Here is a 56,579-nt window from a genome sequence, read left to right as displayed (position 1 = left end):
TTCCTGGTTTTTTGCAGCTGATCCTGCCGCTAGCGTTGTTTCTCGGCTTCCTGCTGGCGTATGGCCGCATGTACCTCGACAGCGAGATGACCGTGTTGTCGGCCACCGGCATGAGCCAGCAACGCTTGTTTGCCTACAGCCTGGCACCCGCAACCCTGGTGGCGCTGCTGGCCGGCTGGCTGAGCCTGGGGCTGGCACCGCAAGGCATTGAGCATGTGGCGCGGATTTTGAACCAGCAGAGCGCCATGACGGAGCTGGATACCCTGGAGCCTGGGCGTTTTCAGTCGATGAAGAATGGTTCGCGGGTGACCTACACCGAGGAGTTATCCGAGGACCGCGGCTCGCTGGCTGGGGTGTTTATCTCCGAGAAGCAGCTGTCCAGCAGTGGTGACAAGGAGCGTGGTATCTCCGTGCTGGTGGCTGAATCCGGCCGCCAGGAGATTCAAGCGGACGGCAGTCGCTATCTGATTCTGGAAAATGGCTACCGCTATGACGGTAACCCAGGCCAGGCGGACTACCGCGCCATCCAGTACGAAACCTACGGCGTGCTATTGCCCAAGCCGGAAGTGGCAGTGGAAATCACCGACCGCGAGGCCATGCCTACGCGCGAGCTAATTGGCAGTGACAAGCCGCGTATGCAGTCTGAGCTGCAGTGGCGTTTGTCGATTCCAGTACTGGTCTTTGTCGTCACTCTGCTGGCTGTGCCTCTGTCGCGGGTCAATCCACGGCAGGGGCGCTTTCTCAAGCTGTTGCCGGCCATTCTGCTGTACATGGCTTACCTGGCGCTGCTGATTGGCGCGCGCGGTGCTTTGGATAAAGAAAAGATCCCCGCAGGCCTGGGCTTGTGGTGGGTGCATGGGCTGTTCGCATTGATCGGGCTGCTGTTGCTGTATTGGGAGCCGTTGCGCTTGCGCTGGGCGGCTCGTCGTGTGGCGTTGGAGGTGGCCCGTGGTTAAGTTGGATCGCTACATCGGCGCACAGGTGTTTGTCGCCATTCTTGCTGTGTTAGGCATCATCGTCGGTCTGGCACTGCTGTTTGCCTTTATCGATGAGCTTGGGGATGTCGAAGGCAACTACGGCCTGCTGGATGCCCTGGGGTATGTGCTGCTGACGGCACCGCGGCGAATTTATGAAATGTTGCCGATGGCCGCCTTGATTGGCTGTTTGATCGGGTTGGGCTCGCTGGCCAGTAACAGCGAGCTGACCATCATGCGTGCGGCGGGTGTATCGATCGGGCGGATTGTCTGGGCGGTGATGAAACCGATGCTGGTGCTGATGCTGGTCGGCGTGCTGATTGGCGAGTACCTGGCGCCTTACAGCGAAAATCAGGCTCAGGCCAGTCGCGCCATGGCCCAAGGCGGCGGCGAAGCGCAGAGCGCCAAGCGTGGCCTGTGGCATCGCCAGGGGCAGGAATATGTGCACATCAACGCCGTGCAGCCCAATGGCGTGCTGCTCGGGGTGACTCGCTACTTCTTCGACGACCACAAGCGTATGCAGTCATCCAGCTTCGCTCGACGTGCGCAGTACCAGGGTGATCACTGGCAGCTGGAAGATGTTGCAACCACGCACTTCCGTGAGCGCAGCAGTGAGGTCATCAAGCAGGACAATGAGCGCTGGGATGTCGAGTTGACGCCGCAGCTGCTTGGCACCGTGGTCCTTGCACCTGATGCCCTGTCGATGACTGGGTTGTGGAACTATATCCACTACCTGGCCGAGCAGGGGCTGAATAACAGTCAGTACTGGTTGTCGTTCTGGACCAAGGTGCTGCAGCCGCTGGTAACCGCTGCGCTGGTGTTGATGGCGATTTCCTTTATCTTCGGCCCGCTGCGTTCTGTGACTTTGGGGCAGCGGGTGTTTACCGGGGTGCTGGTGGGTTTTGTGTTCAAGATCAGTCAGGACTTGCTCGGCCCATCGAGCTTGGTGTTCGGCTTCTCGCCGCTGCTGGCGGTGTTGATTCCAGCCGGTATCTGCGCGCTGGCCGGCGTCTGGTTGCTGCGCCGCGCCGGTTGATTCAGGCGTAAAAAAGCCGGCGTGCACTCAGTGTGTACGCCGGCTTTTTTGTACCTACGAGTTACTTCTTGTGGATGTTCTTCGGCAGCTGAATCACTTGGCTGTCCGAGTAGATGTCATGCCAGCTGCGCTTTTCTTTATCCCAAAGCACCCACAGAAACCCCAGGCCCAGCAGTAGCCAGGAGCCGATGGCAACCAGAAAACGCAGCAATGCCTGCCATAGGCTGATGGCAGTACCGTCGGGATTCTGAATGCGCAGGCCCCACACCTGCATGCCCAATGTCTGGCCGTTATGCGTCCAGAACTTGGCGAAGAAGCCAAACAGGCTGAGAAACAGCACGGTCGAGAGCAGCGGGTCGCCATCCAAGGCGCCAGCGTCGGACATCTGCTTTAGCTGCGCCTCGCCGTAGAAACCCATCAGGATCAGTTTGTAGATAAAGGTCACGACGATCAGCAGGGCGATACACAGCAGGAAGTCATAAAACATCGCGGCGAGGCGGCGGATTAGCCCCGCGGTGGGGAATTCACCCTGCGGGCGCAGCAGGTGTTTCGTCATGGTCGGCTCTTTAGTTATTCGGCTGGCGGAATGGCGGCAACAATAAGGCATCCGTGGGGGTGGTCGGCCATAAAAAATGATCGGTAATCATTTTTAGCATTGCCCTGCGACGGCTCCCAAGGATGGTCGTCATGGATGGCAAGGCACAAAAAACCCCTGATGTTGCCATCAGGGGTTCTTCAATACGGCAGGATTATTCCTGGATTTGCACTTCGTCAGCCTGCATGCCTTTCTGGCCTTGCACCGCGATAAAGCTGACTTTCTGACCTTCTTTCAGGCTCTTAAAGCCGTTGCCTTGGATCGCGCGGAAGTGCACGAACAGATCCGGACCGCTTTCTGGCGTGATAAAGCCAAAACCTTTCTCGTCGTTAAACCACTTCACGGTACCGTTCTGACGATTCGACATGATGTATTTCCTTGAACCTTGAGTTGATGACAGCCGCTACTCGACATGAGGGGCTGAATACTGGTTGCAAGGTGGCAGGCGACGTAGAGCGGGATGTAGCGGATCTGGATGATCTACTGCACCAGGTCACGATTTTCGGCGACCCATGCAAACACAGTAGGGCAGACTTTACGCCAACTTCCCGGCAAATGCCAAGCCCGTGCAGGGCATGTAATTGCTGGGGTTCGGGTGTTTTCTGCGGCGCATTGAGTGTGCCTTTATGGCGCGTTTGCGCGTGAGAAAGAGGTCGCATCTGCATGCGCCCGGCTTTTTCGTAGGCAATAAAAAAGGCCTTGAATCTCAAGGCCTTTCTTCGAATCTATGGTGCCCCGGGGGAGACTCGAACTCCCACTTCTTTCGAAAACGGATTTTGAATCCGCCGCGTCTACCGGTTCCGCCACCGGGGCACAATGGCGGCGCAGTATAGGGATGGTGTTGGGGTTGGTCAATCCACTTGCGTGGTCAGAATGCACTATTTCCGGTAAGCTCTGCCGCCCTGCTAGACGACCTCTTCCTGACCATGCGTGTTGCCGACTTCAATTTCGAGCTGCCTGACGCTCTGATTGCCCGCCACCCCCTCGCCGAACGCCGTGCCAGCCGCTTGCTGGTGCTTGATGGGCCGACGGGTGAGCTGGCGCATAAACAATTCAGTGACCTGCTGGATTACCTGCGTCCTGGCGATCTGATGGTGTTCAACAACACTCGGGTGATTCCAGCGCGGCTGTTTGGCCAGAAGGCCTCCGGCGGCAAACTGGAAATTTTGGTTGAACGGGTGTTGGACAGTCAGCGCGTGCTGGCCCATGTGCGTTCGAGCAAATCACCCAAGCCGGGTTCGATCATCCTGATCGACGGCGGTGGCGAAGCCGAAATGGTCGCGCGACACGATGCGCTGTTCGAGCTGCGTTTTGCTGAAGACGTGCTGCCGCTGCTCGAGCGGGTCGGGCATATGCCGCTGCCACCCTATATTGATCGGCCGGATGAGCAGGCGGATCGCGAGCGCTACCAGACGGTGTATGCAGACCGAGCCGGCGCTGTAGCGGCGCCGACCGCCGGGCTGCATTTTGATCAGCAGCTACTCGCGGCAATTGCCGAGAAGGGTGTTGAGCAGGCGTTCGTGACCCTCCACGTCGGTGCGGGCACCTTTCAGCCGGTGCGCGTTGAGCGCATCGAAGATCATCACATGCACAGCGAGTGGCTTGAGGTCAGTCAGGATGTGGTCGACGCCGTGGCCGCTTGTCGCGCCCGGGGTGGGCGAGTGATTGCCGTCGGCACCACCAGCGTGCGTTCGCTGGAAAGCGCTGCGCGGGATGGTGTGCTCAAGGCGTTCAGTGGCGACACCGATATCTTTATCTACCCAGGCCGGCCGCTGCATGTGGTCGACGCGCTGGTGACCAACTTCCATTTGCCGGAATCGACCCTGCTGATGCTGGTGTCGGCGTTTGCCGGTTACCCGGAAACCATGGCGGCCTATCAGGCGGCGATTGCCGGTGAATACCGTTTTTTCAGTTACGGTGATGCCATGTTCATCACCCGCAACCCCGCACCGCGCGGGCCAGGGGAGCAGCTATGACGCGCACGTGCCGCATGTCTTTCGAATTGTTGGCGACTGAGGGCAAGGCGCGCCGTGGTCGGCTGACCTTCCCCCGTGGCGTGGTGGAAACCCCGGCGTTTATGCCGGTAGGCACCTACGGCACGGTCAAGGGCATGCTGCCGCGTGATATCGAGGCGATTGGTGCGCAGATCATCCTCGGCAACACCTTTCACTTGTGGTTGCGTCCTGGCACGGAAGTGATCAAGAAGCACGGCGATCTGCATGACTTTATGCAGTGGCAGGGGCCGATCCTTACCGACTCCGGCGGCTTCCAGGTGTTCAGCCTCGGCGCCATGCGCAAGATCAAGGAGGAAGGCGTGTACTTCGCTTCGCCGGTCGATGGCGCCAAGGTGTTTATGGGGCCGGAAGAGTCGATGCAGGTGCAGCGCGACCTGGGTTCGGACATCGTGATGATTTTCGACGAGTGCACACCCTATCCGGCCGAGTTCGATGTGGCCAAGCGTTCGATGGAGTTGTCGCTGCGCTGGGCCAAGCGTTCGAAAGAGGCGCATGGCGACAGCACGGCGGCGCTGTTTGGCATCGTTCAGGGCGGCATGCACGAGGAATTGCGCAAAGTCTCTCTGGATGGCCTAGAGCAGATCGGTTTTGACGGTTATGCCATTGGTGGTCTGTCGGTCGGCGAGCCGAAAGACGAGATGATCAAGGTGCTGGATTACTTGCCGCCGCAATTGCCAGCCGACAAGCCGCGCTACCTGATGGGCGTGGGCAAACCAGAAGACTTGGTGGAAGGCGTGCGCCGCGGTGTGGACATGTTCGACTGCGTGATGCCGACCCGCAATGCGCGCAACGGCCACCTGTTTGTCGACACTGGCGTGCTGAAAATCCGCAATGCCTTTCATAAGCACGACGATTCGCCGCTGGACCCAACCTGCGACTGTTACACCTGCAAACATTTCTCCCGTGCCTATCTGCATCATCTGGATAAATGTGGCGAAATGCTCGGTAGCATGCTCAATACAATCCACAACTTACGGCATTATCAGGTGCTTATGGCTGGTTTGCGTGAGGCTATTCAACAGGGTACATTGGCCGCCTTTGTCGATGCCTTCTATGCCAAGCGCGGGCTGCCAACGCCGCCTCTGGATTGATTCCCAACCTTTTAAAGACCCTTGCAACAGGAGTGTTACATGAGCTTTTTTATCCCCGCTGCTTTCGCTGAAGGCGCCGCACCGGCTGCCGGTCCTGCTGGTAGTGGCTTTGAATGGGTGTTTCTGCTCGGCTTTCTGGTTATCTTCTATCTGATGATCTGGCGCCCACAGGCCAAGCGTGCCAAAGAGCACAAAGGTCTGATCAGCGGCCTGCAGAAAGGTGATGAAGTGGTAACCAGCGGTGGTATCGCCGGCAAGGTGTCGAAGGTTTCCGATGACTTCGTAGTAATCGAGGTATCGGACACCGTCGAGCTGAAGATTCAGAAAGTGGCGATTGCCGCTTCGCTGCCTAAAGGCACGCTGAAAGCGATCTAAGCCATACACCTTTACCATTCGACGGGGCGCTTAATGCGCCCCGCGTCATAACGGGCGGCGTCATGCTCAACAAGTTTCCCATCTGGAAGTACCTGCTGATTCTGGCTGTGCTGGCAATCGGTTTTCTCTATTCCGCGCCCAATCTGTACCCGGATGATCCGGCGATCCAGATCAGTGGCAACAGCTCCGCCATGCGCGTCGAGCAGGCTGATCTGGATCGCGCCAGTCGCGCGCTGGAAGCGGCCGGTATCAGTGTAAAAGCCGCCAGTCTGGCCAATCAGGGGCGTGCCGGTTTGCTGCGCTTGAACAGCGCTGAAGACCAATTACCTGCCAAAGAGTTGGTACGTAAAGCGTTGAGCGATGAGTTCGTCGTGGCGCTCAACCTGGCGCAAACCACCCCGGATTGGCTGCGTAATCTGGGCGGCAGCCCGATGAAGCTGGGTCTGGACTTGTCCGGTGGTGTGCACTTCCTGATGGAAGTGGACATGGACAAGGCCCTGGATGCTCGTCGCAAGGTTTACGAAGGTGAGGTCAAGAGCCTGCTGCGCAAAGAGCGCGTGCGTTATCGCAGCCTGCCTGAGTTGGATGGTGCCATCCAGCTTGGCTTTGCCGATGAAGCGACGCTGGAAAAAGCGCAGCAGCTGATTCGCAAGGACTTTACCGATTTTGACATGACCACTGTGCAGCGTGGTGGGCAGCAGGTGTTGCGACTGGCGCTAACTCAGGCAAAGTTGGTCGAGATTCGTGAGTACTCGATCAAGCAGAACCTGACTACTGTGCGTAACCGGGTCAATGAGCTCGGTGTGGCTGAGCCGTTGGTGCAGCGTCAGGGTGCCAACCGTATTGTGGTTGAGCTGCCGGGTGTGCAGGACACCGCTGAAGCTAAACGTATTCTCGGCAAGACCGCCAACCTGGAGTTTCGTTTGGCCGCAGAGCCGGATGCTGCTAAGGCTGCGACCGAAAGTTTCGAGTTCCGTCAGGAAGGCCGTCCGCCAGCCCAGCTGGAGCGTGATCTGATCATCACGGGTGACCAGGTCACCGATGCGCAGGCCAGCTTCGATGAGAACGGCAGCCCGCAGGTGAATATCCGTCTGGATGGCCGCGGCGGTGACCTGATGAATCGCGCGACCCGCAACAACGTCGGTCGTAGCATGGCGGTGATCTTTATCGAGCAGAAGCCGGTAACCCGCTACGTGCGCCAAGTGGTTGATGGTGTTGAGAAAGAAGTCGAGCTGCAGACCTTCGTCGAAGAGAAGAAGATCATCAGTCTGGCCACCATCCAGTCGCCGCTGGGTAGTCAGTTCCGCATAACCGGTCTTGATGGTCAAGGCGAGTCGTCTGAGCTGGCTCTGTTGCTGCGTGCAGGTGGTTTGGCGGCGCCGATGTACTTCGCAGAAGAGCGCACCATCGGCCCGAGCCTTGGCGCTGACAACATCACCAAGGGCGTGACTGCTTCGATGTGGGCGATGCTGTTTGTTTCGCTGTTTATCATCGCCATTTACCGCTTCTTCGGTGTGCTGGCGACCATTGCTCTGGGCTTTAACATGGTGCTGCTGCTGGCGCTGATGTCGTTGCTCAGTGCCACGCTGACTCTGCCGGGTATCGCCGGTATCGTGCTGACCATGGGTATGGCGGTGGACGCCAACGTGCTGATCTTCTCGCGTATTCGTGAAGAGATCGCCAATGGCATGTCGATTCAGCGGGCCATCCATGAAGGTTTTGATCGGGCTTACTCGGCGATTGTCGACGCCAACCTGACCACTCTGCTGGTCGGCGGCATCCTGTTCGCCATGGGTACCGGGCCGGTCAAAGGCTTCGCGGTGACTCTGTCGCTGGGTATTCTCACCTCGATGTTTACCGCCATTCTGGTGACGCGTTGCATGGTCAACCTGACTTGCGGCGGGCGTGACTTCAAGAAGTTGTGGATTTAAGGGGCTGTGATGAATCGTACGATCAACTTCATGGGGGTACGCAATATTGCGTTCGCCTTCACCCTGCTGCTGACGTTGCTGGCACTGGTTAGCCTGTTTACCAAAGGGCTGAACCTGGGGCTGGATTTTACCGGTGGTACGCAAATCGAGCTGAGCTACGAGCAGCCGGCAGACCTCGGTAATATCCGTGAGCAGCTGGCTGGCGCTGGCTATGCCGATGCCGTGGTGCAGAGCTTTGGTGCCACCACCGATGTGGTGGTCCGCATGCAGGGCGATGACCCTGAGCTGGGTAATAAAGTAGCCGCAGCGTTGCGGCAAGCCGGAGAGCAGCTTGAGGTGAAAAAGGTCGAGTTCGTCGGCCCGCAGGTGGGTGAAGAGCTGCGCGATCAGGGTGGTCTTGGTCTGCTGCTGGCATTGGGCGGGGTGATGCTCTACCTGGCCTTCCGCTTCCAGTGGAAGTTCGGTTTAGGGGCGATTATCTCGCTGATCCATGACGTAATTGTCACTCTCGGCATTCTCTCGTTCTTCCAGATCACCTTCGATCTGACGGTGATGGCGGCGCTGCTGGCGATCATCGGTTACTCGCTGAATGACACCATTGTGGTATTCGATCGGGTGCGTGAGAACTTCCGCGTGCTGCGCAAGGCAACATTGATCGAAAACATCAACATCTCCACCACGCAGACCCTGCTGCGCACCATGGCAACCTCAATCTCCACTTTGCTGGCAATTGCTGCGTTGCTGCTGTTCGCCGGCGACAATCTGTTTGGCTTCTCGGTAGCGCTGTTTATCGGTGTGAGTGCGGGTACCTACTCCTCGGTCTATATCGCTAACGTGGTGCTGGTGTGGCTCGATCTGACGGTCGATGACCTGATTCCGCCGGTGGTCGAAGAAGAGGTTGATGAGCGCCCATAATTCTGTGCGCTTTATCGCAAATGGTTGAATGAGCCGGGCAGGTGTTGAACTTGCCCGGTTTTTTTATGCTCCAAGGCTGGGAGTTAGGCGCGTTAAGCGCTAAGCAGCGGTTTCAAGGAGGCCTGTATGAACAAGTCAATGTTGGTTGGTGCTGTGTTGGGGGCGGTGGGTGTGACGGCGGGCGGAGCGGTGGCCACTTACAGCCTCGTCAGTGCGCCTGAATATGCCGAAGTGCTGGCCGTTAAACCGGTCAAGGAAACCATCAAAACCCCGCGGGAAGTCTGCAAGGATGTGGCGGTCACTCGTCAGGCTCCGGTCAAGGACGAGCACCAGATAGCCGGTACGGCGATTGGTGCTGTGGTGGGTGGTCTGCTCGGCAACCAGGTGGGCGGCGGTAACGGCAAGAAACTGGCGACTGTTGCGGGTGCGGTGGGTGGCGGCTATGCCGGCAACAAGGCGCAGGAGCACTTGCAGAGCCGTGATACTTACACCACCACTGAAACCCGTTGCAGCACGGTGACTGACACCAGTGAGAAGTTGGTGGGTTACGACGTTAAGTACGAGTTGGATGGCAAGGTGAGTCAGGTGCGAATGGCCAGTGATCCGGGTCGTCAGATCCCGGTCAAAGATGGTCAGTTGGTGCTGGTTGATCAGTCCAACTGATCGAGGCATGTTTAGCAGGTACAAAAAAGCGCCCCGTGGGGCGCTTTTTTATTGCGGCTTGATCAGCGTTTCAAAGAAGCTGACAAGTGCGGCTGAATGGCTGTCAGGACAGCCTTGAAGCACTTGGTATTGCCGGCAACGATCTGGCCTTTCTCCAGGAATTCGTGGCCGCCGCTGAAGTCGCTGATCAGACCGCCTGCTTCCTGAATCAGCAGTGCGCCGGCAGCCATATCCCACTCGGACAGGCCGAACTCCCAGAAGGCGTCGAAGCGACCAGCGGCCACGTAGGCCAGGTCCAGGCTGGCGGCACCCGCGCGGCGTACGCCAGCGGTTTGCCCAACCAAACTGCGGAACATGCCGATGTAGTTTTCCAGGTTTTCCATCTGGCTGTCGCGGAACGGGAAACCGGTGCCGAGCAGGGCGCCTTCCAGGCTCTTGCGATTACCGACGCGCAGGCGGCGGCCGTTGAGGGCTGCGCCACGGCCACGGCTGGCGGTGAATTCCTCCTGGCGGACCGGGTCGATGATAACAGCGTGCTCAAGGCGGCCGCGGTATTTACACGCAATGCTGACTGCGTAATGCGGAATACCGCGGATAAAGTTAGTGGTGCCATCCAGTGGATCGATAATCCACAGGTAGTCTGCGCCGTCGCCGCTGCCTTCGCTCAGGCCGCTTTCCTCACCGAGGATGCCGTGGTTCGGGAAGGCCTTGCGCAATGCCTGAATGATCAGCTGCTCAGCGGAGCGATCAATTTCAGTCACATAGTCCTTGGCTTCTTTCTCGTCGACCGAGATGACGTCCAAGCGTTCGGTCGAGCGGAAGATCATTTCGCCGGCGCTACGGGCTGCGCGCAGCGCGATATTCAGCATGGGCTGCATGGATGTTCACCTGGGTCGTTAAAGAAAGCCGGCCATTCTAGCAGAAAACCCCGGCGGTTGAAGTGTAACCTGCGTCTTGCGTGGCGTAAGGCAGGTGGGTTCTGTAAGATTTGCCCCTCAAAGCCTTGTCTGTGAGCGTTTGCGTTGCTGGAAAATATTCGCGTTGTGTTGGTCGGTACCAGTCACCCGGGCAATATCGGTGGGGCGGCACGGGCCATGAAAAACATGGGATTGTCGCAGTTGGTACTGGTTGATCCGCGGGATTTTCCGAGCGAAGACGCGGTGGCCAGGGCCTCCGGCGCTACAGATATTCTCGATGCGGCGCAGGTTGTGGCCACGCTTGAGGAGGCGCTTGTCGGTTGTCGCCTGGTAATGGGTACCAGTGCGCGGGATCGGCACATTCCCTGGCCGATGCTGGAGCCGCGTGAGTGTGGTGGTGTTGCGTGCGAGCAGGCTCAGCAAGGTGCGCAGGTTGCCTTGGTGTTTGGGCGCGAGTATGCCGGTCTGACTAATGAGGAGCTGCAGCGCTGTCACTATCATGTGCACATTCCCTCCGATCCGGCGTTCAGTTCGTTGAATCTGGCGGCGGCGGTGCAGGTGTTGGCGTACGAAGTGCGTATGGCCTGGCTGGCAACTGAGGGGCGGCCGGCCAAGCAGTCTGCAGTCATCGATCCGGATGAAGAGCCGGTTGCTGCGGATGAGCTGGAATCGTTTTATCGTCACCTTGAGCAGGCGCTGGTTGAAATTAGGTTTCTTGATCCTGCCAAGCCGCGACATCTGATGAGTCGTCTGCGTCGCTTGTACGGGCGTAGCGCAGTGAGCAGGCTGGAAATGAATATCTTGCGCGGTATCTTGACGGAAACCATCAAGGCGGCGCGTGGCGAGCACCCTAAGCAGGAGAAGGCAGATGTTTGAGCGCATGCAAGAGGATATCCAAAGCGTATTTCATCGCGACCCGGCGGCGCGTAATGCCTTTGAGGTTGTCACTTGCTATCCGGGGTTGCATGCAGTCTGGTTGCATCGCGTAGCGCACGCGCTGTGGAGCAGTGGCTGGAAGTGGCTGGCGCGCGTGGTGTCGAACTTCGGTCGCTGGATGACTGGTATCGAAATTCATCCGGGCGCGAAGATCGGTCGGCGCTTCTTTATTGATCACGGCATGGGTATCGTCATCGGTGAGACCGCCGAAATCGGCAACGACGTCACCCTCTATCAGGGTGTGACCCTTGGCGGTACCAGCTGGAACAAAGGCAAGCGTCATCCGACGCTAGAAGATGGTGTGGTGGTTGGTGCTGGTGCCAAGGTGCTGGGGCCGTTCACGGTCGGCGCGGGCGCCAAAATTGGCTCCAATGCTGTGGTGACTAAAGAAGTCCCGGCGGGTGCTACGGCAGTCGGCATTCCTGGGCGGATCATCGTCAAAACTGACGATGAGCAGGAGGCCAAGCGTCAGGCCATTGCCGAGAAGCTGGGTTTCGATGCCTATGGCGTGAGTCAGGACATGCCGGACCCGGTGGCGCGCGCCATTGGTCAGCTGCTTGATCACCTGCATGCGGTGGATGGGCGCCTGGAAGGCATGTGCGGCGCTCTCAAGTCTTTGGGTAGTGACTACTGCGCCAAGGATTTGCCGCAGCTGCGTGACGAGGACTTCGCTGGTGTGGTCAAGGACGCAGACAAGCCCGCGGCGTGATGGTGTGGTGGGGCGCATTTTGCTATGATGCGCGCCCTCCATTCTGGCTAATCCCGACTAAAGCGCTAGGTCTTATAGTTGACTTAAATGCTCGGGAATTGCATACTCGCGTCATATTGCGATCACGCGGTAATCCCTTATGCGACTCACCACCAAAGGCCGTTACGCTGTTACCGCCATGCTTGATCTGGCGTTGCACGCTCAGCGTGGGCCGGTGTCTTTGGCTGATATCTCTGAGCGGCAGGGTATTTCCCTTTCCTACCTTGAGCAGCTATTTGCCAAGTTGCGTCGTGGCAATCTGGTTTCCAGTGTGCGTGGGCCTGGCGGCGGTTACCAGTTGTCGCGCGATATGCAGGGTATTCAGGTGGCTGAGGTGATTGACGCAGTCAATGAGTCGGTTGATGCCACGCGCTGCCAAGGGCAGGGCGACTGCCACGCAGGTGATACCTGTCTGACCCACCATTTGTGGTGTGACCTCAGCCAGCAGATACACGAATTTCTGAGTGGCATCAGTCTGGCTGACTTGGTGACCCGCCGTGAAGTGCAGGAAGTTGCCCAGCGCCAGGATCAGCGCCGCTGCAATGGCAGGACGCCGTACCTGGATAAGATCGAAACGTCCGCCGTCGATTGAGCGCAAAGCGCTGGCTAGCTCGCCTGATACCTGATTAGGAGAAAGTTATGAAATTGCCGATTTACCTCGATTATTCCGCCACTACGCCGGTTGATCCGCGTGTAGCGCAAAAAATGAGCGATTGCCTGTTGGTCGACGGTAACTTCGGCAATCCGGCGTCGCGCTCCCACGTATTTGGCTGGAAGGCTGAAGAGGCCGTGGAGAATGCTCGCCGCCAAGTGGCTGAGCTGGTCAATGCCGACCCGCGTGAGATTGTCTGGACCTCTGGTGCCACCGAGTCCAACAACTTGGCGATCAAGGGCATTGCCGATTTCTACAAGAGTAAAGGTAAGCATCTGATTACCTCGAAAATCGAGCACAAAGCTGTGCTGGACACTATGCGCCAGCTTGAGCGTGAAGGCTTCGAGGTGACCTACATCGAGCCTGGTGAAGATGGTCTGATCACCCCGGCCATGATTGAAGCAGTGCTGCGTGAGGACACCATCCTGGTGTCGGTCATGCACGTGAATAACGAAATCGGCACCATCAACGACATCGCGGCGATTGGCGAGCTGACCCGTTCGCGCGGCGTGTTTCTGCATGTTGATGCGGCTCAGTCCACCGGCAAGGTGGCGATTGATCTGGAGTCGCTTAAGGTCGATCTGATGTCGTTCTCTGCGCATAAAACGTATGGCCCGAAAGGCGTCGGTGCGCTTTTTGTGCGTCGCAAGCCACGTGTGCGTCTCGAAGCGCAGACCCATGGCGGCGGTCATGAGCGTGGTATGCGCTCTGGCACCCTGGCGACTCACCAGTGCGTCGGTATGGGTGAGGCGTTCCGTATTGCCAAAGAAGAAATGACCCAGGAAAACCAGCGCATCCAGGCCCTGCGTGATCGCTTCTTCAAACAGGTCGATGGTCTTGAAGAGCTGTACATCAATGGCAGCATGACCGCCCGCATACCGCACAATCTCAACCTCAGCTTCAACTATGTTGAGGGCGAGTCGCTGATCATGGCGCTCAAGGATCTGGCGGTGTCGTCCGGCTCGGCCTGCACCTCGGCTTCTCTGGAGCCGTCCTACGTGTTGCGCGCCCTGGGCCGCAATGACGAGCTGGCGCACAGCTCCATTCGCTTTACCTTCGGCCGCTTCACCACTGATGAAGAAGTCGATTACGCCGCGCAGAAAGTATGCGAGGCGGTGACCAAGCTGCGCGAATTGTCGCCGCTGTGGGATATGTACAAAGACGGTGTCGACATCTCCAAGATCGAGTGGGCGGCGCACTAAGTAGTCGCCGAGCAAGAGCGACTCTCTGATGAGGAAGGAATACCAGCATGGCTTACAGTGAAAAGGTCATTGACCACTACGAGAACCCGCGCAACGTCGGCAAGATGGACGCGGAAGACCCAGACGTCGGCACTGGTATGGTCGGCGCGCCGGCTTGCGGTGACGTGATGCGTCTGCAAATCAAGGTCAACGAGCAGGGCGTAATTGAAGACGCCAAGTTCAAGACCTACGGTTGCGGTTCGGCAATTGCCTCCAGCTCCCTCGCTACTGAGTGGATGAAGGGCAAGACCCTAGACGAAGCTGAAACTATCAAGAACACCCAGCTGGCCGAGGAATTGGCTCTGCCACCGGTGAAAATCCACTGCTCGGTACTCGCCGAAGACGCCATCAAGGCTGCTGTTCGCGATTACAAGCAGAAGAAAGGCTTGCTCTAAGGAGGTTTGTCGATGGCTATCAGCATGACCGAAGCAGCCGCTCAGCACGTGCGTCGCTCTCTTGAGGGGCGCGGCAAGGGCGAAGGTATTCGCCTGGGTGTACGCACCACGGGCTGTTCCGGCTTGGCCTATGTGCTGGAGTTTGTCGATGAGGCCGCCAGCGAAGATCAGGTGTTCGAGAACCATGGCGTCAAGGTGATCATCGATCCCAAGAGCCTGGTTTACCTCGACGGTACTGAGCTTGATTTCGTCAAAGAGGGGTTGAACGAAGGTTTCAAGTTCAACAACCCAAACGTGCGCGGCGAATGTGGCTGCGGCGAAAGCTTCAATATCTGAGGCGCTTGTGGGCAGTCCTTGTCACTTTGCTTTATTCGACCTGCAGCCAGGTTTTCGGCTGGATCAGGAGCTGCTTGCCGCGCGTTACCGTGAGATGGCACGGCAGATTCATCCGGATCGCTTTGCTGACGCTTCCGAGCGTGAGCAGCGCTTAGCCCTCGAGCAATCTGCCAGTCTCAACGAGGCTTACAGCACGCTCAAGAGTGCGCCGCAGCGCGCTCGCTATTTGCTGGCACTGCGCGGGCCCGAGCTACCGCTGGAAGTGACGGTGCAGGATCCGGATTTCCTGCTGCAGCAAATGCAGCTGCGCGAAGAGCTGGAAGATCTGCACGACAGTGCCGACCTGGCCGGGGTGGCGCAGTTCAAGCGGCGTCTGAAAGTGGCTCAGGACGAGCTCAACGAAAGTTTTGCCGTTTGTTGGGATGATGCTTCGCGTCGCGAAGAGGCCGAGCGCCTGATGCGCCGCATGCAGTTTCTCGACAAGCTTTCTCACGAGGTCCGCCAGCTGGAAGAGCGCCTCGACGATTAACGCTGGCGCGCCTATTGCGGCGCGCCTGATATCTAAGCACTGATTAATCATGGCCTTACTGCAGATCGCTGAGCCCGGACAAAGCCCCCAGCCACACCAGCGCCGTCTGGCCGTGGGGATTGATTTGGGTACCACCAATTCGCTGGTCGCCGCCGTGCGTAGCGGCCTTTCCGAGCCGCTGGCCGATGCCGCTGGGCAGGTCATTCTGCCGTCTGCAGTGCGTTATCACGCTGATCGGGTCGAGGTAGGCGAGGTCGCCAAGGCGGCCGCATCGGCTGATCCGCTGAATACTGTGCTGTCGGTCAAGCGCCTCATGGGGCGCGGTTTGGCTGACGTCAAGCAGCTCGGTGAGCAGCTGCCATACCGCTTTGTCGGTGGCGAATCGCATATGCCGTTTATCGAAACCGTGCAGGGGCCGAAAAGCCCGGTTGAAGTCTCGGCGGATATTCTCAAAGTGCTGCGTCAGCGCGCTGAAGCGACTCTGGGTGGTGAGCTGGTGGGCGCGGTCATCACCGTGCCAGCCTATTTTGATGACTCCCAGCGCCAGGCCACTAAGGATGCTGCGCGTCTGGCCGGGCTGAATGTGCTGCGCCTGCTCAATGAGCCGACGGCAGCAGCAGTCGCCTATGGCCTGGATCAGCATGCCGAGGGTGTGGTCGCCATCTATGATTTGGGCGGCGGCACCTTTGATATTTCCGTATTGCGCCTGACCGGTGGTGTGTTTGAAGTGCTGGCCACTGGCGGCGACAGTGCGCTGGGCGGTGATGACTTCGATCACGCGATTGCTGGCTGGATTGTGCAGCAGGCCGGGATTTCCTCTGACCTGGATCCAGCACAGCAGCGCCTATTGCTGGAATCTGCGTGTGCCGCTAAAGAAGCCCTGACCGACAGCGCTTCGGCAAGCCTCAGTTATGCCGGCTGGGCAGGGCAGTTGAGTCGTGAGCAGTTCGATGCGCTGATCGAGCCCATGCTCGCACGCAGCCTCAAGGCCTGCCGCCGCGCGGTGCGTGATGCCGGCATTGAGTTGGATGAGGTTGAAGCCGTGGTTATGGTTGGCGGCTCCACCCGAGTGCCGCGCGTGCGTCAGGCCGTCGCCGAGTTGTTCGCCCGTGAGCCGCTGACCGACATCGATCCTGATCAGGTGGTGGCCATTGGTGCCGCTATCCAGGCTGATGCTCTGGCAGGCAACAAGCGCGGCGATGGCGAAGAGTTGCTGTTGCTGGATGTGATTCCGCTGTCGCTCGGCCTGGAAACCATGGGCGGGTTGATGGAAAAGGTGATTCCGCGCAATACCACCATTCCCGTGGCGCGCGCCCAAGACTTCACTACCTATAAAGATGGTCAGACGGCCATGATGGTGCATGTGCTGCAGGGTGAGCGTGAGCTGATCAGCGATTGTCGCTCCTTGGCACGCTTCGAATTGCGCGGTATTCCGCCGATGGTCGCCGGTGCGGCGAAGATTCGCGTGACCTTCCAGGTTGACGCCGATGGCCTGCTCAGCGTTGCTGCGCGTGAGCTGGCTTCGGGCGTTGAGGCGAGTATCCAGGTCAAGCCGTCTTATGGTCTGACCGATGGCGAAATTGCCCGCATGCTGCAGGATTCCTTCAAAAATGCCGGCGACGACAAAGTTGCCCGCGTACTGCGTGAGCAGCAGGTCGACGCCCAGCGTCTGCTGGAGGCGGTCGAGGCAGCGTTGCTGGCCGATGGTGAGCGTCTGCTGGATGCCGATGAGCGTATGGCCATCGATGCGCAGATCGAGCAATTGCGCGATTTGATGGCCGGCACAGATGGCTTGGCGATTGAGCAGCAAACCAAAAGATTGACCCAGGTGACCGATGCTTTTGCTGCGCGTCGCCTGGATGCCACGGTCAAGGCTGCGCTGGCCGGCCGTAGTCTTGATGAGATTGAGGAATAAGCATGCCGCAGATCATTTTTCTGCCCCACGCGGTGCTGTGTCCGGAAGGGCTGGTGGTCGAGGTTGCGCCAGGTACGTCAGTGCTCGAAGTGGCGCATGAACACCATATCGAAATTGAAAGCGCCTGTGGCGGTGTCTGCGCCTGCACCACTTGCCACTGCATTATTCGTGAAGGCTTTGACTCGCTGACCGAGGCCGATGAGCTCGAAGAAGACATGCTGGACAAGGCATGGGGGCTGGAGGCGCAGTCGCGGCTGTCCTGCCAGGCTATTGTGGGCGATGAAGATCTGACTGTGGAAATCCCCAAGTACTCGCTCAACCACGCTGCCGAAGCGCCGCACTGATTCAAGGAGTTGATATGAGTCTGAAGTGGGTTGATGTTCTGGAAATCGCCATTCAGCTGGCGGAGTCCAAACCTGAGGTAGACCCTCGCTACGTGAACTTTGTGGATCTGCATAAATGGATTCTGGCGTTGCCGGAGTTCAGTGACGACCCGCAGCGCGGCGGCGAGAAGGTGCTTGAAGCCGTTCAGGCAGCCTGGATCGACGAGGCGGATTAACTGGCCTGTTGGCCTGGCCTACGCATTTAACCGGAACCCGCGTATAATTCGCGGGTTTAATTTTTCGCTTTAATCATTGTTTCTGGAGTTTCACATGGCTGTTCAACGCACTTTCTCCATCATCAAGCCGGATGCCGTTGCTAAAAACGTTGTTGGCGAGATAACCACTCGTTTCGAAAAAGCCGGCCTGCGCGTCGTTGCTTCGAAAATGGTTCAACTGTCCGAGCGCGAAGCGGCTGGCTTCTACGCTGAGCACAGCGAGCGCGGCTTCTTCAAAGACCTGGTTGCTTTCATGACCTCCGGTCCAGTTATCGTTCAGGTTCTGGAAGGCGAAAACGCTGTTCTGGCTAACCGCGAACTGATGGGCGCTACCAACCCTAAAGAAGCAGCTGCCGGCACCATCCGTGCTGATTTCGCTGTTTCCATCGACGAAAACGCTGTTCACGGTTCCGACTCGGAAGCCTCTGCTGCCCGCGAAATCGCTTACTTCTTCGCTGCCACCGAAGTTTGCGCACGTATTCGCTAAGCGAATCGGGTGAGGGTGAAGCCATGACTGAAGCTACCGGTAAAATCAATCTGCTGGGTCTGACCCAGGCAGAGATGGAACAATTCTTCGAAAGCATCGGGGAAAAGCGTTTCCGTGCCGGGCAGATGATGAAATGGATTCACCACTTTGGTATCGATGATTTCGATGCCATGAGTAACGTCAGCAAGGTCTTGCGCGAAAAGCTCAAGGCCTGTGCTGAGATCCGCGGCCCGGAAGTGGTCAGCGAAGATATTTCCACTGATGGCACGCGCAAGTGGGTAGTGCGGGTGGCGTCAGGCAGTTGCGTAGAAACCGTGTATATCCCCCAGGGTACGCGTGGCACCTTGTGTGTGTCGTCGCAGGCCGGCTGCGCGTTGGATTGCAGTTTCTGCTCAACCGGTAAACAAGGTTTCAATAGTGATCTGAGTGCCGCCGAAGTGATCGGTCAGGTGTGGATCGCCAACAAGTCGTTCGGCAGCGTGCCGGCGAAGATCGACCGTGCCATCACCAACGTAGTGATGATGGGTATGGGCGAGCCGCTACTGAACTTCGACAACGTCGTCGCCGCCATGAAAATCATGATGGACGACCTCGGCTATGGCATTTCCAAACGCAAGGTGACGCTGTCCACCTCGGGTGTGGTGCCGATGATCGACAAGCTTGGCGAAGTGATTGATGTGTCACTGGCGCTGTCACTGCATGCGCCGAACGATGCTCTACGGAACCAGTTGGTGCCGATCAACAAGAAGTACCCGCTGGAAATGCTGCTGGCGGCTTGTAAGCGTTATGTCTCGCGCCTTGGCGAGAAACGCGTGCTTACAATCGAATACACCCTGCTCAAGGATGTAAACGATAAGACCGAGCACGCTGAGGAAATGATCGCACTTCTCAAAGATGTGCCTTGCAAGATCAACCTGATTCCGTTTAATCCCTTCCCCCACTCCGGGTACGAGCGGCCAAGCAACAATGCCATTCGCCGTTTCCAGGACCTGCTGCACAAGGCCGGGCACAATGTCACCGTGCGCACCACGCGAGGCGAGGACATTGATGCTGCATGTGGTCAGTTGGTCGGCCAGGTCATGGATCGTACCCGCCGTAGTGAGCGCTATATTGCTGTGCGTGAATTGAGTAGCGAGGCCGAAACGCCGAGTTCCGCCGCCAATCGAACCTGAGGGGAGGATACCCATGACCTTGCGTCCCGCGTTATTGCTGTTGGCCGCCAGTCTGTTAGCCGGTTGCGTTACAACCGGTAATGTCGATCCGATGAAAACGTCCAAAGGACGTGACGAAGCCCGAGATGCTTACGTGCAGCTTGGGATTGGTTATCTACAGCAAGGCGAGACCGAACGCGCCAAGATTCCGTTGAAGAAAGCGTTAGAGCTCGATTCATCGAATGCGGATGCACATGCCGCACTGGCGTTGGTGTTCCAGATTGAAATGGAGCCCAAGCTGGCTGACGATCACTACCGCAAGGCGCTCTCGCAAAACAGTGACGATGCTCGCTTGTTGAATAACTACGGTAGTTTTCTGTTTGAGCAGCAGCGTTACCAGGAAGCCTTCGAACGCTATTCACAAGCTGCTCAGGACACGCTTTATCCGGAGCGGTCACGGGTGTTTGAAAACCTTGGGCTGACCTCCTTACAGCTCAAGCAGCGTGAGCAGGCCAAGGCCTATTTCGAGCGTTCGCTACGGTTGAATAGCCGCCGTCCCCGCGCGTTGATGGAAATGGCGCAGTTGTCCTTTGAGGACAAACAATATGTTCCCGCGCGGGGCTATTACGATAGCTACATGGCGCTTGCTCAGCCAGATGCGCGCAGCCTATTGCTGGGCGTCCGGCTGGCGAAGATTTTCGAAGAGCGCGACAACGCGGCGAGCCTCGGTTTGCAGTTGAAGCGACTTTATCCGGGCACGCCGGAATATCAGCAATACCTGTCGGAGCAATGATGAAAGCGGCGCATCCAGAAGTGCTAGCAGTTCCCCGTATCAACCCGGGTGAGACTTTGCGCAAGGCTCGTGAGGGGCGTGGTTGGACTATTGCCGAAGTTGCAGCGCAGCTTAATTTGACCCCTCAGCGCTTGAGTCAGGTCGAGCAAGGTGCTTTCGATAAGCTCCCCGGGCATACCTTTGCGCGTGGTTATGTCAGGGCCTACGCCAAGTTACTGGACATTGATCAGAATCGTCTGGTGCTGGAATTTGACCAATTCACTGGCAGCGATGCGGCGGGTAGCAGTGTTCACAGCTTGGGCCGTATCGAGGAGCCCGTGAGCTACTCGCAACGTATCTTGCGGATGGTCAGCTTTGTCCTCTTGCTGGCGCTAGCCGGTTTGAGCTTCTTCTGGTGGCAAGAGCAGGCTGAGCGTCGTGCCGCAGACTTGGCGTCAACCAGCCTTGAGCATGTTGAGGTGGACGGTGCTGATGGCACCACACAGATCCATCCGTTGGATGAGCCGGAAGATCAAGCGGTAGAGGCCGCTCAGCTGGATGCAGGCGTGACGTTACCGCCACTTCCTGAGGGTGCTGCAGGGCTGTCCAGTGCAACCGGGGCCGAAGCTGCGGCCGTGGTAGCTCCTCAAGTTGAGCAGCCGCAAAACCTTGCCGATACAGCAGCTGCTCCTGCTGTGCCTGCTGCGTCTGCTGAGGTACCGCCGGTAGTTGCTGACGCCCTGCCCGAAGTATCTTCTGCACCTGCACCTGCACCTGTGCAGGCAGCCGCCGGTGAGGCGGTGGTTAGTCTGACCTTTATTGCTGATTGCTGGACGCAGCTGACAGATGCCAATGGCAAGGTGCTTTTCAGCGCCCTCAAGCGCAAAGGCGATAGCTTAGAGTTGGCCGGTAAGGCACCACTGGAGCTGCGTCTGGGCTTCGCTCGAGGCGCTCAGGTGAGCCTGAATGGCAGCCCAGTTGATGTGAACCCGTTCATCTCCGGTGAAACCGCGCGTCTGAAGTTGGGTGGGCAGTAACATGCATTGCGAATCACCGATCAAACGCCGTATTTCACGCAAAATCTGGGTTGGCTCAGTGCCGGTGGGTGGTGATGCGCCCATCGCCGTGCAGAGCATGACCAACAGCGACACCAATGATGTAGCAGCCACCGTGGCGCAGATTCGTCGCCTCGAGGATGCAGGCGCGGATATCGTGCGTGTCTCGGTGCCGGATATGGATGCAGCCGAAGCTTTCGGCAAGATTAAACAGCAGGTGCGTGTGCCGCTGGTGGCCGATATTCACTTCGACTATCAGATTGCCTTGCGCGTAGCCGAGCTTGGCGTCGATTGCCTGCGTATCAACCCAGGTAATATTGGTCGTGAAGACCGTGTGCGCGCAGTTGTTGAAGCGGCGCGGGATAAAGGTATTCCGATTCGTATCGGAGTGAATGCCGGTTCGCTGGAAAAGGATTTGCAGAAGAAATATGGCGAGCCCACACCCGCGGCGTTGGTTGAGTCGGCCCTGCGTCACGTTGAGCATTTGGACCGTCTGAACTTTCCAGATTTCAAAGTCAGTGTGAAAGCGTCTGACGTGTTTATGGCCGTCGAAGCTTATCGCCTGCTGGCCAAGCAGATTGAGCAACCGTTGCACCTGGGTATCACCGAAGCCGGTGGCCTGCGCTCTGGCACGGTCAAGTCGGCGGTCGGACTGGGCATGCTGCTGGCTGAGGGCATCGGCGATACCATTCGTATCTCCCTGGCCGCTGATCCGGTGGAAGAGATCAAGGTCGGCTATGACATCCTCAAATCCCTGCGTCTGCGTTCCCGTGGCATCAACTTCATCGCCTGCCCAAGCTGCTCACGGCAGAACTTCGACGTGGTGAAAACCATGAACGAGCTGGAGCAGCGCGTTGAAGATCTGCTGGTACCGCTGGATGTGGCGGTCATCGGCTGTGTCGTCAACGGCCCAGGCGAAGCCAAGGAAGCCCATATCGGCCTGACCGGTGGTTCGCCCAACCTGATCTATATCGATGGCAAGCCGGCGCACAAGCTGGGTAATGACAACCTGGTTGATGAGCTGGAAAAGCTGATCCGCCAGAAAGCCGCCGATAAGGTTGCTGCTGACGCCGCGGTCATCGTGCGCAGCTAAGACTGCTAAGGAATTGAAGTGAGCAAGCCCCTGCAAGCCATTCGTGGCATGAACGATATCCTGCCCGAGCAGACTCCGCTTTGGCGCTATTTTGAAGGTACCGTCGCCAGTCTGTTGGACGGTTACGGCTATCGGCAAATTCGTATGCCGATCGTTGAGTTCACCGAGCTGTTCAAACGTTCTATTGGTGAAGTCACCGATATCGTTGAAAAAGAGATGTACACCTTCGACGACCGCAACGGTGATTCCCTGACGCTGCGTCCGGAAGGTACTGCTGCCTGTGTCCGTGCGGTGCTTGAACATGGCCTGTCCGGCGGTGGCCAGACGCAGAAACTCTGGTACATCGGCCCGATGTTTCGCCATGAACGTCCGCAGAAAGGCCGTTACCGCCAGTTTCACCAGATTGGTGTAGAAGTCTTCAACATCGACGGCCCGGATATCGACGCCGAGTTGATCGTGCTGACTTGGCGCCTGTGGGGCCTCCTGGGTATCCGCGATGCGGTGAAGCTTGAGCTCAACAGCCTGGGCACCAGCGCCGCGCGTGCCGTTTACCGTGATGCACTGGTCGAGTTCCTGACGGCTCATGCCGATCAGTTGGACGAAGACAGCCGTCGCCGTATGAACACCAATCCGCTGCGCGTGCTCGACAGTAAGGCCCCGGAAACGCAGGCGCTGTTGGTCAATGCGCCGAAGCTGGCGGATTACCTGGACGAAGAGTCGCGCGTGCATTTCGAGGGGCTTAAAGCCCGTCTGGATGCGGCCGGTGTGCCTTACGTGATCAATCCCAAGCTGGTGCGTGGCCTGGATTATTACAGCAAGACCGTGTTCGAGTGGGTGACTGATCAGCTCGGTTCCCAGGGCACAGTGTGCGCGGGCGGCCGTTACGATGGTCTGGTTGAGCAAATGGGCGGCAAGCCGACGCCAGGCGTGGGTTTTGCCATGGGCATCGAACGTTTGGTGCTGTTGCTCGAAACTCTAGGTAAAGTACCGGCTGAAATCGCCCGTACGGTCGACGTTTACCTGTGTGCCTTTGGCGAGCCTGCTGAACTGGCGGCGCTGGCCTTGAGCGAGCGACTGCGTGACCAGCTGCCAAACCTGCGTCTGCAGGTGAATGTCGGGGCGGGTAGCTTCAAGAGTCAGTTCAAGAAAGCCGACAAGAGTGGCGCCTTGTACGCCTTGATCTTGGGTGAAGACGAATTGGCCCAGCAAGTGGTAGGTTGCAAACCGCTGCGCGGTCAGGGCGAGCAACAAAGTATTGCGTGGTCGGCATTGGCCGACCATTTGGCGACCAGCGCCGATCAGGCCTGAGCGCCTGTTGAGTGATTTAGCGAATAGGAGTGTTGGGGTGGTTTCGCGTACTGATGATGAAGAACTGGCGGTAATCAAGGACTGGTGGCAGCGCAATGGCATGCCATTACTGACCGGTGTTGCGCTGGCATTGGTGGTGGTGTTCGGCTGGCAGGGCTGGCAGAAGTACCAGGCTAATCAGTCCCAGGGCGCTTCGCTGGTGTATCAGCAATTGCTCGAAGCTGCGCTGGATCCAAGCGGCAAGCCTGATGCGAGCAAAGTTGCTGAGTTGGCTAACACGCTGAAAAAAGATTTTGCCGGTACCCATTACGCCCAATACGGCAGTCTGTTCGTAGCCAAGGTTGCGGTCGAAGCGGGCAAGCTGGATGACGCTGCTAGCGAGTTGCAGGCCATTGTCGACAAACCGGCCGATGACAGTCTGGCTGAGCTGGCCCGTCAGCGCCTGGCGCGCGTACTGGCTGCGCAGGACAAAGTTGAAGATGCCCTGAAACTGCTGGATGCCAAGGTTGCGCCGGCCTTTGTCGCCAGCCGTGAAGAACTCAAAGGTGACCTGTTGGTGCAACTCGGTCGTACCGATGACGCGCATGCCGCCTACGAAAAAGCCAAGACAGCGCTCTCTGAAGATGCCGCTGTCGGTGGTCTGCAAATGAAGCTGGATGATCTGGCAAAAGGGGATGCGTGACGTGATGCGCTGGAAGAATGCCGCACTGCTGGCCTTGGCCGTTCTGGCCGTAGGTTGCAGCAGCAATAGCAAGAAGGAACTGCCACCGGCCGATCTGCCCAAGTTTGAGGAAGAGGTTAGCCTGCAGAAAGAATGGAGTCGTTCGATTGGCGATGGCCAGGGCGAGTCCTTCAACATGCTGGTACCGGCGATTGATGGTGAGCAGATTTATGCCGCCGATGTCGAAGGTCTGGTTGTTGCCATGGACCGCATGACCGGCAAGGTCATCTGGAAAGCCGACCTGGAGCTACCGGTGTCCGGCGCCGTCGGTGCAGGCTATGGCCTGGTTGTGGTTGGCACGCTTAAAGGCGAGATCATCGCCCTCGACACCGCCAGCGGTGAAGAAAAGTGGCGCGCCCGCGTGACCAGTGAAGTGCTGGCTCCGCCTGCGCTGAACGGCGACGTGGTGCTGGTACAGACCCAAGATGACCGCCTGATCGCCCTGGACATGAACACCGGCGAGCAGCGTTGGATCTTTGAAAACACCCCGGCAGTACTGACCCTGCGCGGCACTGGTAGCCCGGTGCTGACCAACCGCCTGGCGATCGCCGGCCTGTCCACCGGTAAGGTGATTGCGCTGGATGCCCAGCGTGGTATTCCGGTTTGGGAACAGCGTGTGGCTGTGCCGCAGGGCCGTTCCGAACTGGATCGCGTAGTCGATATCGACGGTGGTCTGCTGCTCTCGGCCGGCACCCTTTACGCCGTCAGCTACCAGGGCCGTGTTGCGGCGCTGGATCTGGAAAGCGGTCGTATCCTCTGGCAGCGTGAAGCGTCCAGTTCAGTCGGTGTTGCTCAGGGTTACGGCAGTGTTTACGTAAGCCTGGCCAGCGGCACCGTTGAAGGTATCGACGAGCGTTCGGCTTCGGCACTCTGGAGCAATGATGCCCTGGCTCGTCGACAGTTGTCGGCTCCAGAAGTGTTCTCCAGCTATATCGCGTTCGGTGACCTGGAAGGTTATCTGCACCTGGTCAGCCAGGTGGACGGTCGTTTTGTCGGCCGTACGCGTATCGACAGCGACGGCCTGCGTGCCCGTCCGCTGGTCGTGGGTGATTGGCTATATGCCTACGGCAACGGCGGCAATCTGGTGGCTCTGACCATCAAGTGATCGCTCGCTGACGCGTTGACTATGCTGCACAGCATCTAGGGTTGTGCAGCATAGCCAGCGTAATGAATTCCGGCCGCTGCCCCTGCAGCGGCTTTTGTATTTTCTGAAATAACGAAGTGGAGAGCCTAATGGTTCCCGTAATTGCCCTGGTGGGCCGCCCGAACGTCGGCAAGTCCACCCTGTTTAACCGCTTGACCAAGTCCCGTGACGCGATTGTCGGCGACCTGTCTGGTCTGACCCGTGATCGCCAGTACGGCGAGGCCAAGTGGCAGGGGCGAACCTATATCGTCATCGACACCGGTGGTATTTCCGGTGACGAGGAAGGCATTGACGCGAAGATGGCCGAGCAGTCTCTGCAAGCCATCGAAGAAGCGGATGCCGTGCTGTTTCTGGTGGATGCCCGCGCCGGGTTGTCCGCTTCCGATCAGATGATTGGTGAGCACCTACGTCGCCGTAACAAGCGCAGCTTCCTGATCATCAACAAGGTCGACAACATCGACGCCGACTTGGCCCGCGCTGAGTTCTCCAGCATGGGCATGGGCGAGTCCCTGGCGATTGCCGGTGCTCACGGTCGTGGCATCACCCAGATGCTTGAAGCCGTGCTGGGCTCCTTCCCCAAAGATGCCACCGAGCCGGAAGAGGGCGAGGAAGAAGAGATCGTTCTCGAAGGTCAGGAAGCCAAGCGTATTCCCGGCCCAAGCGAGAAGGACGGCATCAAGCTGGCGATCATCGGGCGGCCGAACGTCGGCAAGTCGACCCTGGTCAACCGCATGCTCGGTGAAGAGCGGGTTATCGTTTATGACCAGGCCGGTACCACCCGCGACAGCATCTACATCCCGTTCGAGCGCGATGACGAGAAGTACACCCTGATAGATACCGCTGGCGTGCGTCGCCGCGGCAAGATCTTCGAGGCGGTGGAAAAGTTCTCGGTGGTCAAGACCCTGCAGGCGATCCAAGATTCCAACGTCGTGGTATTCGTCATGGATGCCCGCGAAGGTGTGGTCGATCACGACCTCAACCTGCTTGGCTTCGTGCTGGAAAGCGGCCGCGCCCTGGTAATTGCCCTGAACAAATGGGACGGCATGGAGCCGAGTGAGCGCGACTATGTGAAGGTCGAGCTGCAACGCCGGCTGTTCTTCGTCGACTTTGCCGATATCCACTTTATCTCGGCGCTGCACGGCACCGGCGTGGGTAACCTCTACAAGTCGGTGCAGGCCTCGTTCAAGTCGGCGATCACCCGCTGGCCGACCAACCGTCTGACCACGATTCTTGAAGACGCCGTCAGCGATCACGCGCCGCCCATGGTCAACAATCGCCGCATCAAGTTGCGCTATGCCCACCTGGGTGGTGCCAACCCGCCGCTGATCGTGATCCACGGCAACCAGGTCGAGGCGGTACCCAAGTCCTATATCCGCTACCTGGAAAACACCTACCGTCGTGTGCTCAAGCTGGTCGGTACGCCGATCCGCATCGAGTTCAAGGGCGGCGATAACCCCTACGAGGGCAACAAAAACACCCTCACCGACCGTCAGGTGAACAAGAAACGCCGCCTGATGAGCCATCACAAGAAGGCCGAGAAGAAGCGCAAAGACAAGCGCTAAGCTTGAGTCTGATCGCTCTATAAAGGCACCTTCGGGTGCCTTTTGCGTCTCTGGGGGATCGGCTATTCTGCCGCATCAATAGCGTTCAAGCCCTGCGCTGACCCAGGAATATTGCCTCGATGATTATCAGCAAGCTGCCGAACGTCGGCACCACTATATTTACCCGCATGTCGCAGCTCGCCGTGGAAACCGGTGCGCTCAATCTGTCCCAGGGCTTCCCTGATTTCGATGGCCCGCAGGCCCTACGCGATGCGGTCGGCCGGCATATTGCTGCTGGGCATAACCAGTACGCGCCGATGACGGGCTTACCAGCGCTGCGCGAGCAGGTGGCGGCGAAGATTGCCCGCAGTTATGGCCGTATGGTCAGTGCCGATACTGAAGTCACCATAGTTCCTGGCGCAACCCAGGGCATCTTCTGCGCTATCCAGGCGTTGATTCAGCCGGGCGATGAAGTGATCGTCTTCGATCCCAGCTACGACAGCTACGAGCCTTCGGTCGAGCTTGCCGGCGGGCGCTGCGTGCATGTACCGCTGGCCTTGCCGGGTTTCTCCATCGACTGGCAGCGCCTGCAGGATGCGCTGAGCGACAAGACTCGCCTGATTATCCTCAACAGCCCGCACAACCCTAGCGGCGCGCTGATTTCACGGGCTGAGTTGGATCAGCTGGCGGGCCTGATCCGCGAGCGCGATATCTACCTGATCAGCGACGAGGTTTACGAGCATCTGGTGTTCGATGGTATCCAGCACGCTAGCGTTCTGGCCCATGACGAGCTGTATCAGCGTGCCTTTGTGGTCAGTTCGTTCGGTAAGACCTATCACGTCACTGGCTGGAAAACCGGCTATGTGGTGGCGCCGCCGGCTTTGAGCGCCGAACTGCGCAAGGTCCATCAGTACGTCAGCTTCTGCGGCGTGACGCCGCTGCAGTGGGCCCTGGCCGACTATATGGCCGAGCAGCCTGAGCACGTCGAAGAGTTGCCAGCGTTCTATCAGGCCAAGCGCGATCTGTTTTGCGACCTGCTGGCCGGCTCGCGCTTTACCTTCACCCGCGCCGCCGGTACCTATTTCCAGTTGGCCGATTACTCGGCCATTCGCAGTGATCTGGATGATGTGACCATGGCCGAATGGCTGACCCGCGAACATGGCGTGGCGGCGATTCCGGTGTCGGTGTTCTATCAGAGCCCACCTGCGGATTTGCGTCTGGTGCGTTTCTGCTTTGCCAAGCGTGAAGAAACCCTGCGCCAGGCGGCGGATAAATTATGCGCGATCTAAGCCTGTTGCCCGACCTCGAACTGGCGCTGATCCAGACCACCCTGGCCTGGCAGGACCCTGCGGCCAATCGCGCGCATTTTGCATCCCTGCTGGAGCAGGCACGCGGTGCCGATCTGATCGTCCTGCCGGAGATGTTCAGTACCGGCTTTTCCATGGACTCCGCCGCCCTGGCTGAGCCCGAGGATGGCCCCACCAGCCAGTGGCTGCGCGAGCAGGCTCAGGCGCTACAGGCCGTGATCACCGGCAGTCTGATTATCCAGGCCGCTGATGGTTCCTACCGCAATCGCCTGCTCTGGACGCGCCCGGATGGAACGGTGGCTCATTACGACAAGCGCCATCTGTTTCGCATGGCCGGTGAGCACAAGCACTACAGCGCCGGTACTGAGCAGGTGCTGCTGGAGGTCAACGGCTGGCAGGTGCGCCCGCTGATCTGCTACGACCTGCGTTTCCCGGTGTGGAGCCGCGATCCACAGACCACCGACCTGCTGCTCTACACCGCGAACTGGCCAGCCGCACGGCGCAACCACTGGAATCGCCTGTTGCCAGCGCGAGCGATCGAAAACCTGTGCTATGTCGCGGCGGTAAACCGCATTGGCGAGGACGGCAAGGGCCATGCCTACAGCGGCGACAGCCAGGTGCTGGATTTTCAGGGCGAGGCGCTGCTGGAGCCGGGCGCGGCGGATGGCGTTTTCCGGGTAACCCTCAAGGCTTCCGAGTTGGCCGCTTACCGTGAGCGTTTCCCTGCTTATTGCGATGCGGATGCTTTTACCCTGGCGGACTGATGGGCGGCTTCACTGCTTTAGGTAGTGGTCGTAGATCGCCTGATAGCGCCCGCTGGCCTTGAGTTGGGCTAAGCCGGCGTTGAAGTCATCGCGGATCTGCGGGTCACGAAATACCGGCCGGTAGTTTTGCGGGTCTTCCTCGACAAACTGGTGCATGGCGATGGTTTTGGCCTTGAACAGGGTGGTGCGTTCCAGCAACAGTTCGAAGTAGCGATAGATGCTGCGATCACTCAGTACTAGATCGTAACGGCCCTTGTTTAGGCCAAGCACCTGCAGCTCCTGATTGTTCTGCTCGAAGTACAGGCCATCTTTCTGGCTGGCGGCTAACCATTCGGGGTAGCGCTGGGCGGCGCCCTGAAAGGCCACGATGCTAAGGCCCTTGATGTCCTCGGGCTTCTGGATGTCGAAGCGCCGGCCTTTCAGGCTGACAAACACGTTGTAGTAGATCACCGCCGGGTTGCCGTAGTGGCCACCTACAGCGGCAAGGTCCTGACCCAGGTCAGTCATGGCCGCATCCACTTCACCTTTGCGAAACGCCAGTGGCACGCGGGCCAGAGGAAAGTAGCGCGGTTCGAGTGTGTGGCCGCGAAAGGCCAGGGCTTCACCAATCACCTCCAGCTCGATACCGCTGTCACTCTCTGGAAAGCAGAAGGGCGGAATCTTTTCACCGAAGGCCATGACCACAGTGGCCGCGAGGCCATTTGCGCTGCAGACGAGCAGCAGCGGCTGGCTGAGGGTGCACATCCAGTGTGTCAGTGAACGCATGTTCAGGTGCTCCTGCGATCCATGACGTCAGTGTAGTTATCGCCTATTCGCTCGCCGTGCACTTGGTCTGAATAGCCAGGTTGATTTAGCCAGCTGCAGTGGGCTTCTGTTCGGCGGCGCTGGCTTCCAGGCGCAGTTTCTCACTGCTCAGAAAATCGCGCAGCTGCTGCAGGTCGGCAAGTTTCTGCTCCACCTCAACCAGCTTACGGCTTACCAACGCGGCGCCCTGGGCGCAGTCGAGCTGTTGCTCGCGCCGGGCTTTGAGGATTTCGCCGATCTCACCGAGGGAAAAGCCCATGCCCTGCGCCTGCTGGATAAAACCCAGGTCATTGAGCGTTTGCTGGCTGTATTCGCGGTAATTGTTGTCGCGCCGCAGGGCGCTGATCAGCCCCAGGCTTTCGTAATAACGCAGGGTGTGACGGCTAGCGCCGCTGCGTTTTTCCAGTTCGCCTATGCGCATGAAAATCTCGCTTGACTGTAGAGTGTGCTCGATAGTTTAGCCTGCTCGGGTCACTAATGGTTCGGGTGGATTGATCATGAACAAACACTGTTTGGTAACCGGCGGCAGCGGCTTTATCGGTCAGCATCTTTTGGCGCTACTGACTCGTCAGGGCCATTCGGCGACGCTGCTGATGCGCCAGCCGCAAACCTTGCCGGCCTTGCGCGCACAAATTGAGCAATTGGGCGGCCGCGGTGAGCTGCTGACAGCGGTGGCCGGTGACTTGGGGCGCGCTGACCTGGGGCTAGATGGCACTGCACGTGAGCAGGTCCGTCAGGCTGCTGTGGTGTTTCACCTGGGCGCGCAGTTCGCCTGGGGGCTGGCTGCCGAGCAGGCGCGCCAGGTCAATGTCGAGGGCGCGTTGGCTGTGGCTGAGCTGGCGGCGCAGCAAGGCAGTCGCCTACTGATGGTGGGCGGCTTTATGCTGGCGAATTATGAGCATCTACAGCGCATCGGCATTGAGCTGCAGCGGCCCAAACGCACCGACTGGGACACGGTCTATCAGCGTACTGGCGCCTATGAGGGCAGCAAGCTGGAGGCGCATTTCCGCGTGCATGCGCGTATGGCTGAGCTGCAAGCGCCACTGACGGTGGTGCACCCGGCCACTGTGTGCGGTCATAGCCGCAGCGGGCATATTCTGCCGGCGCAGCCGTTGGCTGGGCTGATCGGTAATCTTGCAGGCGGTTTGCTCGGAGCAATACCGGGCTCGACAGCACATTGGCTACCGCTGGTCAGTGTGGATTTTCTTGTCGAGCTGATCGTGGCCGCGGCTTTTGATGAGCAGCAGGCCGGGCAGGAGATTCTCGCCCTGGATGCCACGACGCCCAACCTGCAGGGCATGCTGCAGCAATTGGCCAACACACTAGGCGTCAGCGCTCCAAGTCGGCATGTGCCGATTCCCTTGCTGCGGGCGTTGCTAAAAATTCCGGGTGTGCCGCGGTTGCTGCGTACCGATGCCGAGTCGCTGGATTTTATCCAGACCACTCGTTTCGATACCGCTGCGACGGATGCGCTGGTTCAGCGCCACGGGCTGGTATGGCCCGATATAACTCAAGCCCTGCGGATGACCGCGCGTTACCTGGTGTCTACGCCATCAGCAGTTAGTGGCTGAGGCGCTGCGCGATTTACCTGCCATCTAAACTGCTTAAGGGCCGAGCGCATCCAGGTGGCTGTCTGACACATGGCAACAAGCGCCGGGCAAGCACCGGCGTTTGTTGCGGTAGGGGAGTTAGCTCATGCTTGGGTAGTCGGTGTAACCCTCGGCCCCACCGCCATACAGGGTGTTGCCGTCCAGTGGGTTGAGTTCAGCCCCGGCTTTAAAGCGCGCCAGCAGATCTGGGTTGGCGATATAGGGGCGGCCGTAGGCGACTAGGTCAGCCAGGTTGTTGGCGATAGCCTGCTCACCGCTTTCCGCTGTCTGCCCACCCGCAATAATCAGCGTGCCCTTATAAATGTTGCGAAGGGCGCGCAGCAGATCATCAAAGCCCTCAAAGGTGCCCCCCAGCCAATCCGGACGGTTGACGTGCAGGTAGGCCAGGTTGCGGCTATTGAGTTGGCTGACCAGGTAGCTGAAGGTCTCCAGTGGATTGGCATCGTGCACATCGCCAAAGGTACCCATGGGCGAAATACGGATGCCGACCTTGCGGCTGTCACCGACCGCAGTCACCGTGGCGTCCAGTACTTCAAGTACAAAGCGCGCGCGGTTTTCCACCGAGCCGCCATAGACATCGGTGCGCTGGTTGCTATTGGAACAGAGGAACTGATCTAGCAGGTAGCCGTTAGCGGCATGCACTTCAACACCATCGAAACCGGCCTTGATCGCGTTTTCACTGCCGTGGGCGTAAGCGCTTACAACACCTGGTAGCTCACTCACTTCCAGTGCGCGTGGCATGGCAGTGGCCGCCTTGTGGTGGCTACCGTCGGCTTCGACTACATAGCACTCGGCCTTAGCCTGGATAGCCGAAGGGGCTACCGGGTCGGCGCCGTTCGGTTGCAGCAGCGGATGTGAGATACGTCCCACATGCCACAGCTGCAGGAAAATGCGTCCGCCGGCTTGATGCACTGCCTGGGTGACTTGCTGCCAGCCGGCCACTTGCGCATCGCTGTGGATGCCCGGTGTCCATGCGTAGCCTTGGCCTTCAGGGCAGACCTGGCTAGCTTCACTGATGATCAGGCCGGCGTTGGCGCGCTGGGCGTAGTAGCTAGCATTCAGCTCGCCAGGGACGTTACCCGGCAGGCTGCGCTGGCGTGTCAAAGGCGCCATCACCAGGCGGTTGGGCAGCGTCAAAGCGCCAAGCTGCAGCGGTGCTTGCAGGTGTTCAATCGTCATAAAGCCTCCATCAAGGTCTTCGAAGTGGCTGTATAGGCCAAGGCGGCTATTATGCGCGTGGCAATCTTTTTAGGAAGTACGTACGATAAAGGCGGTAACTTACTTAAAGGTAACCATTAATGGCTGAGCAACAAGCCGGGACGGTTGAGAACAAGCGTCTGATGCAAGGCGATAAGGTCTATAGCACACCGATGGATGTCACCTTGGAGGTGATTGGTGGCAAGTGGAAGGCCCTGCTGGTGTATCGCCTGCTCAACGGGCCGCTGCGCTTTTCAGAGCTGAAACGGTTGGTGCCGGACATCACCGAGAAGATGCTGACTCAGCAGCTGCGTGAATTGGAGCGTGTCGGCGTGCTAACCCGAACTGTATTCGCTGAGGTACCGCCGCGAGTGGAATATTGCGTGACTGAGCATGGTGCCACGTTGCAGCCGGTGCTGGCTGCCATGTGTGAGTGGGGGCGTAGTCACTGGCAGCAGCAGAGCGAATGAGCAGTAGAGTATTGGGTCGCTAGCGGAGAGCGTCCGCCAGCGCCCGGTGCCTATCAGGCAGCTTGCTCGGCTGCCTGGCCGATGGCCCGATTCAGTGCGCTAAACAGCGCGCGGAAGCTCGCGGTAGTCAGGTTTTCGTCGATGCCGACGCCATGCAGCGCGCGGCCGCCGTTGACGCGCAGCTCGATATAAGCCGCCGCTTTGGCATTAGTGCCGGCGCCGATGGCGTGCTCGCTGTAGTCCATGATTTCCACGTCTACCGGCAGGCCGGCAACCAGGGCTTCCAGCGGGCCTTTGCCGATCCCGCGCCAATGCTGGGTTTCCCCGGCATTGATGACTTCCACATCGACCGCGCTGGTGCCATTTTCTTCCTGCAGGCGGTGGCCTTTCAGCGCATAGGGTGCGGTGGCATGTAGGTACTCGGTTTCGAGCAGCGTGTAGATTTGCGCGGCGGTCATCTCCAGGCCGAGGCGGTCGGTTTCCTTCTGCACCACCTGACTGAACTCGATCTGCATACGGCGCGGCAGGTTGATGCCGTATTCCTGCTCCAGCAGGAAGGTGATGCCGCCCTTGCCGGACTGGCTGTTGACGCGGATCACCGCCTCGTAATCACGGCCGATATCGGCCGGATCGATCGGCAGGTACGGCACTTCCCAAACCGCGTCGGCCTGCTGCTGAGCGAAGCCCTTGCGGATCGCATCCTGGTGCGAGCCGGAGAAGGCTGTGTGTACGAGGTCACCTACGTACGGATGGCGCGGGTGCACCGGAATCTGGTTGCAGTCTTCGACCACCTTGCGCACGGCGTCGATGTCGGAGAAGTCCAGCTCGGGGTCAACGCCCTGGGTGTAGAGATTCAGCGCCAGGGTCACCAGGCAGACGTTGCCGGTACGCTCGCCGTTGCCGAACAGGCAGCCTTCCACGCGGTCGGCGCCGGCCATGACGGCCAGCTCGGACGCGGCGACGCCGGTGCCACGGTCATTGTGGGTGTGCACGCTGATCAGCACGCTGTCACGGCGGTCGACGTGACGACCGAACCACTCGATCTGGTCGGCGTAGTTATTCGGTGTGGCGCACTCGATTGTGGCCGGCAGGTTGAGGATCAGCTTGTTCGCCGGGGTCGGCTGGAACACACCGATCACCGCGTTGCAGACCTCGACGGCGAAGTCGATTTCGGTGCTGCTGAAAACTTCCGGCGAATACTCGAAGCCCCACTGGGTTTCCGGCGCGGCATCGGCCAGGCGCTTGATGGTGGTGCCAGCAGCCACGGCGATGGCTTTGACACCGGCCTTGTCCTGGTTGAAGACGATTTTGCGGAAGCTCGGCGCACAGGCGTTGTAGTAGTGGACGATGGCCTTCTTGGCGCCTTTCAGCGACTCGAAGGTGCGCTCGATAAGGTCGTCACGGGCCTGGGTCAGCACCTGGATGGTCACGTCATCCGGGATGTGGCCGCCTTCGATCAGCTCGCGAACGAAGTCGAAATCGGTCTGCGAAGCGGACGGGAAGCCGACTTCGATTTCCTTCAGACCCACGGCCAGCAGGCACTTGAAGAAGCGCATCTTCTTCTCGGCGTCCATCGGCTCGATCAGCGACTGGTTGCCATCACGCAGGTCGGTGGACAGCCAGATCGGCGCCTTGTCGATGATCTGGTCTGGCCAGGTACGGTCTGGAATCTGGATCTGGGTGAACGGGCGGTACTTACTGGACGGGTCTTTAAGCATGCTCATGGTGTTGATCCTTGTGGCGCGGCTGCGAGCGGCGAGCCGGGCAAAAACTGAGAAAACAGGGCAGGGCGTGGGCGTGAAAATTCAGCCACGCAGTCGCTGGCTTACCAGGCAGAGGTTGGCGTGTTGGCGCAGCAGAATAAGGGTGTGGTAGGTGTTCATAGCGCCAACCCTAATCTCTGAGGTCAAAGCTGGCAAGCAATGCTGAAAAATTGGTGTTTGAGTGCGGTTTAGGTGTTTTTAGGCGATTAATTTTGCGTAAAAAGTCGTGGGTAAGCGTTTGGATTGCGGGTGGCTCAGGTGTTTCGGCCGCCCGCTGTGGCTTCAAGGCTGGGTGCCAGGCAGCAGGTTATGTTTCAGTTCACGCATGTCCGCCCCGCTCGGGTGCTGGAAGACCCGCAAACCGAACTCGGGAAGGATCGCCAACAGGTGGTCGAAGATATCCGATTGAATGGCCTCATAGCGTGCCCAGGCGATGGTGTTGGTGAAGCAGTAGAGTTCCAGCGGCAGGCCATCTGCGGTTGGGTTCATCTGCCTGACCAGCTGGGTCATCTCCTGGTGGATACCGGGGTGCTGACGCAGGTAGTGCTCTACGTAAGCGCGGAAGGTGCCGATGTTGGTGACCCGCCGGGTATTTGCCGGCTCCTGGCTGGCCTCTGCCAGTGCGCTGTTCCAGCTGAGCAGCTCGCTCTGCTTGCTGTTCAGGTACTGGCCGAGCAGCAGAAAACGCTGCAGGCGGGTGATCTGCTCTGGGCTGAGGAAGCTGATGCTGGTTTGGTCAAGCAGCAGGCTGCGCTTGATTCGCCTTCCACCGGACTCCTGCATCCCGCGCCAATTCTTGAACGGGTCGCTGATAAAGCGTTTGGTCGGGATGGTGGTGATGGTTTTGTCCCAGTTCTGCACCTTGACCGTGTGCAGGGCGATGTCGATGACATCGCCATCGGCGTTCAGCTGTGGCATCTCGATCCAGTCACCGACACGCACGATATCGCTGGAGGAAATCTGCACGCTGGCGACCAGCGATAGCAAGGTATCCTGAAAAATCAGCATCAGTACGGCGGCCATCGCGCCCAGGCCAGACAGCAGAATCAGCGGTGAGCGGTCGATCAGGCTGGCGACCATGAGTATTGCGGCAATCGCGAAGAGCAGAATCTTCACCACCTGCACATAGCCCTTTATCGGCTTCAGGTGAGCATTCGGGCGCTTCTGGTAGCTGTTGTTGAGCAGCGTCAGCACGCCGCTGATGGCCAGAGCGATGGTCAGTACGATAAAGGCGCTACACACGTTACCGGTTACCGCCACGGCTGCTTCCGGCAGGTTGGGCACCAGGGTGATGCCGGCGGAAATGATCAGCGCAGGAACAATGTTTGCCAGTCGTGCGATCACCCGCGAGTCATGCAGGCTGCCGTCCTGGCCAATCGGCGTGGCCTTGAGTGCGCGGTACAGGCCGCGCAGAAGAATGCGCTTGACCACCCAGTTGGCCAACCAGGCTGCCAGTAGCAGCAGCGAGATGCCGGTCAGGCTATAGAGTGAGGGGTAATGCTCAAGCCACTGTTGGGTGTTGCTGTACAGGTCGTTCATGCCGCTCCTTGGGGCTCGCTCAACTTAATAACAAGCAACCTTATCAAACGAGCACTTATTGGGCAGGGTGGCTTGGTTGCTGGACGTGTCTTAGGGCGTTGTCGCATTAGGCTTAGCCCAGCAAGCTTAGGACCGCCTGAGGGCGCTGGTTGGCCTGCGCAAGGACGCTTTGCGCGGCCTGCTCGATAATCTGGCGAGAAACCAGGTTAGAAGTTTCAGCTGCAAAGTCAGTGTCGAGAATGCGTGAGCGGCTGGCGGCAGCGTTTTCAGCGATGCTTTGCAGGTTGTTGATGGTGCTTTCCAGGCGGTTTTGTAACGCACCCATGTAGCCGCGTTGGCGGTCGATGTAGGCCAGTGCGTCATCAATATCCATCACCGCCAGGCCGGGTGTCTTACCGAGGTCCAGGCGGCCCAAGGCCATCGCATCGGCACTGAATGAGCTGAAGCCGATCTGGATCGTTTCATAGGCCTGAGCCCCGACTTGGAGCTGGGTGAGGGTGTTGCCGCCTACACCGTTGGCATTGAACAACTCCGGTTCGACCAGCGTAAAGCCCTTGGAACCCGGGAGCCCAGTGCCCTGGTTGGGCAGCACATTCTCGGCGGTGAGGACATTGCCACCGTCAGCGTCGAAGCCGCCAATCGCACCAGTGTCCGCGTTGCTCAGGTCCAGTCCTGCAACATAGGCTGCGGCATCGGCATTGAACTGAGTGCTGAAGTCCGCCAGGCTGCTGAACGCGCCTTTACTGGCGTTGGTCAGTGCTTGATCCAGGGTAGAACCGCTGTTTTTTTGCAGGTAACCCATGATGTCTTTAATGCCTTTGCCACCCGCCGCTTTTATTTCTTCATGCATATACCGCACAGCAGCGTAACCGCCGGAATAACCGGCCGAAGCGCTGACATCGTCGGCATTAAATGCCGCCAGAATGGTCGCGGTATTGGTGCCTCCAGCGGTGTCTCCTGCAAGGCGCTCGTCCGCGCCTTGCAGCGCTTCTGCAGTGCCCTCAATAAACCAACTTGGTAAACCGGCGAAATTCATCGTGCGGCCCATGACGGCATGCGCCATCTCATGCGCGATGACTCGATCGGTATATTGCGGTGTGCTGCCGCCGTTGGGCAGTGTTGAGGCATCGAAGTAAGCCAGGTTGACGTTCAGAACCTGGTCAAAAATTTTGCCGCCGGCACCGGAGGTGCCTGATACAGAGGCCAGGGTTTGGCTGGATGAGTCATTGGTAAAGGTTATTTCCAGTTCAGCGCCATCGGCCGTCAGCCCGAAGGCGTCGAATACCCGCTGCTCACCTTCGCTGATCCAGAAGCCTTTGAGAGCGTTCAACACGGCACGTTGATCCGGGTCGCCAAGGACTGAAAAGGTACCTTGGTCAAATACTTTGCGACCAGCAAAGGTCGTGGTTTCGTTGACGCGGTTGATTTCCTGCAACAGCTGCTGCGCTTCTTGATCCAGTGCAGTGCGCTCACTGGCACCGTTGGAGCCGTTCATGGCCTGCAAGCTGAGCGAGCGAATGCGCTGCATGGCGTCGGTGACGCTTTGTAAAGCGCCTTCCGCTACCTGCAGCAGCGATATGCCGTCGTTCGCATTGCGCGTGGCCACGTTCAGCCCCCGCACTTGCGAGGTCAAACGGTTGGAGATTTGCAGTCCAGCAGCATCGTCTTTGGCGCTGTTGATGCGCTGTCCGGTGGACAGGCGCTGCAGCGAAGTACCGAGTGCTGTGCTGTTGCTCTCTAATTGGCGGCGCGTGAACGACGACGAGATGTTGGTGTTAACCGTCAGCATCTACGTGTGTACCCGCTCGGCCGGACGGAAAGCCCGGCGTCACAGGCGTAATCGGCCTGCGCTGAAAAGGCTTGATAGGCTCGGGTGGGTAGGTCGACGAACGGTCAGGGCTTGAACGCGCCGATAAAGATTGCCGGATCGACGCGGGCGTCGTTGAGGCTGACGTTCCAGTGCAGGTGTGGCCCGGTGGCGCGGCCGGTCGCGCCGACGTTGCCGAGTACGCCGCCACGGGGAATTTCATCACCGACTTTTACGCCGATGGCCGAGAGGTGGCAGAACATGCTGATCAGGCCCTGGCCATGGTCGATAAAAACGGTTTTACCGTTAAAGAAGTAGTCGCCAGTCAGGATCACCTTGCCTGCGGCCGGGGCCTTTATCGGCGTGCCGCTATTGGCGGCGAAGTCCAGCCCGGAGTGCGGGTTGCGCTCCTCTCCGTTGAAAAAGCGGCGCAGGCCGAAGGGGCTGGATAGCGGCCCGTTGACCGGCTTGTCGAACAGCAGGTTGCTTGGCTGGCGAGGACTGAACTGTTGGTAGGCGCGGGTCTGTTCGGCCAGTTCGCGTTCAATGCGCGCAAGGTTCTTGGCGTTTGGGTTGACCTGCTGTTGATTTTTGATGGTGATGCGCTGTTCGACGTAATGCTTGCTGCCCACCTGAAAGCTCAGTGTCTGGCTGCCGTTGACGTTGATCTGTTGGCTGCCCGGCTTGATGCTCAGCGGAATACCGACAATGGCGATCCAGCGTTGCTGATCCTCGTGAATCACCAGCACCGGCTTGTTCTGATAGCGCACGCTGGGTGCGCTGGCTGCTGGCCCTAGATCGACTACCGCCACGCCGCCGGGCACGGGTTTATTGAGCAGTCGGCTGATAAAGCCTTCGGCGTGGACGGGCAGGGCAAGGCAGAACAGGGTGAGCAGGGTGAATAGACGCATGGGGGACCTGTGTGGAAATCAATCGAGCAGCGAGAGGGTAACCGGCTGCACATGGTTGTCTTCGACCCGCACATCCAGCTCGCCGTTGCCCAGGCGCGCTTTCAGGCGCTGGCCGGGGCGGGTGTCGGCGGCGTTGCGAATGGCGCGGCCCCGCTCATCCAGCAGGATGCTGTAGCCACGGCCGAGGGTCGCCAGCGGACTCACCGCGTGCAGCGTCTGCACCTGGCTATGCAGCTGCAGGCGGCGTGCCTTGAGGCCCTCGCGCATGCTGCGTTGCAGACGTTCGGCCAGGGCCTGCAGGCGCTGATCCAGAAGTTTGATGTTGCGTTCCGGATGCAGGCTGAGCAGGCGGGTTTGCAGATGATTCAGGCGTTCGCGGCGGCTATTCAGCTGGCGCGTGAAAGCGCGGGTCAGGCGCATATCCAGATCATCCACGCGCTGAGCGTGCTGGCGCAGACGCTCGCCGGGATGGCGCAAGCGCCGCTGCAAACCCTCAAGACGCATGCGTTCACGTTCCAGGCGGTGTTGCATGCGCAGGTTCAGGCGGCGCTTGAGATTGTGCAGGCGCTGCACCAGTTCGCTGCTGTCGGGGGCCAGTAGCTCGGCGGCGGCGGAAGGAGTTGGTGCGCGAACGTCGGCGACAAAATCGGCGATGGACACATCGGTCTCATGGCCCACAGCGCTGACGATGGGCGTTACGCAGGCGGCAATAGCGCGGGCTACCGGTTCTTCGTTGAAGCACCAGAGGTCCTCCAGCGAGCCGCCGCCACGGGCCAGGATCAGGGCATCGAAGCCCTTGCTGTCTGCCACGCCAAGGGCGCGGACGATCTGCGCGGTGGCTTCGCGGCCTTGCACAGCGGTAGGGATCAGGGTCAGTTCGACTTGCGGTGCGCGGCGGCGAAATACGCTGATGATGTCGCGGATCACCGCGCCGGTGGGCGAGCTGATAATACCAATACGTTTCGGGTGCGCTGGCAGGGCGACTTTGGCCTCGGCGGCGAACAGCCCCTCGGCGCTGAGCTTTTCTTTCAGCGCTTCGAAGGCCAGGCGCAGCGCGCCATCGCCGGCAGGCTCGACGGCATCGAGAATCAGTTGGTAGTCGCCGCGCCCTTCAAACAGCGAGACTTTGCCGCGCACCTTGACCCCCAGGCCATCACGCAGTGCTTGGCGCACCTTGGCGGCGTTCTGCCGGAACAGCGCGCAGCGCACCTGAGCCTGGCTATCTTTAAGGGTGAAATAGATATGCCCGGACGCCGGCTTGGCCAGGTTGGAGATTTCCCCCTCGACCCAGATGCCGCCAAATACATCTTCCAGCAGCAGACGTGCGCGGTTGTTCAATTGGCTGACGCTGAGCACCTCGCGGTCGAGGTTCAGGCGTTGGAAGGGATCTTTGATCATGGCCGGCATAGTAAAGGCTTTGCCCTGCCTGCCATAGGGGATTGACCTTGACCGCCGCTGTGAGCCCTTTAAGCTGCGCGCCTTTAGCGCAAACCGAGTCCCGTTATGAGTGAGCAGCAGGCGATCGTCGTGCCGCAGATTTCCAGCTTTCCCGGCCACGAGGCACGCGCGCGGTTGATCGTGCGCTGGCTGGTTAAGCAAAACATCATCGAAGAACAGCTGACCACCTGTGGCCGCACCTTCAAACATATGGGCTACGGCATTGCCGAGGGCGCGCGGCGTGTAGTCGAGCGGCCCGAGTTGCTGCCGTTTGGGCAGGCCGTGCATGGACTGGAGATCATTTATAAGCGCTGCATCTATACCCCGACGGCGGACTTTCTCGAAGAGGCCGGCTGCCCTGAGTGTCGGCGCGAAGTGGGCGAAAGGTTGTTCGACAGCCTGGAGGAGTGGATGCCGGGGCATACCGATAACTTTCGCTGTCCGCTGTGCGGCCATGAAGACGATATCAACGGCTTTCTGTTTCTGCAGCCCTGCGGGTTTTCCAACCTGGGCTTTATCTTCAATAACTGGGCGGACGCCGGCTTTAAGCAGCGCTTTCTCGACGAGTTTGCTGCGCGCTTGGGCTATCCGGTTTCCCTGGTGCGGGTCGATCTTGTCTGAGTTGGTTCATCCTTGAACCGAGCTGAATAGTTAAAAATCGACGCTGGCCGATAGGCGTAGTTCGCGCGGTTCACCGACGGCGACGCGCAGGTTGCCGCCGCTGGATGGGTAGTACTCCTGGTTGAACAGGTTACGCGCATTCAGCTGCAGGCGGGTCTTGTCGCCCAGTAGCTGGCTTTCCCAACTGATAAACGCATCGGCCACGGTGTAGCTGTCCAGCCAGAAGCTGTTGGCGTTATCGCCGGCGCGTTCACCGACATAGCGCGCGCCGCCGCCTACTCGCCATTGTCCGGTGTCGCTGGGCAGCGCCAGGTGGTGGGTCAGGTACAGGCTGGCGATATTCTGCGCGGCATTCACCAGTGCGTTGCCCTGGTTATCCGGGTCATCGAGGATTTCCGTATCGGTGTAGGCGTAGGTGCCGAGCAGTTCCCATCGCTCGCTCAGTTTGCCGGTTATGTCCATTTCCACGCCGCGTGAGCCCACCTTGCCTGCCGCTTCAGACACGGCGTTGTTGGTGACCACGACGTTTTCCTTCTCGATATCGAACAGTGCCAGGCTGGCGCCGATACCCCGGGGGAGGTCAAGTTTTACCCCCAGCTCGTAACTGCGACCTTCCTCGGGGTCGAACGCCTGGCTGGTGTTGGCGTCTGAGGCGTTGGGCACGAATGAGCGGCTGTAATTACCGTACAGCGAAACCTGTTGGTTGAGCTGATAAACCAAGCCGGCAAAGGGCAAGAAGGCGTTGTCTTGGCGGTCGGTGGTTTTCGTGTAGCTGTTACCACGGCCCTGCTCAACCAGCTGTTCGAAGTGCTGGTAACGTCCGCCGGCCACCAGTATCCATTGGTCGTTAAGGTGCCAGTTGTCCTTCACATACAGCGAGCGTGAGTGCAGCTCGTCGCTTCTGTCGCTTTGCGCGGCGCTGATCAGCGACGGTTCGGCGAGGTTGCCGTAAACCGGGCGGTAAATATTGAAGCCGGCAACAGCAGGGCCGCGGTAGGTGTCACCGCGGAAGTTGTCGACCCGCTCGGTGTCCATGCCCAGCAGCAGGTCATGTTGTTGGCCGAACACGCTGGCGTTGCCGATCCAGTCCCAGGCCAGATACTGGTTCTGGTTGTCGTGTTCGCTGCCGTCGGCGCGGCGACTGAGTGCGCCGGTAGTGGCGTTAAGCGCGTTGGGCCGTGCTTCGGCATAGTCGTAGCGCTCGTTGTTCCAGCCGTAGGTCAGGCGGCTTAGCCAGTCCGGGTTGAGTTGGTATTCGGCCTTGGCAGTGAACAGTTCATCGGTGCCTTGGGCTTTAGCCCAGCTTTCGTTGAAGCGCGCGTTGTACTCGGTGCTCGCCGGTTTGCCGTTGATGATCACCGTGCCACGGTCCACCGGGGTCGAGTATTCCTTGTGCTCGTAAGCCAGGCTGACGCGCAGGCTTTCGCCGGTCCAACTCAGGGACGGTGCGATCAGGCTGTGGTTGTCCGCGCCGAAATTGCGCCAATAGTCTTCGTGCTGGCGTTCGGCGATCAGTCGATAGGCAAAGCCGCTATCGCCCAATGGGCCGGTGGTGTCGAGCATAAGGTTGCCACCACCTTCGCTGCTGGTTTCACCGCTGATCTGCGTGCGCTGCCGGTATTCAGGCTGCTTACTGATCACATTGATCAGTCCGCCCGGTTCCAGCGCGCCATAGAGCAGAGAAGCCGGGCCTTTGAGCACTTCCACGCGCTCGGAGGTGGCACTGAAGTTACGCGACAGGCTGGAGCGGATGCCGTCACGCAGGATCGAGCCGTCGGCGTTGGTGCCGAAACCCCGTTTGACGAAGCCGTCCTGGGTGCCGGCCAGGGTGTTGCTCTGGGTCATACCGCTGACGAACTTCATCGCGTCGTCCAGCGATTGCACTTGGTAGTCCTCGATCACCTGCTCGGTGACCACCTGCAACGCCTGGGCCTCTTGCATGATCGGCACGGCGCTTTTGCTTGCGGTGCTGGCCGTGCTGGCGCTGTAGCCGGTTTGGTCTTCACGGGTGGCGGTGACGGCCTGGCTGCGCAGCTCAAGTGGGCTGGCGGTTTCGGCTGCGAAGCTGTTGGCGACAGGCATCAAGGCCAGTGCGAGCAGGGCAAAGCTCCAGGCTGGCTGGGAGGGGGAGAGTCGGGAGGCGGGCATGTGCTACTCAGGTACGGATGTTTTTGAGAATCATTATTGTATTGTTCTCGTCCGCCCTCTGGATAGTGCCGCGTAAGCGCGCGGGGCAATGTTGCAGTTTGCGTTGAGTGCAGGGGGGCGTCTGAGTATAATGGCGCGCTTCCAATTTTCCCGTCCGGGAGCCCCCGCCATGCTGCGTATCAGTCAAGAAGCTCTTACCTTCGACGACGTTCTACTTATTCCAGGTTATTCCGAAGTTCTGCCGAAGGATGTCAGCCTCAAAACGCGCCTGACCCGTGGTATTGAACTAAATATTCCGTTGCTCTCTGCTGCCATGGATACCGTCACTGAAGCCCGTCTGGCGATTGCCATGGCTCAGGAAGGCGGCATCGGCATCATCCACAAGAACATGACCGTCGAGCAGCAAGCTGCCGAAGTGCGTAAGGTCAAACGCTACGAGGCGGGCGTGGTCAAGGACCCGATCACCATCGAAGCTAACGCCACCGTGCGTGATCTGTTCGACCTGACCCGTATGCACAATATCTCCGGCGTACCGGTACTCAGCGATGGCGACCTGGTCGGCATCGTCACTTCCCGTGATGTGCGTTTCGAGAACCGCCTGGACGCCACCGTGCGTGAAGTGATGACGCCAAAAGAGCGTCTGGTCACCGTACCGGAAGGCGCCGACAAAGACGTGGTGCGCGAGCTGCTGCACAAGCACCGTATCGAGAAAGTCCTGATCGTCGATGATGCCTTCCGCTTGAAGGGCATGATGACCGTCAAGGACATCGAAAAAGCCAAAGCTTACCCGCTGGCCAGCAAAGACGACCAAGGTCGCCTGCGTGTGGGTGCAGCTGTCGGCACCGGCGCCGATACCGCTGACCGCGTCGCCGCGCTGGCTAATGCCGGTGTTGACGTAATCATTGTCGACACCGCCCACGGTCACTCCAAAGGCGTGATCGACCGCGTGCGTTGGGTCAAGCAGAACTTCCCGGACGTACAAGTGATCGGCGGCAACATCGCCACCGGCGAAGCCGCCAAGGCCCTGGCCGAAGCTGGCGCTGATGCAGTCAAGGTCGGTATCGGCCCTGGCTCGATCTGCACCACGCGTATCGTCGCTGGTGTCGGCGTGCCGCAAATCTCCGCCGTGGCCAACGTTGCCGCCGCACTGGCTGGCACCGGTGTGCCGCTGATCGCCGATGGCGGTATCCGTTTCTCCGGTGACTTGTCCAAGGCCATCGTTGCTGGCGCGTCTTGCGTGATGATCGGTTCGATGCTCGCCGGTACTGAAGAAGCACCAGGCGAAGTCGAGCTGTTCCAGGGCCGCTCCTACAAGGCTTACCGCGGTATGGGCTCGCTGGGCGCCATGGCGCAGGCGCAGGGCTCTTCGGATCGTTACTTCCAAGACTCCTCGGCCGGTGCCGAAAAGCTGGTGCCGGAAGGCATCGAAGGCCGCGTGCCATACAAAGGCGCAATGGCTGCCATCGTTCACCAGCTGATGGGCGGCCTGCGTGCCTCCATGGGTTACACCGGTTGTGCAACGGTTGAAGAGATGCGCAGCAAGCCTGAGTTCGTGCGCATCACCGGTGCCGGCATGGCTGAGTCCCATGTACACGACGTACAGATCACCAAAGAAGCCCCGAACTATCGCGTGGGCTGACTGTTGATCAGTTGATATAAAGCCCGGGGCTGTCGCTGTTGTTTTACAGGGCAGCCCCGAGTCATTTGTGAATTTCGCTACGAGAGACGGTCATGGCTCATCAAGACATCCACGCTCACCGCATCCTGATTCTGGATTTCGGCTCCCAGTACACCCAGCTGATCGCCCGCCGCGTGCGCGAGATCGGTGTGTATTGTGAGCTGCACCCGTTCGACATGGATGAGGAAGCGATCCGCGAATTCGCTCCCAAAGGCGTCATCCTCGCCGGTGGCCCTGAGTCCGTGCACGAAGCCAACAGCCCGCGCTGCCCGCAAGCGGTGTTCGATCTCGGCGTGCCGGTGTTCGGCATCTGCTACGGCATGCAGACCATGGCTGAGCAGCTGGGCGGCAAGGTCGAGGGTTCTGATCTCCGTGAGTTTGGCTATGCCCGCGTGGATGTGGTTGGCAAGAGCCGCCTGCTCGATGGCATCGAAGACCATGTCGACGCCGACGGCTTGTTCGGCCTCGATGTATGGATGAGCCACGGTGACAAAGTCACCAAGATGCCGGCCGACTTCCACGTCCTGGCCAGCACCCCGAGCTGCCCGATTGCCGGCATGTTCAACGATGAGCGCCGTTACTACGGCGTGCAGTTCCACCCGGAAGTGACCCACACCAAACAGGGCGGTCGCATCCTGTCGCGCTTCATTCTCGACATCTGCGAGTGTGAAGCCCTGTGGACACCGTCGAAAATTGCCGAAGACGCCATCGCCCAGGTGCGCGCTCAGGTCGGTGATGCCAACGTGCTGCTCGGCCTGTCCGGCGGTGTGGACTCCTCGGTGGTTGCGGCGCTGCTGCACAAGGCCATTGGTGATCAGCTGACGTGCGTATTCGTCGACAACGGCCTGCTGCGTCTGCACGAAGGCGAGCAGGTGATGGCCATGTTCGCCGAGAACATGGGCGTCAAGGTGATCCGCGCCAACGCTGAAGCGCAGTTCCTCGACAACCTGTCCGGCGAAGCCGACCCGGAGAAGAAGCGCAAGATCATCGGTCGCACCTTTATCGACGTGTTCGATGCTCAGGCCAGCCAGCTGGATAACATCAAGTTCCTCGCCCAAGGCACCATCTACCCGGACGTCATCGAGTCGGCGGGCGCTAAGAGCGGCAAGGCCCACGTGATCAAGTCGCACCACAACGTCGGCGGCCTGCCGGAAGAGATGAACCTGAAACTGGTCGAGCCGCTGCGCGAACTGTTCAAGGACGAAGTGCGCCGCCTCGGCCTCGAACTCGGCCTGCCGTACGACATGGTCTACCGTCACCCATTCCCCGGCCCAGGCCTGGGCGTGCGCATCCTCGGCGAAGTGAAGAAGGAATACGCCGACCTGCTGCGTCGCGCCGATCACATCTTTATTGAAGAGCTGCGCAAGGCTGACTGGTACCACAAGGTCAGCCAGGCGTTCGTGGTGTTCCAGCCGGTGAAATCGGTGGGCGTGGTCGGTGATGGCCGCCGTTACGCTTGGGTTGTTGCCCTGCGCGCGGTGGAGACCATCGACTTTATGACTGCACGTTGGGCGCACCTGCCCTACGAGCTGTTGGAAACCGTCAGTGGCCGCATCATCAACGAAATCGAAGGCATCTCCCGCGTCACCTACGACGTGTCGAGCAAGCCGCCTGCCACCATCGAGTGGGAGTGACCAGAAGGGGCCTACGGGCCCCTTTTTGTTGGCCCTGATCGGTTGCGTATGAGGTAGGCACTACGCTGGGTATCGGACAGCCGCTGTTCTCTATTGGGTTAGGGCAGGGCTGTTTTTTACTCGATCAGCCCCAGGCTTGCGAGACGATCCGCAAAACCTGCAGGGCAGCGTATTCCCATGAGCACGGAGCCAGGCTGGCTGTGAGGTGCTTGTCGTGGTTATGCTCGGGCAGCGGATTGAACCAAAATCCGGGTGTCTGGCCATTTATGCAGGGAGATCAGCAATGACCGCACTATTTGTCTTGGCGAGTATGGCGCGGCGTTTTGCTGTAGGCGGGGGTAGGTCACTTGGCCATCTGCTGGGGCTGGCCCTGAGCGTTCTGTTGGTCGTCAGCTCCGCGTTGGCGCAGGACGAATCTGCTCCTGCTGCCCCCACTGCCACGACTGCTGCGGCAATTGCCTTAAACGATATTTTGCTGCGCGCGGATGATGACCAGCGTCTGGCGGACCGTGCCAAACGCCGGGCTGCAAGCGCGGATCCGGCTGCCGCGCTTGGCGCTCAGCTTGATGACATTGCGCGGCCCGTCGATGAGAAATTGCGGGCCTTCAGCGTGGATGAACTGCGCCAACTACCTTTTGTGCGCCTGGAGAGTCTGGCGCGCCACTGGAGCTTCGACGCCCACCGTATTCAAGCCTGGCGTACGCAGATGCGCGCCGTCACCAAACCTTATGCCGATGACACGGCCGAGCTGTCGCTACGCCGTGCACGTTGGCAGGCCACGCGCGCGGCGACCCCGGCAGACAGCATGCCCGTGCCTCTGGCTCGGCAGATCGGCTTGATGATCAGCGAGCTGCAGGCGGCCGAGCAGGCGCTTGCAGCGCCGTTGGAGCAGCTGATTGAGTTGGGGCAACGGGCCAATGCGATCAATTCAAGTATTCAGCTTGGGCGCGAAGAAGTGGACAGGGTCATCAGCGGTGTTGATGCACGCCTGTTTAGCCGTGATTCGCTGCCGTTGTGGCAGGCGCTGCATGTACCTGACGACCAGCAAGCCGATGCGGATTCAGTGGTGCCGGGGCTGGATATTGAAGCCCGCTTTGCCGATGCCTACAGCGCGGTGAACGCAATCAAAGTACACACGATGCAAGCACTGCTGGTGCTGCTGTTGCTTGTGTTGCTCTGGCTGGCGCGCCAGCAGCGCTTGGCGCCTCACGTGAGCCGTGATGACGATAGCCAGCGGGTAGTCGCGCGCCCGTTGTCCGCCTGGTTGCTGCTGGCCGTGATGGTCGTGCAGGTGTTCGAGTCGGATGCACCCATGATGGCGCTTGAGGTGCTGACGCTGCTGGCCGTGGTGCCTGCGTTGCGCATGCTCCCGCAGCGTGCCCATGACCTACTTGGCAGCTGGCCGCTAATGGCGGCTGGCTTGTATCTGGCAGACCGGCTGGGGGCGCTGTTATGGGGCGGTGAAGACTTTTATCGCGTGTTTCAGCTCGGGCTGACGGTCGTCGCGCTGCTACTCACGCTCTGGCTACTGCGGCAGATGCTGCGGCGAGCCGAACGCAGTGTCGGCTGGGCGCGCTCGATGGTGCGTGGGATCGTTTGGCTGGGCGGTGGGCTGCTGGTGGCTTCACTGCTGGCCAATCTGGCCGGAGCCGTGCTGCTGACGCAGACGCTTACCAGCGGAGTGATCGACAGCGGTTATATCGGCCTGCTGCTGTACGCCAGTATGACTGTGGTCAATGCGCTGCTGCGGATGCTGATGGAGTTGCCGGCTGTACAGCGGATATGGCTGTTTCGTCGACACGGCCAGGCATTGTTGACTTGGTTGCGTCGCGCCTTGCTACTGGCAGCGGCAGTCAGTTGGCTGCTGTACAGCATGGATCGCTTTCGCGTGTTGCTGCCGGTGCAGGCGTTCGTCAGTCAGGTGTTGGGCTATGACGTCGAGGTCGGCGAGTTGTCCATCAGCCTGGGAGATGTGCTGGTGTTTGCCCTGTCGGTGCTGATCACCATCGCCGCAGCTCGGGCGACCAAGTTGATACTGCGCGAGCAGTTGCAGGGGCATAGTCGCTTGCCACGCGGTGTGGGCAACAGCATCGCCTCGCTCACCTATTACGCGCTGCTGTTGCTGGGCTTTTTGCTGGCGTTGTCGGCGGCGGGTTTCAAGGTCAGTCAGTTGACGCTGTTGTTCGGTGCACTGGGTGTGGGTATTGGCTTTGGCTTGCAGGGGCTGGTGAGTAACTTCGTGTCGGGGCTGGTGTTGATGTTCGAACGGCCGATTCAGCCTGGCGACGTTATCGAGATCAACGGCGCCAGCGGCAGCGTCCGCGAAATTGGCCTACGCGCCACCAAGATACGTACCTTCGATGGCGCCGACATCGTGGTGCCTAATGGCACTCTGGTTGCCAATAACCTGACCAACTGGACGCTGCAGGACCGCAATCGGCGCATTGATGTGCCGATCGGCGTCGCATACGGCAGCGACCCTGCCCAAGTGATTGAGCTACTGGCCAGCGTGGCACGCGCTGTCCCTGGAGTGGCCGCAGAGCCTGCGCCGGTCGTGTTGTTGCAGGAGTATGGTGACAGCTCGCTGAACTTCAGCGTGCGCGCCTGGGCGCAGGACTACGATCGTTGGACCACTACGCGCAGCGAGCTGATGGTGAGCATGCTGCAGGCGCTTGCGGCGGCCAATATCAGCATCCCTTACAACCAGTACGACCTTAACCTACGCGGGGTGCCTGACGAGTTGACCGAGGCGATGCGCCAGGTCGGCCAGGGCGGCGGTAAGTTGGACGCTTCCTGATCCCCTATGCCAGCGGTGCGGCAATCAGCCTCGATTTCAGGCTCGTCTTGAGCGCTAGTTAGATGAGAAACTATTGCATCTATCGGGAGTGAGTTCTTCCTCCGATGCATGGCCATGGCATATAGCCAGGCAACCTGGAGTGGATATGTTGTTTTCCCGCAGACAAATGCTGATCGGCCTGGCTGGGCTTGGGGTCGTCGGACTTGGTGCTGGTGGCGTGCGCTACTGGCTGGGTCGTCCGGAAAATGTGGCGACCCATGACTATGAGCTGATCGCCGCGCCGCTGGATATCGAGCTGGTGCCGGGGCAAACCACCTCGGCCTGGGCCTATGGTGGGCAAGCGCCTGGGGTCGAGCTGCGCTGCCGTCAGGGCGAGCGCTTGCGCGTGCGCTTCATTAATAAGTTGGACGTGCCGACCACTATTCACTGGCATGGCATCCGTCTGCCGTTGGCGATGGACGGCGTGCCTTATGTGTCGCAGGCGCCGGTGCTGCCGGGTGAATACTTCGACTACAACTTCATCACTCCCGACGCCGGCAGCTTCTGGTATCACCCGCACGTCGCCAGCGGCGAGCAGCTGGGGCGTGGGTTGGTCGGCGCGCTGATCGTCGAAGAGCGCGAGTCGACGGGCTTTCTCCACGACCACACGCTGAACCTGAAAAGCTGGCATATCGACGAGCAGGGCGCTTTTACCGATTTCAGCGTACCGCGCGAGGCGGCTCGTGGCGGCACCCCTGGGCGACTGAGTACGGTCAATGGCAAGCACGCGCCAACCCTGGATTTACCTGCCGGGCAGGTGGTGCGCCTGCGCCTGATCAATCTGGATAACACCCTGACCTATCGCCTTAACCTGCCCGGCGCGGATGCGCGTATCTATGCGCTGGACGGCAATCCGGTCGAGCCAAGGCCGCTGGGCAAGGAGTACTGGCTGGGGCCAGGTATGCGTATCGAACTTGGGTTGAAGGTGCCTGCGGCCGGCAATGAGCTGTCGCTGCGTAACGGGCCATTGCGCTTGGCGACCTTGCGCGCGCAGCCCAATGCCGAGGGGGCGGGTGAGTGGCCGCCTGCGCTGCCAGCTAACCCGGTGGCCGAGCCTGATCTGGCCAATGCGGAAACCGTCAAATTCAACTTCGAGTGGGCTGGTGCGGTATCGGTCGGTCTGGACCAGGGCGCGGCGCACAGCTTCTGGCAGATCAATGGCCAGGCCTGGGATATCAACGACAAGACCTGCGCCGACCGGCCAATTGCTCGGCTGCAGCTGGGCAAGAGTTATATCTTCGAGCTGCGCAACCTCAGCCAGTATCAGCACCCGATCCATCTGCATGGCATGACCTTTAAGGTGCTAGCCTCGGACCGCAAGTCGATCATCCCGTATTTCACCGACACCTACCTGCTGGGCAAGAATGAGCGCGCGCGCGTCGCGCTGGTCGCCGATAATCCCGGGGTATGGATGTTCCACTGCCATGTGATCGACCATATGGAAACCGGTCTGATGGCATCAATCGAGGTCGTTTAAGCGTGCGCCACCCCCTGATCATTGATCGCAGCCAGGATCAGCACTTTATGCGCGAGGCCCTGGCCCTGGCCGCCGAAGGTGCGGCCTTGGGCGAGGTGCCGGTCGGCGCAGTGCTGGTGCAGGATGGCCAGATTGTCGGGCGCGGTTTTAATTGCCCGATCTCCACGCATGACCCCAGCGCCCACGCTGAGATGGTGGCGATTCGCGCCGCCGCCCAGGCCGTGGATAACTACCGTCTGCCGGGCAGCACCCTGTATGTCACCTTGGAGCCGTGCAGCATGTGCGCCGGGCTGATCGTGCATGCGCGGGTGCAGCGCGTGGTGTATGGCGCAACCGAGCCTAAAGCTGGGGTAGCGTTGAGTCGCGGACAGTTTTTCAGCCAGGAGTTTCTTAATCACCGGGTGTTGATTGAGGGTGGCGTATTGGCGGAGGAGTGCGGTGCGGCGCTGAGTGCGTTCTTCAAGGCCAGGCGCGAGCAGCGCTAGAACTTATCCAAAGTCTGCTGCGCGTCGGCCCTGCGGCGTTAAAACCAGGCTCGGTAAGCCGCTTGCGGCTAACGCGCTTTAGCGCGACCCGAAGGGCGAGCGAAGCGGGTAATGCTCATTTACATCAGTAAACTCCGCTTCCTCGCCGTTTTGACCAGCCGGAGGCTGTTACTACGTAGCGCCTTGCAGGACTCTAGCTCGCGCGCCTTTGAAATAGGTTCTGTTAAAGCGGCGGGGTCTGCTCATTAGGCTGACGTTTGTCGATGCCCGGCACATGCTGATTGCTTTCGGCGATTTGCGAGCCTTCCAGCTGCGGCTGGGTTACCCAGGTGAGGATGTCGTAATAGCGGCGGATGTTGCGCACAAAGTGCACTGGCTCGCCGCCACGGGCATAGCCATAACGGGTTTTGCTGTACCACTGCTTCTGCGACAGGCGCGGCAGGATCTTCTGCACATCCAGCCATTTATTCGGGTCCAGGCCTTCGGCCTCAGTGAGCTTGCGCGCATCTTCTAAGTGGCCGCCGCCGATGTTGTAGGACGCCAAAGCGAACCAGGTGCGGTCCGGCTCCTGAATGCTTTCCGGCAGCTGATTCTTCACATAGACAATGTATTTGGCGCCGCCTTCGATGCTCTGCTTGGGGTTCAAACGGTCTGACACGCCCATGGCCTGGGCGGTGCGCAGGGTCAGCATCATCAGTCCGCGCACCCCGGTTTTTGAGGTGGCGGTGGGCTGCCAGAGTGATTCCTGATAACCCATGGCGGCGAGTAAGCGCCAGTCGACCTGATTGGCTTGGGCAGCTTCGCGAAAGTGTTTCTCGTAGCGCGGCAGGCGTTGCTGCAGGTGCTTGGCGAAGGTGTAGGCGCCGACATAGCCGAGTACATCGACATGGCCGTAGTAGCGATCCTTCAGGCGTTGCAGGCTGCCGTTCTGGTGCGCGCGCTCGATAAAGGCATTCATCTCATCAAGCAGGCTGCGGTCTTCACCGGGAGCTGTGGCCCAGGCCAGGTTTTGTGCATCGCCCAGATCAAAGGCCACGCGGACGTTGGAGAAGTACACCTGATTCATCGCCAGTTCGTTGGAGTCGACCAGGGTCAGGTCGATCTGCCCTTCATCGACCATGCGCAGCAGGTCGACCACTTCAACGGCAGCGGACTCTTCATAACTCAGTTCGGGCAATTGCAGCTTGAGCGCCGCCAGTTGTTCGGCATGGCTGCTGCCTTTGAGCACCAGAATGCGTTTGTCGAGCAGATCATCCGGGCGGGTCGGGCGTTGCTGGCCGTTGCGATAAATCACCTGAGGGGTGACTTCGAGGTAGGGTAGGGAGAAGCGTGCGTGTTGCTGCCGTCCGTCGCTTTCTACCAAACCGGCGGCAGCCAGTACCGGCCCGTTGGGTTTGTTCAAGCTGGCGAACAGCTCGTCGAGGTTGTCGGCGGTTTCGATTTTCAGCTCAAGACCCAGATCATCGGCAAAGCGCTTCACCAGCTCGTATTCGAAGCCGGTCTCGCCGTTACGGTCCTGGAAATAAGTGGCCGGGCTGTTGCGGGTGATCACCCGCAGTACACCCTCCGCCTGAACGCGCTCGAGTGTGCTGGGTTCTTCAGCACAGCCGCCGAGCACCAGGAGGATTCCGATCACCGACAGCCAGCAGGCGCAGCGCACACGGAACGCAGATTGGGCAAACATTGGCGCAGTATACGCAAAGCATGGGGCGCGCCATATCTCGACAGCGGGTGGCTTCTCTGCTAGCGCAGCCGCTGCACGCGGCGTGCCGCCACGGGTGCCGTTGGCAACGCTTTAGGCTAGAATGCACGGCCTCAAAGTACACCCCTTCCCAGAGGCTGTCCCCGATGTTGATCCTGCGCGGCGCTCCCGCCCTTTCTGCTTTCCGTCACGGCAAACTGCTTGAGCAACTGACCAGCAAGGTTCCTGCGGTCACCGGCCTGTATGCCGAGTTCGCGCATTTCGCTGAAGTCACCGGCGTTCTGACTGCCGACGAAGAGCAGGTATTGGCCCGTTTGCTGAAATACGGCCCGAGTGTGCCGGTGCAGGAGCCAAGCGGCCGCCTGTTCCTGACCATTCCGCGCTTTGGCACTATCTCGCCCTGGTCGAGCAAGGCCAGCGACATCGCTCGCAATTGCGGCCTGGCGAAGATTCAGCGCATCGAGCGCGGCCTGGCGTACTACGTCAGCGGCGAGCTGAATGCCGCCGAGGCGCAGCAGGTTGCCGACGTACTGCATGACCGCATGACCCAGCTGGTGCTGGATAACCTCGAAGGCGCCGCTGCGCTGTTCAGCCACGCCCAGCCCAAGCCGCTGACTGCCGTGGACATCCTCGGTGGTGGTCGTGCTGCGCTGGAGAAGGCCAACGTTGAGCTGGGCCTGGCGCTGGCCGAAGACGAAATCGATTATTTGGTGGCCAGCTTCAATGGTCTGGGGCGCAACCCCCACGACATCGAGCTGATGATGTTCGCTCAGGCCAACTCCGAGCATTGCCGCCACAAAATCTTCAATGCCAGCTGGGATATCGATGGCGAAAGCCAGGAAAAATCCCTGTTTGGCATGATCAAGAACACCTACCAGATGCACAACGAAGGCGTGCTGTCCGCTTATAAGGACAACGCCTCGGTGATCGTCGGTAGCGTTGCCGGGCGTTTCTTTCCGGACCCTGAGACCCGCCAGTACGGCGCGACCCAGGAGCCCGTGCATATCCTGATGAAGGTGGAAACCCACAACCATCCGACGGCCATCTCGCCGTTCTCCGGTGCGTCCACCGGTTCCGGTGGCGAGATTCGCGACGAAGGTGCCACCGGCCGTGGTGCCAAGCCGAAGGCTGGGCTGACCGGTTTTACCGTATCCAACCTGAACATCCCCGGTTTCGAGCAGCCTTGGGAAGTGCCTTACGGCAAGCCCGAGCGCATCGTTACCGCGCTGGACATCATGATTGAAGGCCCGCTGGGCGGCGCGGCGTTCAACAACGAATTCGGTCGTCCGGCCCTGACCGGCTACTTCCGTACCTTCGAGCAGGCGATCCAGACCCCGCGCGGTGAAGAAGTGCGGGGTTATCACAAACCGATCATGCTCGCCGGCGGCATGGGCAACATCCGTGCAGATCACGTGCAGAAGGGCGAGATCACCGTGGGCGCCAAGCTGATCGTGCTTGGCGGCCCAGCCATGCTGATCGGCCTGGGCGGCGGCGCCGCTTCGTCGGTCGCCACCGGTGCCAGCTCGGCTGATCTGGATTTCGCCTCGGTACAGCGTGAAAACCCGGAAATGGAGCGTCGCTGCCAGGAAGTGATTGACCGTTGCTGGCAGTTGGGTGACAACAACCCCATCGCCTTTATCCATGACGTTGGCGCGGGCGGTATTTCCAACGCCTTCCCTGAATTGGTCAATGACGGTGGTCGTGGTGGCCGCTTCGAACTGCGTAACGTGCCCAACGACGAACCGGGCATGGCGCCGCACGAGATCTGGAGTAATGAGTCCCAGGAGCGCTACGTACTGGCCGTCAGCGCCGTCGACTTCGAGCGGTTCAAGGCGATCTGTGAACGCGAGCGTTGCCCGTTTGCCGTGGTTGGTGAGGCCACTGAAGAAGCCCACCTGACCGTGACTGACAGCCATTTCGCCAACACCCCGGTGGACATGCCGCTGGAAGTGCTGCTCGGCAAGCCGCCGCGCATGCACCGTTCGGCCGCCCGCGAAGCTGAGCTGGGCGATGATTTCGATGCCAGCACCCTGGCCATCGACGAAGCCGTGACCCGCGTGCTGCATCACCCGGCCGTGGCCAGCAAGAGCTTCCTGATCACCATCGGCGACCGCACTATTACCGGTCTGGTTGCCCGCGATCAGATGGTTGGCCCGTGGCAGGTGCCGGTGGCTGACTGCGCGGTCACCGCCGCCAGTTTCGACGTTTACACCGGTGAAGCCATGGCCATGGGCGAGCGCACCCCGCTGGCGCTGTTGGATGCTGCGGCGTCCGGGCGTATGGCGATTGGCGAGACCCTGACCAACCTGGCCGCATCGCGCATCGAAAAGCTCTCCGACATCAAACTGTCCGCCAACTGGATGGCCGCTGCCGGCCACCCGGGCGAAGATGCGCGTCTGTATGACACCGTGAAAGCGGTCGGCATGCAGCTGTGCCCGGAGCTTGGCATCACCATTCCGGTGGGCAAGGACTCGATGTCGATGAAAACCCAATGGCGTGACGAGGGCACGGATAAGAGCGTGACCTCGCCGCTGTCGCTGGTGGTGACCGGCTTTGCTCCGGTCAGCGATATTCGCAAGACCCTGACCCCGCAACTGCGCATGGACAAGGGCGAAACCGACCTGATCCTGATCGACCTGGGGCGCGGCCAGAACCGCCTGGGTGCCTCCATCCTTACCCAGGTGTACGGCAAGCTCGGCACCCAGGCACCGGATGTGGATGACGCTGAAGACCTCAAGGCCTTCTTCGCGGTGATCCAAGGTCTGAATGCAGACGGTCATATCCTCTCTTACCACGACCGTTCAGACGGCGGCCTGATGGTGACTGCGCTGGAAATGGCTTTCGCTGGCCACTGCGGCTTGAACCTGTTCCTCGACGCCTTGGCCGATAACAGCGCTGAGCTGGCCGCCGTGCTGTTCAACGAAGAATTGGGCGCGGTGATTCAGGTGCATCAGGACGCCACCCCGGAAGTGCTGGCGCAGTTCAGCGCCGCCGGTCTGGGCGACTGCGTGGCGGTGATCGGTCAGCCGGTCAACAGCGACGACGTGGCCATCAGCTTCAATGGTCAGCCGGTTTTCGACGGTCAGCGCCGCTTGCTGCAGCGCCAGTGGGCGCAAACCAGCTACCAGATTCAGCGTCTGCGCGACAACGTGCAGTGTGCCGAGCAGGAGTTCGACACCATCCTCGATGAGGAAAACCCAGGCTTGTCGGCCAAGCTTAGCTTCGACGTCAATCAGGACATCAGCGCGCCGTATA

The 56,579-nt window shown here is 59.7% G+C and carries 51 protein-coding genes and 1 tRNA gene (2 of these 52 running past the window's edge); 38 read left to right on the top strand and 14 right to left on the bottom strand.

Annotation, left to right across the window (positions count from 1 at the left end; translation table 11 throughout):
• On the top strand, positions 1-956 hold the 3' portion of the coding sequence (gene lptF / locus HCI85_RS03860; protein ID WP_167142121.1) for an LPS export ABC transporter permease LptF. The gene continues 166 nt to the left of window position 1, outside the view; 956 of the gene's 1,122 nt are visible here — the last part of the coding sequence; the start codon falls outside the window, past its left edge; it ends in the stop codon at positions 954-956.
• Positions 949-2,010 carry an LPS export ABC transporter permease LptG gene (gene lptG / locus HCI85_RS03855; RefSeq protein ID WP_167142118.1) on the top strand — a complete coding sequence of 354 codons (1,062 nt, stop codon included), beginning with the start codon at positions 949-951 and terminating at the stop codon, positions 2,008-2,010. The genes lptF and lptG overlap by 8 nt, the downstream gene beginning before the upstream one ends.
• A gap of 61 nt (positions 2,011-2,071) precedes the next feature.
• On the opposite strand, the gene HCI85_RS03850 is transcribed toward lptG, so the two are convergent.
• The 3 genes from HCI85_RS03850 to HCI85_RS03840 all read right to left on the bottom strand — a co-directional run bounded on the left by HCI85_RS03850 (position 2,072) and on the right by HCI85_RS03840 (position 3,418).
• A complete protein-coding gene (locus tag HCI85_RS03850) occupies positions 2,072-2,566 on the bottom strand; it encodes an RDD family protein (protein ID WP_167142115.1) in 495 nt (164 codons plus the stop codon).
• A 193-nt stretch (positions 2,567-2,759) separates the two neighbouring features.
• On the bottom strand, positions 2,760-2,972 hold the full coding sequence (locus HCI85_RS03845; RefSeq protein WP_090248782.1) for a cold-shock protein: 213 nt from the start codon (positions 2,970-2,972) through the stop codon (positions 2,760-2,762).
• 361 nt (positions 2,973-3,333) lie between these two features.
• A tRNA-Leu gene (locus HCI85_RS03840) sits at positions 3,334-3,418 on the bottom strand.
• A 113-nt stretch (positions 3,419-3,531) separates the two neighbouring features.
• Here HCI85_RS03840 and queA point away from each other — a divergent pair.
• The 6 genes from queA (at position 3,532) to HCI85_RS03810 (ending at position 9,595) form a co-directional block, all read left to right on the top strand.
• A complete protein-coding gene (gene queA, locus HCI85_RS03835) occupies positions 3,532-4,581 on the top strand; it encodes a tRNA preQ1(34) S-adenosylmethionine ribosyltransferase-isomerase QueA (RefSeq protein ID WP_090251192.1) in 1,050 nt (349 codons plus the stop codon).
• Between the two features lie 14 nt (positions 4,582-4,595).
• Entirely contained in the window at positions 4,596-5,711 is a 1,116-nt protein-coding gene (gene tgt, locus HCI85_RS03830; RefSeq protein ID WP_167142112.1) for a tRNA guanosine(34) transglycosylase Tgt, read from the top strand.
• 39 nt (positions 5,712-5,750) lie between these two features.
• The gene (gene yajC, locus HCI85_RS03825) at positions 5,751-6,086 is read left to right on the top strand and encodes a preprotein translocase subunit YajC (RefSeq protein ID WP_167142106.1); all 336 of its coding nucleotides are present in this window, start codon (positions 5,751-5,753) and stop codon (positions 6,084-6,086) included.
• A gap of 62 nt (positions 6,087-6,148) precedes the next feature.
• Positions 6,149-8,017: a protein translocase subunit SecD gene (gene secD / locus HCI85_RS03820; protein WP_167142102.1), complete on the top strand. Its 1,869-nt coding sequence runs from the start codon at positions 6,149-6,151 to the stop codon at positions 8,015-8,017.
• Positions 8,018-8,026: 9 nt separating this feature from the next.
• Positions 8,027-8,932 carry a protein translocase subunit SecF gene (gene secF, locus HCI85_RS03815; protein ID WP_167142098.1) on the top strand — a complete coding sequence of 302 codons (906 nt, stop codon included), beginning with the start codon at positions 8,027-8,029 and terminating at the stop codon, positions 8,930-8,932.
• 126 nt (positions 8,933-9,058) lie between these two features.
• Positions 9,059-9,595, top strand: coding sequence for a glycine zipper 2TM domain-containing protein (locus tag HCI85_RS03810; RefSeq protein ID WP_090248648.1), 537 nt, complete (start codon positions 9,059-9,061; stop codon positions 9,593-9,595).
• A gap of 62 nt (positions 9,596-9,657) precedes the next feature.
• Here HCI85_RS03810 and suhB read toward each other — a convergent pair whose 3' ends face one another.
• The gene (gene suhB / locus HCI85_RS03805) at positions 9,658-10,473 is read right to left on the bottom strand and encodes a type III secretion system regulator SuhB (RefSeq protein ID WP_090248646.1); all 816 of its coding nucleotides are present in this window, start codon (positions 10,471-10,473) and stop codon (positions 9,658-9,660) included.
• Between the two features lie 144 nt (positions 10,474-10,617).
• Between suhB and trmJ the strand changes: the two genes are divergently transcribed.
• The 21 genes from trmJ to HCI85_RS03700 all read left to right on the top strand — a co-directional run bounded on the left by trmJ (position 10,618) and on the right by HCI85_RS03700 (position 29,205).
• Positions 10,618-11,388, top strand: a complete 771-nt coding sequence (gene trmJ, locus HCI85_RS03800; RefSeq protein WP_167142095.1) for a tRNA (cytosine(32)/uridine(32)-2'-O)-methyltransferase TrmJ — start codon at positions 10,618-10,620, stop codon at positions 11,386-11,388.
• Positions 11,381-12,157 (top strand): serine O-acetyltransferase, encoded by a 777-nt coding sequence (gene cysE, locus HCI85_RS03795; RefSeq protein WP_167142092.1) that lies wholly within the window; start codon positions 11,381-11,383, stop codon positions 12,155-12,157. Before trmJ ends, cysE begins: the two co-directional genes overlap by 8 nt.
• 139 nt (positions 12,158-12,296) lie before the next feature.
• Positions 12,297-12,788: a Fe-S cluster assembly transcriptional regulator IscR gene (gene iscR / locus HCI85_RS03790; RefSeq protein WP_090248642.1), complete on the top strand. Its 492-nt coding sequence runs from the start codon at positions 12,297-12,299 to the stop codon at positions 12,786-12,788.
• A gap of 47 nt (positions 12,789-12,835) precedes the next feature.
• Entirely contained in the window at positions 12,836-14,050 is a 1,215-nt protein-coding gene (locus tag HCI85_RS03785) for an IscS subfamily cysteine desulfurase (protein ID WP_090248641.1), read from the top strand.
• A gap of 47 nt (positions 14,051-14,097) precedes the next feature.
• Positions 14,098-14,484 (top strand): Fe-S cluster assembly scaffold IscU, encoded by a 387-nt coding sequence (gene iscU / locus HCI85_RS03780; protein ID WP_040261926.1) that lies wholly within the window; start codon positions 14,098-14,100, stop codon positions 14,482-14,484.
• Between the two features lie 12 nt (positions 14,485-14,496).
• Complete coding sequence (gene iscA, locus HCI85_RS03775) at positions 14,497-14,820, top strand: iron-sulfur cluster assembly protein IscA (protein ID WP_090248639.1); 324 nt, start codon at positions 14,497-14,499, stop codon at positions 14,818-14,820.
• A 7-nt stretch (positions 14,821-14,827) separates the two neighbouring features.
• Complete coding sequence (gene hscB / locus HCI85_RS03770) at positions 14,828-15,349, top strand: co-chaperone HscB (protein WP_160085292.1); 522 nt, start codon at positions 14,828-14,830, stop codon at positions 15,347-15,349.
• A 49-nt stretch (positions 15,350-15,398) separates the two neighbouring features.
• The gene (gene hscA / locus HCI85_RS03765) at positions 15,399-17,264 is read left to right on the top strand and encodes a Fe-S protein assembly chaperone HscA (protein ID WP_167142089.1); all 1,866 of its coding nucleotides are present in this window, start codon (positions 15,399-15,401) and stop codon (positions 17,262-17,264) included.
• 2 nt (positions 17,265-17,266) lie between these two features.
• Positions 17,267-17,608, top strand: a complete 342-nt coding sequence (gene fdx / locus HCI85_RS03760; protein WP_167142086.1) for an ISC system 2Fe-2S type ferredoxin — start codon at positions 17,267-17,269, stop codon at positions 17,606-17,608.
• A 14-nt stretch (positions 17,609-17,622) separates the two neighbouring features.
• A complete protein-coding gene (gene iscX, locus HCI85_RS03755; protein ID WP_090248633.1) occupies positions 17,623-17,823 on the top strand; it encodes a Fe-S cluster assembly protein IscX in 201 nt (66 codons plus the stop codon).
• Between the two features lie 94 nt (positions 17,824-17,917).
• Positions 17,918-18,349 carry a nucleoside-diphosphate kinase gene (gene ndk, locus HCI85_RS03750; RefSeq protein ID WP_090248631.1) on the top strand — a complete coding sequence of 144 codons (432 nt, stop codon included), beginning with the start codon at positions 17,918-17,920 and terminating at the stop codon, positions 18,347-18,349.
• A gap of 23 nt (positions 18,350-18,372) precedes the next feature.
• Positions 18,373-19,521, top strand: a complete 1,149-nt coding sequence (gene rlmN / locus HCI85_RS03745; RefSeq protein WP_167142081.1) for a 23S rRNA (adenine(2503)-C(2))-methyltransferase RlmN — start codon at positions 18,373-18,375, stop codon at positions 19,519-19,521.
• A gap of 13 nt (positions 19,522-19,534) precedes the next feature.
• A complete protein-coding gene (gene pilW, locus HCI85_RS03740; RefSeq protein WP_167142078.1) occupies positions 19,535-20,293 on the top strand; it encodes a type IV pilus biogenesis/stability protein PilW in 759 nt (252 codons plus the stop codon).
• A complete protein-coding gene (locus HCI85_RS03735) occupies positions 20,293-21,309 on the top strand; it encodes a RodZ domain-containing protein (RefSeq protein ID WP_167142073.1) in 1,017 nt (338 codons plus the stop codon). The genes pilW and HCI85_RS03735 overlap by 1 nt, the downstream gene beginning before the upstream one ends.
• A gap of 1 nt (position 21,310) precedes the next feature.
• Complete coding sequence (gene ispG / locus HCI85_RS03730; protein WP_090248624.1) at positions 21,311-22,420, top strand: flavodoxin-dependent (E)-4-hydroxy-3-methylbut-2-enyl-diphosphate synthase; 1,110 nt, start codon at positions 21,311-21,313, stop codon at positions 22,418-22,420.
• An 18-nt stretch (positions 22,421-22,438) separates the two neighbouring features.
• A complete protein-coding gene (hisS, locus tag HCI85_RS03725) occupies positions 22,439-23,728 on the top strand; it encodes a histidine--tRNA ligase (protein ID WP_167142070.1) in 1,290 nt (429 codons plus the stop codon).
• 100 nt (positions 23,729-23,828) lie between these two features.
• Positions 23,829-24,410 (top strand): tetratricopeptide repeat protein, encoded by a 582-nt coding sequence (locus HCI85_RS03720; protein ID WP_241693752.1) that lies wholly within the window; start codon positions 23,829-23,831, stop codon positions 24,408-24,410.
• Entirely contained in the window at positions 24,403-25,554 is a 1,152-nt protein-coding gene (gene bamB, locus HCI85_RS03715; RefSeq protein ID WP_160016427.1) for an outer membrane protein assembly factor BamB, read from the top strand. The genes HCI85_RS03720 and bamB overlap by 8 nt, the downstream gene beginning before the upstream one ends.
• A 128-nt stretch (positions 25,555-25,682) precedes the next feature.
• Positions 25,683-27,155, top strand: coding sequence for a ribosome biogenesis GTPase Der (der, locus tag HCI85_RS03710; protein WP_167142064.1), 1,473 nt, complete (start codon positions 25,683-25,685; stop codon positions 27,153-27,155).
• 119 nt (positions 27,156-27,274) lie between these two features.
• Complete coding sequence (locus HCI85_RS03705) at positions 27,275-28,423, top strand: pyridoxal phosphate-dependent aminotransferase (RefSeq protein ID WP_167142061.1); 1,149 nt, start codon at positions 27,275-27,277, stop codon at positions 28,421-28,423.
• Positions 28,411-29,205 carry an amidohydrolase gene (locus tag HCI85_RS03700; protein WP_167142057.1) on the top strand — a complete coding sequence of 265 codons (795 nt, stop codon included), beginning with the start codon at positions 28,411-28,413 and terminating at the stop codon, positions 29,203-29,205. Before HCI85_RS03705 ends, HCI85_RS03700 begins: the two co-directional genes overlap by 13 nt.
• Positions 29,206-29,214: 9 nt before the next feature.
• On the opposite strand, the gene HCI85_RS03695 is transcribed toward HCI85_RS03700, so the two are convergent.
• Positions 29,215-29,970, bottom strand: coding sequence for a substrate-binding periplasmic protein (locus tag HCI85_RS03695; protein ID WP_206677981.1), 756 nt, complete (start codon positions 29,968-29,970; stop codon positions 29,215-29,217).
• An 85-nt stretch (positions 29,971-30,055) separates the two neighbouring features.
• Complete coding sequence (locus tag HCI85_RS03690) at positions 30,056-30,430, bottom strand: MerR family transcriptional regulator (protein WP_167142054.1); 375 nt, start codon at positions 30,428-30,430, stop codon at positions 30,056-30,058.
• A 76-nt stretch (positions 30,431-30,506) separates the two neighbouring features.
• Between HCI85_RS03690 and HCI85_RS03685 the strand changes: the two genes are divergently transcribed.
• On the top strand, positions 30,507-31,580 hold the full coding sequence (locus tag HCI85_RS03685; RefSeq protein ID WP_167142051.1) for an SDR family oxidoreductase: 1,074 nt from the start codon (positions 30,507-30,509) through the stop codon (positions 31,578-31,580).
• A 117-nt stretch (positions 31,581-31,697) separates the two neighbouring features.
• Here the strand turns inward: HCI85_RS03685 and HCI85_RS03680 are convergent, their stop codons facing one another.
• Positions 31,698-32,798: an alkene reductase gene (locus HCI85_RS03680; protein WP_167142048.1), complete on the bottom strand. Its 1,101-nt coding sequence runs from the start codon at positions 32,796-32,798 to the stop codon at positions 31,698-31,700.
• A 119-nt stretch (positions 32,799-32,917) separates the two neighbouring features.
• Here HCI85_RS03680 and HCI85_RS03675 point away from each other — a divergent pair, with 119 nt between their 5' ends.
• Positions 32,918-33,286 carry a winged helix-turn-helix transcriptional regulator gene (locus HCI85_RS03675; RefSeq protein WP_275113183.1) on the top strand — a complete coding sequence of 123 codons (369 nt, stop codon included), beginning with the start codon at positions 32,918-32,920 and terminating at the stop codon, positions 33,284-33,286.
• A gap of 53 nt (positions 33,287-33,339) precedes the next feature.
• Here HCI85_RS03675 and leuA read toward each other — a convergent pair whose 3' ends face one another.
• The 5 genes from leuA to xseA form a co-directional block, all read right to left on the bottom strand.
• Entirely contained in the window at positions 33,340-35,010 is a 1,671-nt protein-coding gene (gene leuA, locus HCI85_RS03670) for a 2-isopropylmalate synthase (protein ID WP_167142045.1), read from the bottom strand.
• Between the two features lie 321 nt (positions 35,011-35,331).
• A complete protein-coding gene (locus HCI85_RS03665) occupies positions 35,332-36,588 on the bottom strand; it encodes a mechanosensitive ion channel family protein (RefSeq protein WP_167142042.1) in 1,257 nt (418 codons plus the stop codon).
• A gap of 112 nt (positions 36,589-36,700) precedes the next feature.
• Positions 36,701-38,377: a flagellinolysin gene (locus tag HCI85_RS03660; protein ID WP_167142039.1), complete on the bottom strand. Its 1,677-nt coding sequence runs from the start codon at positions 38,375-38,377 to the stop codon at positions 36,701-36,703.
• Positions 38,378-38,481: 104 nt separating this feature from the next.
• Positions 38,482-39,306 (bottom strand): peptidoglycan DD-metalloendopeptidase family protein, encoded by an 825-nt coding sequence (locus HCI85_RS03655; RefSeq protein ID WP_167142036.1) that lies wholly within the window; start codon positions 39,304-39,306, stop codon positions 38,482-38,484.
• Between the two features lie 18 nt (positions 39,307-39,324).
• Positions 39,325-40,704 carry an exodeoxyribonuclease VII large subunit gene (gene xseA, locus HCI85_RS03650; RefSeq protein ID WP_167142031.1) on the bottom strand — a complete coding sequence of 460 codons (1,380 nt, stop codon included), beginning with the start codon at positions 40,702-40,704 and terminating at the stop codon, positions 39,325-39,327.
• A 105-nt stretch (positions 40,705-40,809) separates the two neighbouring features.
• On the opposite strand from xseA, the gene HCI85_RS03645 reads away from it, so the two are divergent.
• A complete protein-coding gene (locus HCI85_RS03645) occupies positions 40,810-41,364 on the top strand; it encodes a sugar ABC transporter ATPase (RefSeq protein ID WP_167142028.1) in 555 nt (184 codons plus the stop codon).
• 30 nt (positions 41,365-41,394) lie between these two features.
• On the opposite strand, the gene HCI85_RS03640 is transcribed toward HCI85_RS03645, so the two are convergent.
• The gene (locus tag HCI85_RS03640; RefSeq protein WP_167142025.1) at positions 41,395-43,512 is read right to left on the bottom strand and encodes a TonB-dependent siderophore receptor; all 2,118 of its coding nucleotides are present in this window, start codon (positions 43,510-43,512) and stop codon (positions 41,395-41,397) included.
• Between the two features lie 169 nt (positions 43,513-43,681).
• Here HCI85_RS03640 and guaB point away from each other — a divergent pair, with 169 nt between their 5' ends.
• From guaB to tadA, 5 genes are all read left to right on the top strand, one after another.
• Entirely contained in the window at positions 43,682-45,151 is a 1,470-nt protein-coding gene (gene guaB, locus HCI85_RS03635) for an IMP dehydrogenase (protein WP_090248601.1), read from the top strand.
• A 92-nt stretch (positions 45,152-45,243) separates the two neighbouring features.
• Positions 45,244-46,824: a glutamine-hydrolyzing GMP synthase gene (guaA, locus tag HCI85_RS03630; protein ID WP_167142021.1), complete on the top strand. Its 1,581-nt coding sequence runs from the start codon at positions 45,244-45,246 to the stop codon at positions 46,822-46,824.
• A gap of 283 nt (positions 46,825-47,107) precedes the next feature.
• Positions 47,108-49,621, top strand: coding sequence for a mechanosensitive ion channel family protein (locus HCI85_RS03625; RefSeq protein WP_206677980.1), 2,514 nt, complete (start codon positions 47,108-47,110; stop codon positions 49,619-49,621).
• 145 nt (positions 49,622-49,766) lie between these two features.
• The gene (locus tag HCI85_RS03620; protein ID WP_167142018.1) at positions 49,767-51,137 is read left to right on the top strand and encodes a multicopper oxidase family protein; all 1,371 of its coding nucleotides are present in this window, start codon (positions 49,767-49,769) and stop codon (positions 51,135-51,137) included.
• A 2-nt stretch (positions 51,138-51,139) separates the two neighbouring features.
• Positions 51,140-51,622, top strand: a complete 483-nt coding sequence (gene tadA / locus HCI85_RS03615) for a tRNA adenosine(34) deaminase TadA (protein ID WP_160085243.1) — start codon at positions 51,140-51,142, stop codon at positions 51,620-51,622.
• Positions 51,623-51,845: 223 nt separating this feature from the next.
• Here the strand turns inward: tadA and mltF are convergent, their stop codons facing one another.
• Positions 51,846-53,306 carry a membrane-bound lytic murein transglycosylase MltF gene (gene mltF, locus HCI85_RS03610; RefSeq protein ID WP_167142015.1) on the bottom strand — a complete coding sequence of 487 codons (1,461 nt, stop codon included), beginning with the start codon at positions 53,304-53,306 and terminating at the stop codon, positions 51,846-51,848.
• A gap of 164 nt (positions 53,307-53,470) precedes the next feature.
• On the opposite strand from mltF, the gene purL reads away from it, so the two are divergent.
• Positions 53,471-56,579 carry the 5' portion of a phosphoribosylformylglycinamidine synthase gene (gene purL, locus HCI85_RS03605; protein WP_167142012.1) on the top strand. The gene runs 788 nt beyond the window's last position, so only the first 3,109 of its 3,897 coding nucleotides appear in the window; its start codon is at positions 53,471-53,473; the stop codon falls past the right edge of the window.

The sequence above is a fragment of the Pseudomonas sp. OTU750018 genome, from assembly GCF_011636575.1.
GTDB classification, from domain to species: domain Bacteria; phylum Pseudomonadota; class Gammaproteobacteria; order Pseudomonadales; family Pseudomonadaceae; genus Aquipseudomonas; species Aquipseudomonas peli.
Note: the sequence above shows the minus strand (reverse complement) of the source record. Positions and strands in the feature narration are given on the sequence as shown.

Excerpts from the sequence above, each read along its gene's own strand:
- HCI85_RS03695 (WP_206677981.1), bottom strand. The coding sequence starts at position 29,970 with ATGCGTTCACTGACACACTGGATGTGCACCCTCAGCCAGCCGCTGCTG.
- HCI85_RS03645 (WP_167142028.1), top strand. The coding sequence starts at position 40,810 with ATGAGTGAGCAGCAGGCGATCGTCGTGCCGCAGATTTCCAGCTTTCCC.
- HCI85_RS03700 (WP_167142057.1), top strand. The coding sequence starts at position 28,411 with ATGCGCGATCTAAGCCTGTTGCCCGACCTCGAACTGGCGCTGATCCAG.
- HCI85_RS03620 (WP_167142018.1), top strand. The coding sequence starts at position 49,767 with ATGTTGTTTTCCCGCAGACAAATGCTGATCGGCCTGGCTGGGCTTGGG.
- yajC (WP_167142106.1), top strand. The coding sequence starts at position 5,751 with ATGAGCTTTTTTATCCCCGCTGCTTTCGCTGAAGGCGCCGCACCGGCT.
- fdx (WP_167142086.1), top strand. The coding sequence starts at position 17,267 with ATGCCGCAGATCATTTTTCTGCCCCACGCGGTGCTGTGTCCGGAAGGG.
- HCI85_RS03680 (WP_167142048.1), bottom strand. The coding sequence starts at position 32,798 with ATGACGATTGAACACCTGCAAGCACCGCTGCAGCTTGGCGCTTTGACG.
- rlmN (WP_167142081.1), top strand. The coding sequence starts at position 18,373 with ATGACTGAAGCTACCGGTAAAATCAATCTGCTGGGTCTGACCCAGGCA.
- ispG (WP_090248624.1), top strand. The coding sequence starts at position 21,311 with ATGCATTGCGAATCACCGATCAAACGCCGTATTTCACGCAAAATCTGG.
- xseA (WP_167142031.1), bottom strand. The coding sequence starts at position 40,704 with ATGATCAAAGATCCCTTCCAACGCCTGAACCTCGACCGCGAGGTGCTC.
- HCI85_RS03640 (WP_167142025.1), bottom strand. The coding sequence starts at position 43,512 with ATGCCCGCCTCCCGACTCTCCCCCTCCCAGCCAGCCTGGAGCTTTGCC.
- HCI85_RS03655 (WP_167142036.1), bottom strand. The coding sequence starts at position 39,306 with ATGCGTCTATTCACCCTGCTCACCCTGTTCTGCCTTGCCCTGCCCGTC.
- der (WP_167142064.1), top strand. The coding sequence starts at position 25,683 with ATGGTTCCCGTAATTGCCCTGGTGGGCCGCCCGAACGTCGGCAAGTCC.
- HCI85_RS03625 (WP_206677980.1), top strand. The coding sequence starts at position 47,108 with ATGACCGCACTATTTGTCTTGGCGAGTATGGCGCGGCGTTTTGCTGTA.
- suhB (WP_090248646.1), bottom strand. The coding sequence starts at position 10,473 with ATGCAGCCCATGCTGAATATCGCGCTGCGCGCAGCCCGTAGCGCCGGC.
- pilW (WP_167142078.1), top strand. The coding sequence starts at position 19,535 with ATGACCTTGCGTCCCGCGTTATTGCTGTTGGCCGCCAGTCTGTTAGCC.
- iscR (WP_090248642.1), top strand. The coding sequence starts at position 12,297 with ATGCGACTCACCACCAAAGGCCGTTACGCTGTTACCGCCATGCTTGAT.
- leuA (WP_167142045.1), bottom strand. The coding sequence starts at position 35,010 with ATGAGCATGCTTAAAGACCCGTCCAGTAAGTACCGCCCGTTCACCCAG.
- HCI85_RS03720 (WP_241693752.1), top strand. The coding sequence starts at position 23,829 with ATGCCATTACTGACCGGTGTTGCGCTGGCATTGGTGGTGGTGTTCGGC.
- bamB (WP_160016427.1), top strand. The coding sequence starts at position 24,403 with ATGCGTGACGTGATGCGCTGGAAGAATGCCGCACTGCTGGCCTTGGCC.
- mltF (WP_167142015.1), bottom strand. The coding sequence starts at position 53,306 with ATGTTTGCCCAATCTGCGTTCCGTGTGCGCTGCGCCTGCTGGCTGTCG.
- HCI85_RS03785 (WP_090248641.1), top strand. The coding sequence starts at position 12,836 with ATGAAATTGCCGATTTACCTCGATTATTCCGCCACTACGCCGGTTGAT.
- HCI85_RS03685 (WP_167142051.1), top strand. The coding sequence starts at position 30,507 with ATGAACAAACACTGTTTGGTAACCGGCGGCAGCGGCTTTATCGGTCAG.
- iscU (WP_040261926.1), top strand. The coding sequence starts at position 14,098 with ATGGCTTACAGTGAAAAGGTCATTGACCACTACGAGAACCCGCGCAAC.
- secF (WP_167142098.1), top strand. The coding sequence starts at position 8,027 with ATGAATCGTACGATCAACTTCATGGGGGTACGCAATATTGCGTTCGCC.
- HCI85_RS03810 (WP_090248648.1), top strand. The coding sequence starts at position 9,059 with ATGAACAAGTCAATGTTGGTTGGTGCTGTGTTGGGGGCGGTGGGTGTG.
- guaB (WP_090248601.1), top strand. The coding sequence starts at position 43,682 with ATGCTGCGTATCAGTCAAGAAGCTCTTACCTTCGACGACGTTCTACTT.
- queA (WP_090251192.1), top strand. The coding sequence starts at position 3,532 with ATGCGTGTTGCCGACTTCAATTTCGAGCTGCCTGACGCTCTGATTGCC.
- HCI85_RS03660 (WP_167142039.1), bottom strand. The coding sequence starts at position 38,377 with ATGCTGACGGTTAACACCAACATCTCGTCGTCGTTCACGCGCCGCCAA.
- HCI85_RS03675 (WP_275113183.1), top strand. The coding sequence starts at position 32,918 with ATGGCTGAGCAACAAGCCGGGACGGTTGAGAACAAGCGTCTGATGCAA.
- guaA (WP_167142021.1), top strand. The coding sequence starts at position 45,244 with ATGGCTCATCAAGACATCCACGCTCACCGCATCCTGATTCTGGATTTC.
- ndk (WP_090248631.1), top strand. The coding sequence starts at position 17,918 with ATGGCTGTTCAACGCACTTTCTCCATCATCAAGCCGGATGCCGTTGCT.
- tgt (WP_167142112.1), top strand. The coding sequence starts at position 4,596 with ATGTCTTTCGAATTGTTGGCGACTGAGGGCAAGGCGCGCCGTGGTCGG.
- iscX (WP_090248633.1), top strand. The coding sequence starts at position 17,623 with ATGAGTCTGAAGTGGGTTGATGTTCTGGAAATCGCCATTCAGCTGGCG.
- HCI85_RS03665 (WP_167142042.1), bottom strand. The coding sequence starts at position 36,588 with ATGAACGACCTGTACAGCAACACCCAACAGTGGCTTGAGCATTACCCC.
- HCI85_RS03735 (WP_167142073.1), top strand. The coding sequence starts at position 20,293 with ATGAAAGCGGCGCATCCAGAAGTGCTAGCAGTTCCCCGTATCAACCCG.
- cysE (WP_167142092.1), top strand. The coding sequence starts at position 11,381 with ATGTTTGAGCGCATGCAAGAGGATATCCAAAGCGTATTTCATCGCGAC.
- HCI85_RS03705 (WP_167142061.1), top strand. The coding sequence starts at position 27,275 with ATGATTATCAGCAAGCTGCCGAACGTCGGCACCACTATATTTACCCGC.
- HCI85_RS03845 (WP_090248782.1), bottom strand. The coding sequence starts at position 2,972 with ATGTCGAATCGTCAGAACGGTACCGTGAAGTGGTTTAACGACGAGAAA.
- iscA (WP_090248639.1), top strand. The coding sequence starts at position 14,497 with ATGGCTATCAGCATGACCGAAGCAGCCGCTCAGCACGTGCGTCGCTCT.
- HCI85_RS03690 (WP_167142054.1), bottom strand. The coding sequence starts at position 30,430 with ATGCGCATAGGCGAACTGGAAAAACGCAGCGGCGCTAGCCGTCACACC.
- HCI85_RS03850 (WP_167142115.1), bottom strand. The coding sequence starts at position 2,566 with ATGACGAAACACCTGCTGCGCCCGCAGGGTGAATTCCCCACCGCGGGG.
- hscA (WP_167142089.1), top strand. The coding sequence starts at position 15,399 with ATGGCCTTACTGCAGATCGCTGAGCCCGGACAAAGCCCCCAGCCACAC.
- secD (WP_167142102.1), top strand. The coding sequence starts at position 6,149 with ATGCTCAACAAGTTTCCCATCTGGAAGTACCTGCTGATTCTGGCTGTG.